The following is a 51,812-nucleotide window of genomic DNA, read 5'->3' on the forward strand; positions in this document are numbered from 1 at the left end:
TCTCAGTATTTACTTATCTTTACATAGTTTAGTTTTTTCGCGCCGACTTACTTAGGGCAAATTATCGATAAATTACTTAAGCATTTGCCAAGAGAAAGATATCAGTCAGCAGCAGAAGTTTTGCAAGATTTAAATTCTCTCAAACTCAAGGTTGCAACAACAATTCTGGAGATTCCACAACAACGATTACCAACAGTTCCAGGAAACACTATATCTCTACAAACTTTTGAATTTGATGTAGTCACAGTAGACGGAAAAGGTATAGAAATTAGCCGGAAACACCAAAGTGCAAACTTCTTTGTAGAAGACTTAGGAAATGGGGTAATTCTAGAAATGGTATCCATCCCTGGTGGTACTTTTATGATGGGTTCGGCGCCAACAGAAGCAGGACGACGCGATGATGAAGCGCCGCAGCATCAAGTTACAGTTCCTCACTTTTTTATGGGTAAATATGAAATTACCCAAGCGCAGTATCAAGCAATTATGGGCAGTAACCCTTCCTACTTCCACAGCAATGGGGCAAATTTACCTGTGGAAAATGTGAGTTGGAATGATGCAGTAGAATTCTGTCAAAAGTTAAGCCAAAAGACCAGACGAACCTATCGTTTACCTAGCGAAGCAGAATGGGAGTATGCCTGTCGCGCTGGAACTACTACACCATTTTATTTTGGTGAAACAATTACCACTGATTTAGTCAACTATAACGGAAATTCTACATACGCCTCTGCGCCAAAGAGTAAATATCGTCAGCGAACAACACCAGTAGGTAGTTTTCCACCTAACGCCTTTGGTTTATATGATATGCACGGCAACGTTTATGAGTGGTGTCAAGATTACTGGCATCAAAATTACCAAGGCGCACCCACTAATGGTAGTGCTTGGTTAAACACTGGTTTATTCTCTCGTTTGTTCTATGATAAATTGATGCGCGGTGGTTCTTGGTTCGTCAATCCAGACGACTGCCGCAGTGCCAACCGCAATAGTTTTATGCACGCATATCGTTACGGCAATGTCGGTTTTCGTGTAGTTTCGGTGCTTGCGTGAACCAGATATGAGTTAGACACGAGAAAAGGTTCAATGAATACTATTATCCTCAATCTAAAAGCGATCGCTAATTTAAGCGATGAGCAATTTTATCAATTGTGTCTTGCTAATCGCGATCTAAGTCTGGAAATGAATGCAGCAGGAGAATTAATCATTGTGCCACCAGTAGGAGGAGAAAGCGGAAATCAAGAAGCAGACCTAATTACAGACTTGAATAATTGGAATCGTCAAACTAAATTAGGCAAAGTTTTTAGTTCTTCAACTGTTTTTATCCTACCAAATGGTGCAAAACGTTCCCCTGATGCAGCTTGGGTCAAGTTGGACAGATGGGAAGCTTTAACAGCAGAACAGCGAAAAAAATTTCCGCCACTTGTACCGGATTTTGCCATTGAACTGCGTTCTGAAACAGACCGACTCAAACCTATCCAAGAAAAAATGCAGGAATACATTGAAAATGGTTTGCGTTTGGGATGGCTGATTAATCCTCAAGATGCAAATGTGGAAATTTACCGAATCGGAAAAGCTGTAGAAGTTATGCAAATACCAGCGATTCTTTCTGGAGAAGATATCTTACCCGGATTTGAGTTGCAACTGTAGCTAAAGAGAGATTTACACATACATTCCTAACGAAATGCTCTCTACTTCTGCTAAAATTTTATCGACGATAGTTGCTAATAGCTTTAATCGATTTGTGGGAAGCTCAATAATCGCTATGCTTCTTCCAGTCAAGTTTTGCGGGTATTTCAAATTCTTATCTGATGTGAGAAAGATATCATACGCAGCGTCAACAATTCAAGTGCAAGCTGTATCTTCAGAGTGGGTGCAGTCAATCTCAGATTCAAAATTGATTGACCGACTACCAAACACAAAAAATGACAAAAACAAAATGCCCCTCTTTTGGTTAAGAGGCGTTTCGTTTTTGTCCAAACATTTATCTCACGCTAGTCTATCGGGTGAGACATCAAATTCATGCTCTATTCAGCTAAAAAACTAGATTTTATTATTCAGTATTCATAGGAACTTGATACAAATAGATAGGCGTAATTAAATATCAAATAAACCATAGTTCCTAGTAAGCGATTCATCGCTGATTCAAGCTCATCAAGACTCAAGTCCTGACTACAAACTTTGATTTATTTACGCCTAGCTACTTATGAGTAACTACCAAGTGTCGGCTGTACCTTTTTTGTAAGGCTCACCTGTAAAAGGTTGTACGCCAATAGTAGGATAAGCATCATCATTAGGCCCAAAAATCCGCATTGCAGCTTCAGAAATATACTGGGTTACATTAGCAAGCATTTGGGAAATATTGGAAATAGTCATATTATTGGACTCCTAATTTTTGAGTCACTTTAGTTGTGATACCTATACTCTAATCCTGATTTAGTTAGGTAGCTATAACTCTCAATATATTGAGAACCTATGCAATGTTTATTCAGATAAGTTTGCAATACTTTAGACTGTCAAAAAGTCAAAATTTTTTCTTTAATTCTAATTGTAACATAGTTATTTCTTCAATCCCAGTCGGGGAAAGAAGCTTGCTTTTCTACGAACTGGGGATTGGGTTTGAAGCTAGAAATTATGGAAGGGGGTAATTAACACTATTAATAGTTATTACTATTAAAAAATGTTAAATAATTTGTAAAGGAAGTATTAATATGACTCTAAAACCACCGTTATCCGGTAATCTCTGAAATGTATTTGCTAGGAGTTGACAATATTTATGGTAAATATTACCATAAATAAAAGAAGCGTTCTTATAAGGAAGCTCTGGCATGACAACTTTCCCAGATTTGGACTATGTACATAAACAGCAAACCCAGCAAAACCAGGAACTAAACCTGTGTGCGGATGATTACAGTTTGCTGACCGATCTTTACCAATTGACGATGGCGGCTTGTTACACAGGCGAAGGTATAGAACAACGATGGGCAAGTTTTGAGTTGTCTGTCAGACGCTTGCCTCCTAATTTTGGTTATTTAATTGCAATGGGTTTGGCGCAGGCGTTGGAATATTTAGCAAAATTTCGCTTTAGTCAATCGCAAATTGCGGCATTACAGGCGACGGGAATTTTTGCCGGGGCAAGCGATCGCTTTTGGTCGTTGTTAGCCCAAGGCAAGTTTACGGGTGATGTTTGGGCAGTACCAGAAGGTACGGCTGTGTTTGCCAATCAGCCACTTTTAAGGGTGGAAGCACCTCTTTGGCAAGCACAACTAGTGGAAACTTATCTTTTAAATACTATTAATTACCAGACCTTGATTGCCACAAAAGCAGCACGGTTGCGGGATGTGGCTGGAGAGTCAGCAACACTTTTGGAATTTGGCACAAGACGCGCCTTTAGTCCCCAAGCATCTTTGTGGGCGGCGCGGGCGGCCTTGGCAGGTGGTTTAGATTCTACTTCCAATGTGTTAGCAGCGCTACAACTGGGAAAAAAACCAAGTGGTACTATGGCACACGCCCTGGTGATGGCGTTGTCAGCAATAGAAGGCACTGAAGAACAAGCTTTTAGTGCATTTCATCGATATTTTCCAGGTGCGCCATTGTTGATTGACACTTACGATACCATTGCTGCTGCCCAAGGCTTAGCTGCAAAAGTCAATTCCGGGCAAATGGAATTAACAGGGGTGAGATTGGACTCAGGAGATTTAGTTACCTTATCAAAACAGGTGCGATCGCTACTTCCTGGTGTGCCAATTTTTGCTAGTGGCGACTTGGACGAGTGGGAAATTGCCAGACTCAAAGCCGCTGGGGCTGAAATTGATGGTTACGGATTGGGGACGCGATTAGTTACAGGTTCTCCTATAAATGGAGTTTACAAACTTGTAGACATTGATGGCATTCCAGTCATGAAGGAGTCGAGTGGCAAGGTAACTTATCCAGGACGCAAGCAGATTTTTCGCTCATTGACAGGAGGTAAGGTAAAAGCAGACAGGTTGGGACTTTTAGGTGAAAGTTCTTGGGAAGAACAACCATTATTGCAGTTGGTAGTCCAGCAGGGTAAACGGGTGCAACCCCTAGAGACATTGGAAACAATTCGTCAGCGTACTGCTGCCTCAGTTGGCAGTTTGCCAGAACATACACGGCGGTTGGATCGTCCTGTAGCCGTAGAAGTGGAAATTTCTGAGGGTTTACGGGTGTTGACTGAAGAGACTAAAAAACGAACCACAAAGGACTCAAAGGGCGCAAAGTAAGATGATGAGAATTGCTTTGTTTGGAACTAGTGCCGATCCACCAACTGCTGGACATCAAGAAATTTTAAGTTGGTTGTCTGAGCGTTATGATTGGGTGGCGGTTTGGGCGGCAGATAATCCATTTAAGTCCCATCAAGCGCCTTTAGAACATCGGGCGGCAATGCTGCAATTGTTGATTACGGATATCGATGCACCACGGCAAAATATTGCTTTAGAACAACAATTGAGTAGCTTGAGAACACTGGAAACAGTGGAAAAAGCAAAATTGCGTTGGGGTGAAAACGTTGAATTAACATTAGTAATTGGTTCAGATTTACTGACTCAGCTACCACGTTGGTATCGCATTGAAGATTTGTTACAGGAAGTGCAACTATTGATTGTGCCGCGACCGGGATATACGATAGATGATTCTAGTTTGGAGGTAGTCCAAAAGCTGGGAGGTAAGATGGCGATCGCTAGCCTAACTGGTCTAGATATTTCCTCAACAGCCTACCGCGAACATGGAGATTCTCAAGCCTTGACTCCCCCTGTAGTTGCTTATATTAATCGAGAGCATTTATACGAATGCCAGGACGCCAGCAAAAAAAGATTCCAACTTCGCTAAATCAACAACCTTTGGCCGATTTCAAGGTTGGTGTTGATAATGTAATTTTTTCTGTAGATACTGCACAAAATCGGCTGTTAGTTCTGTTAGTAATGCGGCAGCAAGAACCATTTTTAAATCATTGGAGTCTTCCCGGTACTTTGGTGCGTCCAGGAGAGTCTTTAGAAGATGCTGCCTATCGCATTATGGCAGAGAAAATCAAGGTCAACAACCTTTATTTGGAACAACTTTATACCTTTGGAGGCCCGAATCGTGACCCGCGAGAAGCAACCGATAGCTATGGTGTACGTTATCTCTCAGTTAGTTACTTTGCCCTTGTCCGATTTGAGGAAGCTGAATTAATTGCCGATCGCGTCGCGGGAATAGCTTGGTATCCAGTTAAACAAGTTCCACAATTAGCTTTCGATCACAATGAAATTTTGACATATGGACATAGACGCTTGCGAAATAAATTGGAGTATAGTCCAGTGGCTTTTGAAGTCTTACCAGAAATGTTCACTTTAAATGATTTATATCAGTTATACACCACAGTCTTAGGTGATAATTTTTCAGATTATTCTAATTTTCGGGCGCGTTTACTCAAGTTAGGTTTTCTATCCGATACTGGAATTAAAGTCTCACGTGGTGCTGGTCGTCCGGCTAGTTTATATAAGTTTGACGCCGAAGCTTTTGCCCCCTTGAAAGATAAACCTTTGGTGTTTATTTAATGATAAAGGAGACCCAGCCAGGGACGCGGAGAAAAACAAATGACAAATGACCAATGCCCAATGACTAATAAATAATATGAAAATAGCGATCGCTCAAATTAATCCGACAATTGGTGACTTACTAGGAAATGCCCAAAAAATCCTAGAAGCGGCACAACGCGCTGCATCTAGCGGTGCGCGTTTGTTGCTAACACCAGAACTTTCTTTATGTGGCTATCCACCAAGAGATTTATTATTAAATCCTAGTTTTGTGGAAGCTATGAATATAACTTTACAAAACTTAGCCGAGGATTTACCAGCAAATTTAGCTGTGTTAGTAGGAACCGTTGAACAAAATGTCAACGCACATATTACTGGCGGTAAAAGTTTATTTAATAGCATCGCTTTGTTAGAAAATGGCCAAGTCAAGCAGATTTTTCACAAGCGACTGTTGCCTACTTACGATGTATTTGATGAACGTCGTTATTTTGAACCAGGTTTGCAAGCTAATTATTTTACCTTAGATAATATCAATATTGGCGTCACGATTTGTGAAGATTTATGGAATGATGAAGAATTCTGGGGCAAACGTACTTATGCAGTGAATCCCATTGCTGATTTAGCAATTCTAGGTGTAGATTTCATTGTGAATTTGTCTGCTTCTCCTTATACTGCGAGCAAGCAACAGTTCCGTGAAATCATGCTCCAGCATAGTGCAGTGCGTTTTCAACAACCGATTATTTATGCTAACCAGGTTGGGGGAAATGATGATTTAATTTTTGATGGTCGCAGTTTTGCCTTGAATCGCCAAGGTGAAATTATCTGTCGTGCCCGTGGTTTTGAAGCTGATTTATTGGCGGTTGAATTTGATGAGGTGCTGCGAGATTTACAATTGAGTTCAGTGGCATCTGCATATAATTCAGAAGACGAAGAAATCTGGCAAGCCTTGGTTTTGGGAGTACGAGATTATGCCCGCAAGTGTCGTTTTTCTAAAGTAGTTTTGGGCTTAAGTGGCGGGATTGATTCAGCATTAGTAGCAGCGATCGCCACTGCTGCACTTGGTCAAGAAAATGTGCTGGGTGTGCTCATGCCCTCGCCTTATAGTTCGGAACATTCTATTAGCGATGCTTTGGCATTAGCCACAAATCTAGGAATTAAAACTGATATTTTACCAATAGAACAGTTAATGCAAGGCTTCGATCGCACCTTAGCCAATTTATTTGCAGGTACAGAATTTGGATTAGCAGAAGAGAATATTCAATCCCGGATTCGGGGTAATTTATTAATGGCGATCGCTAACAAATTTGGTTATCTTCTCTTATCTACTGGTAACAAGTCAGAAATGGCAGTTGGTTACTGTACTCTCTACGGTGATATGAATGGCGGCTTAGCAGTAATCGCAGATGTTCCCAAAACCCGCGTTTATTCACTTTGCCACTGGTTAAATCGCAACAACGAAATTATCCCCCAAAATGTCTTGACTAAAGCACCAAGCGCCGAACTCAAACCAGGTCAAGTAGATCAAGACTCTCTACCGCCCTACGAAATCTTGGATGACATCTTACAACGTCTGATTCACAATCACCAATCAGCAGCCCAAATTGTCGCAGCTGGTCACGATTCCGTAATTGTCAACCGAGTAATTCAAATGGTGGCGCGTGCTGAATTTAAACGCCGACAAGCACCTCCCGGCTTAAAAATCACCGACCGCGCCTTTGGAACTGGTTGGCGAATGCCAATTGCCAGTAATTGGGTTGCTACTAAAAACGCCTACCAGACTCAAACTACTCCCACGCCTACCTTAGTCTGTTGGGATGAACAAGATGCCCAGCCGCAAATTAAGTAATAGTCTGTTAAGTTGAAATTGCTCGTTTGAAATTAACAAAGACGCGGTGACGCAAAGATAATTTCCCTCACCGCGTCACCCAATGACCACATTTTGTTTTCTCACCACAAATTTTCCACTCTCCATTTATCAAGACGTTCCATTAGCTGTCAGAGAATTGGTAATATTTTTAACGTTTAAAGGAATTTTCCATACTTTATATTTTTACTTTGTTGTCGAGCCTCGATAAATTCGCTCCATTTGCTCTGGAGAAAGCACTGTCATTGGAAACCCTGTATCTGTAGAAATAGCCGGTTTGTGAAAAGATTGAAACGCCTGTTGTTCAGTTTTAGTGAAAGGTATTTCCCCATTCCTAGTAAAAGGTCGGCTAGATAACGTCTCATCTATCTCGGATGGGGGAAGCTGATGTAGGGGTAAGACATAAGCGTGCTTTTGTGGGTCGTATGCCAAAACTTCTCCTGTCTCGATTTGATAAATCCAAGCATAAATAGTGAGTTGCCCTTGGTGAAGCTTAGAGCGAATCACCGGATAAGTCCGTAAATTTTCGATTTGGGTGAGTACATTCTCAGCAATAATTATTTCTAAGAGATCTTCGCCTTCGTAGTGGCTATAATTGTCTTTCACCAATCGTCGGGTTGCCTCTGCATACTTGAGCCAGTCATGTACAAGGGGCATTTCTATCCGCAAGCTGTCTAACTTCATTAAGCCTTTCATCGCACCACAATGCGAGTGACCACAGACAATAATTTGTTGAATATCTAATGCTTGAATAGCATATTCAATTGTTGCCCCTTCACCGCCATTAGTCGCACCAAATGGTGGAATAATGTTCCCTGCATTGCGGATAACAAACAATTCACCTAATCCGGCTTGGGTAATTAGGTTTGGATCGATACGCGAATCCGAACAAGTGATAAATAGTACCCTCGGCTTTTGACCATGAGAAAGTTGTTCAAACAGTTCTTCATGAGTAGAAAAGTAACTACTTTTGAATTCGCGCAAGCCTTTAATCAATTTTTTCATCCGAGTACCTGAAAGAACGAATAACAATAAGTTAGATATAATACATCTGAAAATTTCTTGAATGTAACTAGGGGTAGAAAATTAATTAAGCTGTTAAGTATTTAATTTGCACATTGAGATCGCAGGGCAGGGGCCAGGGAGGAGGGAGAAGGTTTCCAGCTTTTATTGACAATAAAAATGGTGCAACTTGTAGGCGCGACAGCTTAAACCCTAGTTTTTTGATCGATTGAGTAAAATTTACTATTCTGTTTCCTCTGAATCCCTACCATTTACCTCGTCTCCACTAAACAAGTCCAACGAAGATTCCATATCATGATGACTTTTTATTAAGTCAAGCTTGATTTAAGTATAAATATTTAATTTTAGTTAAAGAAAAAACAATTTTTATTTAAGTAAAATTATGTAAATTTTTGTGTGCTCAATCATAAAGTAATTGTAAAAAATTTGGCAGTATATTAATAATTTAGAGTATAGTTTCAAACAAGGTCAATCCTTAAAATGATGTTTATACTTAGAAGTAAGCTTATCAAGGTAAGTGCATTATGAAACTACAAGATTTCTTAGGAAAAAATGAGAAATGGGGATTCGAGGCGATCGCCAAAGACCCAGAATTAGCTCGTCAGATTCAAATTCTGTTAATTGGCTTGGGTTTACTAGACCCTCCAGCCGACGATAAATTTGGGCCAGTATCTGCCGCAGCCCTCAAAAAATTTCAAGAGTTAATGAAGACTGGAGAAACTGATTTTTTAGGCGCAGTTACAGCCAAAGAACTAATTGAAACTAAACCAGATGATCTTCCTAAACCCCCATTAAAACTTGGTAATGATATTGCCAGTAAGATTATCAAATACATGCAGGCAAAAAATTATCAAATATCTACTAATCCCAAAGAATACAACATTGTTTATTTAGAAGGAGTAAATGAAGACTGGACTTTGAACAAAGATACACCGAATCAATTCAACGATCGCCGCATTGTGATTGAAGTAGTAGATGGCATTCCTAAAATTGTAAATCACTGGCAAGCTACTACAGAACCAGGTAGCCGCTATACTTATAACCCGATGAATCCTGGAGGTGCAGCCAGAATTAAATTTGGGCAATATAAAGCTTGGTCTGTTGGCATACACGGAAATTCAGAACCCCACGAAGCATTAATCCAAGTTGCACCTATCACCGTTCACCGAGATTTTAATAAAGATTTTCAACGCGTTGGCGACAAACTTGATACAGGCCTTTTCTTAGTAAATCAACACTACGGTTATGATGCCCCTGTAAATGACATTAAAAATGCTAGTGCAGGTTGTTTAGTAGGACGTAGGCGCGAGGGACATAAGGAGTTCATGGCGATAATTAAACAAGACCATCGCTATCTAGCTAATAAAAATTACGTCTTTTACACCACAGTCATTCCTGGGGATGATTTATTGAAGTAGTTTTTAGGATGAAGCAACATATTGCTTTCAGACATTTTTAAATTTGGGATTTTAAATCCTCAATCCAAAATCCCAAATTTAAAATCTAAAATTCGGTCGATCTGAAATATTCCAGCCAATATTGTCTAGCTTTGTTCTTGTGGAATTTGTCCTATCTGCGCCGTCAACTTCTCTTTATCCTGCCTACGTTTTTTGGCATAAAGTTGAATAGTGACTGCCATCAAAATAATCATCGCAAAAATGCCCCAGGCAGCCATATCTGTGGGTAAATTATTTTTAAATATAGCCAGTAGCACGATCGCTACTAACATAACTGTCGGTGCTTCGTTTAACGCACGTAATTGCTGACTACTCCAGGCACATTCATCTGCTGCTAGCTTCTTGATCAGACGAGCGCAGTAATGATGATAGCCTATTAGAATGGCCACAAACAGCAGTTTTATATGCAACCAACCCTCTTTTAACACTTCTGGTTCAGTGCTTATTAAACCGATAGCCATTGCGATCGTCACAAACATTCCTGGGTTAGTGATGATATGGTAGAGGCGCTTTTCCATAATTTGATACTGATTTTTCAGTATGGTTCGCGCTGGTTCAGGTTCTTGGTTAGCTTCAACGTGATAAATAAAAAGACGTACCAGGTAAAACAAACCGGCGAACCAAACTACAAATCCAACAATATGAAATGCTTTAAACCATGAATAAGCCATGAATTCCAATCTCCATCAGTGTGGTTACGATGCATTTTTAGTGGTCAAAAAACGAATCAGAACTCAGAATTCAGAATCCAGAATTCAGAATACTCCTCCTTAAAGGGATGGAGTTTTAATAAGAAAGAAGATTTGAATTTTGCCAGTCAATCTTCCATTTAGCCGACAACAATTAGTGGTCACTTGGAATCCTCTACTAATTGATTCTGAATTCTGAGTTCTGAATTCTAAGTTCTGAATTCTGACATTCATTTTTATATTATCGATTTTTGCCTGAGGTATATTCTCAATGAGCATCTTTCCGACGCAAAAAGGGTAAAAGGTCTTCTAAAATAGTCTCGTGGTAATGTTCTTGGGGATAATGTCCGACGTTATTAAGTTTTATTAATTCTGCATTAGGTACGGATTTGGCAAAATTTTCTGCAATGTCTACAGATAGCCAAGGGTCAATAGTACCCCATTGGATGAGAATTGGCTGTTGCCATTCTTTAAACCCAGATTCAATTTCTGTCATTGCTGAATCAAGTTGTAAATTGCGGATACTTGCTAACAAACTTCGACCAGATGCAGAAGTTGTCAAAAATGGTTTTCGATAGACATCTAAATCACGATCTTCAATGCGATAACGGCTACCACCTTCTAGTGTCCGGTCAACTAACAACGGGTCTTGGGTCATGACTTCACCAGCCAAAGGTAAACCCATTTGTTTAATTTTCCAGGGTAATTTGGCAGTCGTTGAAATTGGTGTATTTAAGATAGCTAAATTGGCAATTTTTTCTGGGTGACGCAAAGCATATTGTAGTCCCACAGAACCTAAAAAGCCTTGTATAACTAAAGAAAAATGTTCAAGTTCTAGTGCTTTGATAAATCCTTCTAAAGCTGTGATAAAAGCATCAGGAGTGTAAGCAAAATCTCGTTTTTCTGGTTTTGCAGAAAAGCCATAGCCAATCCAATCTGGAGCGATCGCTCTTGTACCTTGATTAGCTAAACCAGGTATAATATGACGCCAACTATAACTTTGTGAAACTAAGCCGTGTAGCAACAATACCGGCGCTAAGTCAGTTCTACCGATTGGTGAAGATTCACGATAAAACCATTCGAGTGAATTTACAGCTATTTTATGTTCTGTTATTGACACGCTATTTTCCTATAGATTGCTCATTTGGCATGGGGCATGGGGCATGGGGCATAGGGTATGGGAAGAGGCAGGGGGAAGGGGGCAGAGGGGAAAAACTCTTCTCCCCTGCTCCCTGCTCCCCTGCCTTCCAATCTCCCTCATCTCCCCATGCCCTATGCCCCATGCCCCACTCCCTGAGGAATAATCATCTCACGAATTGCATATGCTGTGGCGGGTGCTAGTAAAACACCGTTGCGATAGTGTCCCGTAGCTAACAGGACGTTACTAAATCCTGGCAACTTACCAATGACTGGGGCTGGGCGTCCTTCAGGGCGAGGGCGTAACCCAGACCAAGTGCCCAGAATACTTGCTGTAGCCAATTCTGGGCAAAATGCGATCGCTTGTTCTCTTACAGATTCCAGCAGTTGTTGATTCGGCGGTATCTCATCGCTGTTAGTGGGAAATTCCACTGTTGCACCCAGCCAATAATCTCCACCGCCCACAGGAACAATATGGACATCATTACCTGTAATCGCTGGCTGGAAGTCGGGATTACCTAATGGATGTCCTACACGTACTTGTAACGCCTGTCCTAAGACTGGGCGGATATCAATCGGCTGGTTTAATTTTGCTGTGAGTGCTGTTGAACCTAGCCCTGCTGCGACTACAAACCAATCAGCAGCTATTTTTCCTTCTGTGGTCTCAAGGCAATCGCAAAATTTGGTCGAAGATTCAGCTATTGAGGTTTGAGTATCCAAAACAGCGACCCCAAATTTGAAAGTTACACCATTATGCTGAGCAGCCTGAACTAAAGCTAATGTCAGCGCAGTGGGATCGAGTTGACGGTCTTGGGGAGAATAGACAGCGCCAGTAATTTTTTCGCAATCCACCTGAGGACAGATATTCTTGAGTTTAGCAGTATCCCAAATCTCTAACTGCCAGCCTTGAGAGTGGCGAGTTTCTACTAACTTTTCCCATGCTGAAATTTCCTCAGTAGGATCGGACAACAGCATGAGAATTCCTTGGCGGTTAAAAGGAATTTTACGATTTGTTAAAGCTTCTAATTCTGGAATCAAAGTTTCGTAGCGTTGGATGCTAGTTTGTCGCATTTGCCAAGCCTTGCCCTTGATTTTTTGACTGATTGCGCCCATCAAAACACCAAGTGCAGCACCCGTAGAAGCTTGTGCTGGTGGTTGTCGGTCGAAAACTGTGATTTCTAGCCCTTTTACTTGACTGAGTTCATAAGCGATCGCAGCCCCAACTACACCACAACCGATAATGACTACATGACTCATTGCTTGTTTGAGAGGGAATAGGGAATAGGGTATTGGGCATGGGGCATTGGAAGCGTGGGAGGTACGGGAGGATGGGGAAGAAATTTTTCCCCCACACTCCCCCATCTCCTCTGCCTCTCTGCTCCCCCTGCCCCTCTGCCTTTCTATTGAGTGCTTTCCTCAGGAAGCAACTGGAGGAATTTCTCAATATCTGCGAAAGCAGCTTCGGAATTACTCAATGCAAGTTGAGGGTTACCAGAGGAAGCGCCTTGATTTACTTTAACCAAGTGGTTAAACAAATCTCGCGTTATTTGACGTGCTGTGGTTTGGTCTTTAGGTAGAAGGTGGGGAGTGACATAAGTCAAGTTCAACCTTGCTTCTGTTATCGGGCCGTGTATAAAGTTGCTCACATTGATCCAATCTTGTTTTTGGATCAGGGTTTTCAACTCTTGTGAGCGATCGCGCACAGCTTGAATTTCGGGAACGTATTCCTTAATTTCCGCAATTTGGGTTGCAGTGTACGTTGGAGGTGCAACTGCGACACCAGGCCCGCCACAACTAATAAGAAATGTGGCCAATAATACTAAAATCAATGAAAAAATAGAGCTTTGACGCTTCATACACGGAACTTATTTGCTTCTTGTTTGCCGATTCACAGTGTAATTTTAGATCGCTAGCGCACTTTATCATTCACTCTAGGATTTTTTTTGACAGGAGGTGGCGAATAGTAAGTGGGGAGTAACAATGATTGTGGCGATCGCCACAATCATTGTAATAATTAGAGGCTCCCTTTCGCCTTGTGTTCTGTTCGTTACGCCACTGCTCGATTACCTCTTCATTTACCCAGAAAGGATACTGCCTAGTTAAACTCAGAGTCGAATGGCACGCTTGTTATCGGCAAATCCAATATTCATCTCTGCTTTTGGGTGTGGGGTTGCAGGTATTGGGGTGTAGTGGCGTTCGCGCTACTCGTTGCGTAGCAAAGAAGTTTATTAATGTTCGCACTTGTTTTTAATTTTCTTGATTTTTTCCCTACACCCGACACCCTACCTCCTACCCCCTACACCCTGCCCTGACTAGGTTTTACGTTTTCTTAGTGCCATTCAACTCAGAGTCATCATACTCAGAATGAGCAACGCTTTATTGACTAGCCAATTTAAGTATTGGCAGCTAAGATAGTAGTCGCAAAAATTACTAAGCTGTAATGAAAAATCTTACTGAACATTCTCAACAAGACCTGAGTCTATCCAAGACAGAAGTAGAGCAGTTGCTTGTGGAATGGCATCAAAATCCAGTCGATTACGTAAGTAATATATGTATCCATCAGTTGTTTGAATACCAAGTAGAAAAAACACCTGAGCAAATTGCAGTCATTTTTGAAGACAAGCAGCTTTCTTACCAAGAACTTAACCAGCGAGCTAATCAACTAGCGCACTATCTACAGACCCTGAATGCCAAACCTGAGGTTCTAGTTGGCATTTGCCTAGAGCGATCGCTGGAAATGATCGTTGGACTATTAGCCATTCTCAAAGCAGGCAAAGCTTATGTCCCCCTAGATCCAGCCTATCCCTCAGAGCGTCTAGCCTTGATGTTAGAGGATTCACAGTTACCCATACTACTGACCCAACAACATCTACTTTCAAAGCTTCCAGAGCATCAAGCGCATGTGGTTTGTCTAGATAGCGATCAAGAGGCAATTACTCAACACAGCCAGGAGAATCTAACCTGCCTAGTGACAGATGAAAACCTGTCCTATGTCATTTACACCTCCGGATCGACTGGTAAACCTAAGGGGGTAGCTATCGAACATCACAGCGCAGTGGCTCTGTTGCATTGGGCAAGAGAAGTTTTTACAACCGAGGATCTAGCTGGAGTTTTAGCTGCAACATCTATTTGCTTCGATCTCTCAGTTTTCGAGATATTTGTTCCCCTGTGTTGGGGTGGTAAGGTGATTTTGGCAGAAAATCCCTTGTATTTGCCTAGCTTACCTGCCGCTCAAGAAGTCACCCTGATTAATACAGTGCCATCTGCGATCGCAGAGTTACTGAGAATTCAAGGTATACCCACTTCTGTACGCACCGTTAACTTAGCAGGCGAACCTCTCCAAAATCGTTTGGTGCAGCAAATCTATGAGTTGGACAATATTCAAAAAGTCTTCAATCTATACGGGCCTACGGAAGATACGACCTATTCCACATTTTCCCTGGTGAAGAAAGGTGACAGCATCGTGACAATCGGTCGCCCGATCGCCAACACTACTTGTCTTCTATTGGACGAACAGATGCAGCCAGTACCCACAGGTGTCTCTGGGGAACTGTACATTACTGGTGAGGGACTAGCCAGAGGCTATCTCAATCGCCCAGAACTGACAGATCAGCGATTCATCCCCAACCCTTTTGAGGAGACAGGAGGCAGGAGGCAAAAGGCAGGAGGGAGTAAATTATATAAAACAGGCGACTTAGCTCGTTACCTACCAGACGGCAATATTGAGTATATTGGGCGTATTGACCAACAAGTAAAGATTCGCGGCTTCCGTATTGAGCTAGGAGAAATTGAAACTGCGCTGTGGCAACATCCTGAAGTGCAAGAAGCTGTGGTGATTGCTAAAGAATTTTCCCCTGGCGATCAACGCCTAGTAGCTTACGTAGTTCCCAAGCCCGAACTACCAGACACGAATACAGAGCAGATTCTACAGTTACATCAAATATTATGGGACGGAGTTTATAGCCAAGACTCTACAGATCGAGATCCAACATTCAATATTAGCGGTTGGAATAATAGCTATACAGGTCTACCTATTCCTACAGAAGAGATGAGTGAGTGGGTTGACCACACAGTTGCCAGGATTTTGTCCTTACAGCCTCAGCGCGTCCTAGAAATCGGTTGTGGTTTGGGGTTACTACTATTCCGAATTGCTCCCCATTGTTCCCACTACGTTGGCACTGATATATCAGCAGCAGCTATTCATTATCTAGAGGAGCAGTTACAGAGAAATCAGCCAGATTGTTCATCCATAAAACTGTTGGCGACAACAGCAGACGATCTTTCGGGAATCGAAACTGAAGTGTTCGATACCGTAGTGCTGAATTCTGTTATTCAGTATTTTCCTGGGATTGATTACTTAGTAAGTGTCTTAGAACGTGCAGTTCAAGTCGTCAAGCCGGGAGGTTGTATCTTCATTGGCGATGTACGTTGTCTCCCCTTATTGAAGGCTTTTCACACATCAGTACAACTCTACCAAGCTGCTGACACTCTGTCTTTAGTCCAACTACAGCAACGCATCACAGACCAAATGTCTGAGGATAAAGAGCTAGTCATCGATCCAGCCTTTTTTACCGCTCTCAAACAGCATCTACCACAGATTAACCATGTCGAGATTCAACTGAAGCGCGGTGTCCATCATAATGAACTGACTAGATTCCGCTACGATGTCATCCTCCATGTAGGCACTGAAGTTTATCCTACTAAAGAACCTGTTTGGTTGAATTGGCAGCCGAGTCTGACATTAGCAAAAATTTGTCAAATTCTCACTGAGCAAGAGCCAGAAGCTTTAGCAATTGCCCGCATTCCAAATAATCGGGTTCTGGCAGATATTAAAGCCATAGAACAGATCTGGAGCAACAATAACTTTAAGACTGTAGGAGAACTACGTTCTGCTTGGCAGCAAAATACTGACTCTATCGGTATCGATCCGGAAGACCTGTGGAATTTAAGCCAAGAATTACCCTATAAAATTGACATCAATTGGTCAGAAATAGATGGCAGCTATGACATCATATTGCAGCGGCATTCGACAGTAGAAACTGAATTCTCTGGCAAAAAAGTACTTCTTACCTTCCCAGAAAAAACATTCCACCCACAATCTTGGAACTCTTATGCCAACAACCCTACACCGGTGAAAGTGCTGCAACGCACATCTGTTGCCAACCTACGCCGTTTTCTCAAACAGAAATTGCCTGACCACATGATCCCTTCTCGCTTTGTGCAATTGAGTGCTTTACCCTTAACAGCTAACGGAAAAGTTGATCGTAAGGCACTCCCAGCACCCGCTCAAACTTTGAATGGAAGTGAGAATTTTGTCGCCCCCCGCACCCCGATTGAGGAAGCAGTGGCAGAAATTTGGTCTAAAGTATTGGGTATAAAAAACATTGGTGTTCATGACAATTTCTTAGCTTTGGGAGGACACTCCTTACTAGCCTTCCAGATCCTCTGCCGCATCCGCGATATCTTTCAAGTTGAGTTACCAATGCGGCATTTCTTTGAAGCAGCCAGCATCGCTGAAATGGCTGAAAGCATTAGAAAAGCACAACAGGAAGATAAAGGATGCTCTGTTTTGCCAATACAATCCATTGGGCGCGATTGCGATTTACCGCTTTCCTTTGGGCAAGAACGGTTGTGGTTTCTTGACCAGTTAGTGCCCAACCATGCTTTTTACAATGTTCCCGAAGCCTTTCGCCTCAGAGGTGTACTCAACGCCACAACATTAGAACAGAGCTTGCATGAAATTATCAACCGTCATGAAGTCCTGCGAACTACCTATTCCAGTGTGAACGGAGAACCCATACAGGTCATCCACTCGACTTTTCCCATCAAACTCTTAGTGGTGAACCTCCAAGGGCTGTCTCCAGATGAGCAGGAATCTCAAGTCCGCCAGATCATCCTTGAACAAGCCCAACGTCCTTTCGATTTAGTTCAAGGGCCATTGCTGCGAACAACATTGCTGCAATTGGGTTCAGAGGAGCATATATTCCTCCTCAACCTACACCATATAGTTTGTGATGATTGGTCTTTAAGTGTTTTGTTCAAGGAACTGTCAGCCCTCTATCAAGCTTTCTCCACTGGTAACCCCTCTCCCCTTCCTGACTTAGCTATTCAGTATGCGGACTTTGCAGCTTGGCAACGGCAGTGGCTCCAAGGTGAAATTTTAGATAATAAGCTTGCTTATTGGCAGCAAAATTTGAGTGGCAGTCTACCTGTATTAGAATTGCCCACCGATTATCCACGACCATTAGAGCCAACATATCAGGGGACCCGCCAATCAGTCGTTATACCCAAATCCCTAACCGATGCTCTCAATGCTCTCTCGCGTCAAGAGGGTACTACCTTGTTTATGACCTTGTTGGCAGCGTTCCAGACACTCCTATTTCGCTACACAGGGCAAGAAGACATTTTAGTAGGTGCTCCTATTAGCAATCGCCACCGTTCTGAGTTAGAAGGACTAATTGGGTTTTTGCTCAATACTTTGGTATTGCGAACCAATTTGTCTGGCTCCCCAAGTTTCCGGCAATTGTTAGGCCGAGTCCGGGAAGTAGCTTTATCGGGTTATACCTACCAAGACTTACCGTTTGAGAAACTAGTTGACGCCCTACAGATCAAACGGGACTTGAACCAAAATCCACTGATTTCAGTGATGTTTCATCTTCAAAATACCCCAATGCCTAAGCTGACTGTTCCCGGATTGACAATGAACCGTTTGGGAATTGACAACGGGACATCCAAGTTCGATCTGTACCTGGAACTGCGCGAGACAGCAGCAGGGATATCGGGGAACTTGGAATATAGCACCGACCTATTTAAAGCTGAGACAATCGCTTTGATGGTGGAACATTTTTCTACTCTATTACAGAGTATTGTCTCTAACCCAGACCAGACAATTTCCAACTTACCACTGTTAACAGTCCCTGGCGATCGGCAAGCTCAGCAGATATTTAACGGCAATGTAGATCTTCGCGATCTACCAGAGCCTGAAATGGATAGAAGCGATTTGGAAGCAGCATTTGTCGCACCTCGTACCTCGATTGAGGAACAAATGGCTGAAATTTGGAGCCGAGTTCTGGCGATCGCAGAAGTGGGGATTCATGATAATTTCTTTGAGCTTGGCGGTAATTCTCTGTTAGCAGCTCAGTTAATCTTTTATGTGAGAGAAACCTTTCAAGTAGATTTACCTCTAAAAAGCCTGTTTGAGAAATCTACTGTCGAAGCGTTGGCTCAGGTAATAGAGACAGTGCGTCGAGATGGCGTTTGTGCTTTAACCAGCGCGATCGATTTAAAATCTGAGGTAGTACTCGATCCTGCGATCGATGCCCACGGAAGGGCTGTTGCTCAGGTTAATGAACCGCGTCATATTTTTCTCACAGGAGCTACAGGCTTTTTGGGGGCTTTTTTACTTGATGAACTGCTACATCAAACTCAAGCAAAAATATACTGCCTGGTGCGTTCCCCGAACGAGCATGAAGGGTTGAAAAAGCTTCAACAAAACCTAGAAAAATATTCCCTTAATCACCAAAATTTTAGCTCTCACGTGATTCCGATTCTGGGAGACTTAGAACAGCCATTTTTGGGCCTTCCTAGAGAACAGTTTGAAAAGCTGGCTCTACAAATTGATACTATTTATCACGGTGCTGCCCAAATCAATTTTGCTAAACCATACTCTGTACTTAAAGCATCCAATGTTCTCGGAACTCAAGAAGTTCTCAGATTAGCTTGTCTGGGTAAAATTAAACCAGTGAATTACATTTCTACTATTGCTGTTTTTGGTGTAATCAACTATTTTACAGGACTAAAAGTAGTTACCGAAAATGATGACATCGAGCCTTGTAAAGACTATGTTGCTCTGGATATTGGCTACGCTCAAACCAAATGGGTAGCCGAAAATCTTGTATGGATTGCCAAGTCTAGGGGAATACCTGTTAGCATCTTCAGAACAGGATTTCTCATGGGACATAGCGGCACAGGCATTGCTCATACAAAAGATGCTTTTGTGCCTAGAATTATTAAAGGATGCATACAGCTTGGTAGTTATCCGGAACTCGTAGATCAAAAAGAAGAAATGATTCCTGTGGATTACGCCAGTAGAGCAATTGTCCATTTGTCCAAAAAGCCAGAATCTCTAGGGAAAGCTTTTCATATCGTACCCCCGCCAGACCAAAATATGGGACTCCTTGAGCTTTTTGAGTTTATTTGTGACTATGGTTACCAACTGAAGAAGTTACCATATATTCAGTGGAAAGAGGAGCTAATTGCAAATCTCAGGCACTCTCAGGAAAATGTTTTACATCCGCTTTTACCGATGATGTCTGAAAAAGTCTATCAAAATTCTTTTACAATCATGGAATTGTATCAAAATACAGTTCATTATAATTGTCAGAATACCCTCAATGGATTGGCAGATTCTGCAATTGTTTGTCCACCAATGGATGCTAATCTGCTGGATAAATACTTCTCACATTTCATTAGTAGTGGTTTCTTAAATTCACCACACTCAAGACAGGAGTAAACATTCACTCTATAATTTTGAGCTTAATATTCCTCGATCTAACTCACTCAAAGGAGCAAAGGTTAATCAAATTATATTAAGCTCATTATTACAAAGAATTGGTATTATCTCTGATTCACTAATAATATCTTTCAATAAGTTAACAATCTGAACTCAATACCTTTGCTAAAAGAAGAGGATGAAGAAAGATGGCGCTGTATAGTAGAGTTATTTATTGTCTCTCACAACCAGAACTTAAAACTACTCATCAGCCTATGAAAAAATTTACTGTTGCACTGGAATTTTGATCGCAAATTCTGTCCCCTTTCCAGGAATAGATTGGCAGTCGATACTACCACCATGCTGTTCTACTATAATTTGGTGGCTGATAGATAAACCTAATCCAGTTCCTTTACCCACAGCTTTAGTTGTAAAGAAAGGTTGAAACAGCTTTGCTTTTACTTCTTCACACATTCCCGGACCGTTATCAGCGATGTGAATGGCAACCCAATTATCTTCAATCATCACTGTGCGAATTTTAATCAGACTGGGATTTTGTTTAATATCTGCCAATGAACGCTGTTCATTATATTCATCTAGGGCATCAATAGCATTAACAATAATATTCATAAATACTTGATTAATTTGTCCAACATAGCATTTAATTAGTTGAAATAAATTGTACTCTTTAACTACTTTAATGCCTGGATATTCGGGTTGTGCTTTTAGGCGATGATTCAAAATCATCAGCGTGCCATCAATACATTCATGGATATCAACCTCTGCCAGTCTAACTTCATCTACTTGTGAGAAAATCTGCATAGACTTGACTATTTCCCGAATGCGTCGTGCGCCAACATTCATTGATTTGAGTAAATTTAAAAAGTCATTATTAATAAATTCTATGTCTATTAATTCTAGTTCTGTTTGAATGCGAGGGGTAGGATTTGGATATTCCTCTTGATATAGATGCAGAAAATTTAGCATTTCTTGAGTATATTCACTAGCATAGATGAGATTGCCATAAATAAAATCTACTGGATTATTAATCTCATGGGAAATGCCAGTAAACATCTGACCTAAGCTGGATAGTTTTTCACCTTGAACTAGTTTGATTTGTAGCTGTTTTAAATCGTGATAAGCTTGACTTGCTTCATCAAATTTTTCCTCTAATAAAGTATTTTTCTGCTCTAATTCATGTGCTAAACTATACAGCTTTAAATGCAATTTCACCCGTGACATCACTTCTGCTAGCTGAAATGGTTTAGTGATATAGTCTACAGCCCCAACCTGAAACCCCTCCACTTTGTTGATAGTGTCGGAAAGTGCGGTCATAAAGATGACAGGAATATCCTTAGTTTGGGGATTTGCCTTTAATTGCCGACAGGTTTCCAATCCATCAATATCTGGCATCATTACATCCAACAATATTAAACTCGGTAGTGCATATTTAACTCGTTCTAGAGCTACCTTACCGGATTTTGCTACCCATACTTCAAGTCCATCCCGATCTAAGGCATCAGATAAGACGCCTAAATTAGCAGGATTATCATCAACAATTAGAACTGTCTGATTTTGTGCAGTTGTCAGATTCATAATCTTTACTTGTGAAATTGAAGCAGTGCTAGAATTTCTTGGTCTTGAAATCCTTTTGCCAGTTGATGTAAATGTTTTGCAAAGTGAATATATTTGCCATCCATTTCTGAAATTAATGCTGCCTGTTTGATGATTCCCTTAAAATTACCTTTCATTACCAATTCATACAGAATTTCTATTTCTGATTGAGGTGGTAAGATGAGTTCAGCATTTTCTTTATTTAGGAGATTTTCAGGATTTTTCTGTTCATAAACCCAGTCTAAATTGAGAAAATGCCGCAATTTTTGAAATAGCGTAATCGCTTGTACGGGTTTGGGCATAAAATCATTGCCTCCTGCTTCTATGCTGCGGTGTTGATCGCTTTCAAACACGCTCGCTGAAGAAACAATAATAATAATTTCTTTATATGTTTCTGACTCGCGAATGCGCTTAATTAACTCAAAACCATCAAGTTTTGGCATCAGCAAGTCAGTAATTACAAGTTCCGGTTGAAATTCCAAAATTTTCTGCCAACCCTCTTCGCCATCATTGGCTTCACATACATCAAATCCAATGGGAGTGAGCAAATTGTTAATTACCGAGCGATTTTCCCATTTATCATCAACAACTAAAATTTTAGGTTTACGGTCTTTAATACCAATAATTTGACCATAATCGTCAGCTTGAGAGGTTTTCACCCACTCATCAGCTTCTGGTAAGTGAACCTCAAACCAGAAAATACTACCAACACCCATATCACTCTGAACTTGAATGGTGCTGCCCATCAATTCTACGATTCTTTGGCTGATTGCCAATCCTAATCCTGTGCCCTCAATCTGTCGTCGGCGATCGCCTGCTTGCTCAAAGGGTTGAAAAATCGCTTGCAGTTTTTCTGCGGGAATGCCAATACCTGAATCACGGACTTCAAAGCGAATTTTTCCTTCAGAAGCATAGCTAATACTAAAGGTGACACTGCCAGCATCGGTAAATTTGATGGCGTTGCTGAGCAGGTTGATTAATACTTGTCGTAGTCGTTTTTCATCGGCACGGATCGCAATGGGTAATTCTAAAGCCAATTGATGACGGAACCCAATGCCTTTAAGTTCTGCACGAATGCGACACATCTCAGCTACACCTTGGAGGAATGCGGGGAAGTGGAAGTCGCTAGTCATAAGTTCCACTTTCTGGGCTTCAATTTTCGACAAATCAAGGATGTCGTTAATTAAGGTGAGCAAATGAGAACCGCACTGGTAAATTACATCAATGCGCGATCGCTCATCTTCATTCAGGTGTTTAGAACGTTGCAGAATTTGAGCATAGCCGAGAATACCATTGAGTGGTGTCCGTAACTCGTGGCTCATGTTGGCAAGGAATTCGCTTTTGGCGTGACTGGCGGCTTCTGCTGCTTCTTTGGCTTGGGCAAGGGCAAATTCAAATAGCTTGCGTTCAGTAATATCTGTGTTAGCACCTACCCACTCTCGAAAACTATTATCTGGATTAAAAAGCGGTACAGCACGGGAGCTGAAGTAGCGATACTCACCGTCATAACGCTGAATCCGAGTCTCAACTTCATAGACACTTCGGTTGGCAACTGCGGCTGACCATGCCTCATTAGTGTGAGCTAGATCTTCTGGATGGATCATATTTATCCAACCCCAACCCAAACTTTCTTCAACTGTTTGTCCTGTGAAAACTCGCCATTGTGCTTGGTCGGTAATAAATGCACCTTTAGCATCAGTAGTCCAAATAATTTGTGATGATGCTTCAAGTAGCGAACGGAATCGTTCTTCGCTTTGCTGGAGTGCTACTTGGGCTTGCTTGCCTTCAGTAATGTCAGTGTTAGTTCCTAGCCACTCTCGGATACTGCCATCTGGTTCTAGGACTGGGACACCTCGAGCGAGTGTGTACCGATACTCACCATCATGCCGTCGCAACCGAAATTCCTGTTCGTATAGGCTGGAAGTCTTAACTGCCTCTTCCCATGACTGGGCTATTAATTGACGATCTTCTGGATGAATTGCATCTAACCATCCCCGGCCTTGATATTCCTCCCAACTTTGACCAGTAAATTCCCGCCAACTAGGATTATCATCAACGACGATGCCATCGGGTGAAAATACCCAAAACAACACAGAGGTAGCGGCGATCAGATAGCGATAGCGTTCTTCACTCTCCTGGAGTGCTAGTTGGGCTTGTTTGCGCTCAGTGATGTTTTCGCTAAAGATCGTGATGCCGCCGATTTCACCGCTTGTCATATACCAAGGCCGAATTGACCATCTCAGCCACTGTAGCGAACCATCTGCCTGTGGGTAAGGATATTCATCACATTGTTTTGTCGCCCCTACTAAACACTCTTGGTGAAAGGACTTCCACTCTGGGGGAATATCAGGAAATATTTCATAGAGCGAGTGCCCAATAATATCATTAGTCTGGCTGTAGTCTTCTAGCCATTTGTGACTCACAGCAAGATAGCGCATTTCTCGATCTAGTATGGCGATCGCAACGGGAGTATATTCAATTAACTGCTGCAAGTGTACTTCGCTCTGATGCAAGTTGATTCCTGCCTGATTGCGATTTGGATTAGTATTCTGTTTTTGCTTGGCAGTGTCCTGGGTGTTTTCCGATGGTAATATCTCGCTCATCTTAAATTTTGGCTGTTGCGGGAATTTAGTATTATTACTCAGGAGTCAGATTCGCCATCTAAGCTCGACTTTATCCACAATTAAGAACTTGGTTCTCTTGATACGGCAAAACCCTAGCTTTTTGGCAAAAAGTTTTTCCATGTCACTGATTCTCAATGCAAACAAAAAAGTCAAACTACCGTCTCATAAAGCTTTCACCGTCAGCTTGAGCGTTCCCAAAAAAGGGATCAAGTGGTAGCTAAGATTTAGTTAGGTATAACCATCAGTGTTAGTACTCCTGTAATATACAGAATTCCCTCCCACTGCAAATAAATAACAAAGATTAAACAAACTTAGAACTGATTCATAAACAAAAGCTTAAGAACAAAGTTTGATCAGTTCTCTTTAGATTTTCTTTACGAATCAGCTCTAATATCAAGTTCGGATAATCACTTATTATTAAAATTTCTGTGCGTCCCCGTGCCCCCTTCCGCGTCAGTCCTAATGATAAGTCTTCACCCGAACATGATATAAATTGGGATTATGAATTGTTTAATTCGGCGCTGGTTGCTCAGTGGGTATAGTCTCTGCACCAATTTCTGGTAGAGACGGACGCACACATAAGTAAATCAATGGGCCGAATAGTGGTATTAAGGCTGTTATCCACAGTAGTTGTGGATTTTTCCAACCACGACGCGCCATATCATCCCCTACTAATGTAGGAAATAATAAGCAAAGTAAACAGAAATCTAGACTCATTACATGGATGAAGCGGTTAGTTTGCCACTGTTGGCTAAAATTTGTCCAATCTGCTCCTGTGAAACCATAGGCAACTAGAATAACGGCAGCTACAGTTAGAACAAAACCAGTTACACGAGAATCTAGCAGCTTGAGCAAAGTATTCTTTTTACCAACAAACTTCTGATTTGGTTCCCTAAGGGCTAAGTAAGGTAATAGTGCAAAAGCACCAACCCCAAAAGAAGCGATGGCAAATAGCCAAGCAGGTATTTTTTGTCCTCTACCATCGATAAACACTACTGCGCTGTAAATGATAGGCCAAACGCCCATGAGATTGAATAGGGCTATTATTAATGAATTGATACCTTGCCATTGACCAATAGAAAGGTTTTTAATCAACTCGAATGTACCGGGTTGTTGAGGAGGGGAGAGAAAAAATGCATAAACAATCAATCCCAACCACAATAACCCAAAGGCAATTTTTCTGATCATAATCTCTGTAATCTAACTGAAAGCTTCTGAAAGGTAATCAGCAGCAGCAGCTACAACAGCGATCGCACTTTCATAATCTAGCCGTGTTGGTCCTAAAACTCCTACGCTTCCTACCGGTATTGAGCCTCGGCGATAGGTAGAAGAAATCAAGCTACAGGTGCGTATCGGTTCTAGGGGATTTTCTGCACCAATGCGAACCGTTACCTTTGACTTACCTAAATCTTCTGGCTCTGGTTCCTCAAATATTAATCGCCATAGTTGGTCTTGTTCTTCTTCCAGCAGGTGGATAATTGTTTGCACTTGCTGTAATTGGGAAAATTCCGGCTGACGCAAAACTTCTGCAACGCCTCGAACCATAATTTGTGTTGCAGTCGGCGCAACAGTGCGGCGAGTCAATTCCGCAACTGAATTTTTGAGAAATTCGCCGTAGCGTTGGAATTCTCGATCTAATTGACTCCAGTCAAGATAGGCTAGTTCTAGCAGACTCCGCCCTCGTAAGTGGCTATTCAAAAAGTTAGAAACAATTTGCAACTCCCGATCTATTACCTCTGATTCCCGTTGTGTTTCCTCTGGTGCTGGCGACAAATCCATCAACTTGGAATGTGTCTCATAACCATCAGTCACTACAATCAGCATGATCTTTCCGGACTCAATTTGCACTAGTTGTAGATGTCGCACTAATGCCGTAGTGGTTTGAGGCATGGTAATCAAGCTAATGCAGCCACTCAAAGTTGCTAAAATTTGTGCAGCTCCTTGGAGTAAAGTTTCTAAACTCCAATCTTCCCAGTGAAGGCGCTTTTGTAATGCCAGCTCTACTTCTTTTACTAAAGTTTCCGTACTACTTCGTGGAAGCAAGCTACCCGTAGCGTCTCGCACAGAGGGTGTAATTAGCTGGTCAACATAAATGCGATATCCTGAGTCTGAAGGTACTCGTCCGGCAGAGGTGTGTGGTTGGTAAAGTAAGCCAGACTTTTCTAAAACACCCATGACATTGCGAATTGTTGCTGAGCTAACACCCAGATCGTACTCTTCGACCAAAGCCTTTGAACCAACAGGCTCTGCCGTAGCAATGTAGTGACGTACTGTCGCCCAAAGTATATGCTGTTGTCGATTTGTCAACTGGACTTCCATAGGGTATGCTTTGCTGAGTGCAAATTTTAATCAAACTTGGAAAAAATTTGAGGATTCAATCCTAAACGAAAGATTATTAAAAATTAATTAATTTAATAGATTATACAATTATATTGTGATAATTAATCTTCACGTTTGCGTATAACATAGTTACAACTCTGCTGCAAACATAATTTTGTTTTTTGCTATAAAGAGCGACTATCTTAATCTACTAGTTCATAGCTTTATAACCGTATTTTTGCACAACTATATATTGTGAACAGTATTATTGAATACGTATTTTTCAGGTGATTGCTGCTATAGTAGGACTTAAAAACTGGACAAATGACTACTTAATGTGTAAGGTCCCAAGCTTCCCCAGGAAACCCGAACATTGATTGACTACTGATTTCACAATAGCAAAAGCCAGATGGAAGAGTAAGTCCCATCTGAAGTAATTCATAAGTTCAAAAGTTAATACTGGGGAATTGAAGGGTCTACTAATTTAGAGTAGGCATCAATACCGCCTGAAATATTTTGCACATTGGTGAATCCTTGAGCAATTAACCACTGACACATCTGGGCAGAACGCATACCGTGGTGACACAGCACAAGGGTTTCAGCTTGGGGATTGAAGAGAGTAGGTACTTGATCTCCCCATTCAGGAAATTCACTCAACGGTAAATTAACAAAGCCCTCAATGCTAGCGATCGCCAATTCTTGTGGTTCTCGTACATCTACTAGTTGAATACTTGTATCACCTGAAGCGAGACGTTGTGCTAGTTCCTCTACACTCATGTGGGCAATAGGTTGACTAAATGAGTTCTCTGTCATGAGATTTTTGTGGACAATTGTAATTTACTTATGTTGACAGAAAATCTCTGCCTTGGCATGAGCATTGATTCTCAAGAAGACGCGTCTCCCTCTCCCGGCGTCCTCTTTCTGCTTAAATGGCTGTGAACTATCTTTTTTAATAGGTTTAATGTGAATAGACAACGCCCATTCATCGGTTTTATCGTAGCTGGTGCGATCGCAGTGTTAGCGATCGCTGGCTTCTACTGGTTTTTCCCTAAAAATCCGGCTAGTCTCATTGCCCCTAGCTCCCAGCCTGGTGCAACAATATTCGTATCGAAACTTGCTCCTGCAATAGTGTCATTACTGACAAATCCTGACAGTTTACAAGCGTTGGAGCGTGAAGGAGAGCTATCTAGGCTCAAAACTAGTTTCTTGGCTAAGAGTGGCATAGATTACCAACAAGATATTAAACCCTGGCTAGGTAATGAAATTACACTGGCTATTACCAACCTAGATATCGATCGCGACCCAGAAAATGGACAGCAACCAGGGTATCTTTTGGCACTCGCAACCCAGCAACCGGAAAAAAGTCGTGAGTTTGTCGAGTTGTTATTTTCCAAAAGAGCCTTAGCTGGGGCAAACTTAAATGTTGAAGAATACAAAGGCGTAAAGCTGATTTCTGACACTCAGGAAGCGATCGCAGAAAATAAAATCCAAAATCCAAAATCCCCAATCCAAAATAATTTAGCCGGTGCTGTAGTTGGCGAAGGTTTTGTGTTGTTTGCTAACGATCCCAAAGTGCTGCGAGAGGCTATCAATAACGTCCAAGCTCCCGATTTGAATTTGACTAGCTCCTCAGAATACCAAAAAGCTACCAAAGAACTACCCAAAGGTAGTATAGCTGTAGCCTTCTTGAATCTTCCCATCGTGGCAAAATGGCAAGGATTAGAATTAGCAGAACAAACATATAACAGCGAAATTATTTCCCTCTTGTTGAAGCCCAAAGGATTGCTAGCAGAAACCGCCTTTGTGACTTCATCAGAAATTGTTTCCCCATCCCCACCACTAACCAAACCTGTAGCAGCATTGCAATATGTTCCAGCATCAGCAGGTTTAGCAATTTCTGGCTCCAATTTGAGTAATTTGGATAACAGTGATGTAGCCAAACTTTGGAAACAAGCAACAGCAACTATATATGGTTCTCAAGAAGATGTGGTTTCTCAGTTCCTAAAACCGTTGGGCGATGCACAAAAACGCTGGGGAATAAATTTGCCAAAGGATATTTTCAGTTGGGTACAGGGAGAATATGCCATAGCATTGTTACCTCAAGAACAAACAACCCCCCATTGGATTTTTGTAGCGGAAAAATCCGACGGTGTAGAACAAGGCGTAGCACGTTTAGACGCGATCGCTTCATCTAATGGACTCACTATCAGTCCTGTGACCATAGACAACCAAAAAATTTCTGCTTGGACAGAGTTAACCACAGCTAGTAAAAAAAACAATGACAAAAACCGAGCATCATTCGCTATTGAGGCAAAAGTCCGGGGAGCGCATACAACCTTAGGAAATTACGAAATTTTCACCTCCGATCTTGAAACAATGGATGAAGTTTTCACAGCCAAGGAAAATTCCTTAATTAATAATCCTAAGTTCCAAGATAGTATTGCTGCGATTCCTCAGTCTAACCAAGGCTATATCTATCTTGACTGGACAAAAAGTCAGGATTTGTTAGAGCGTCAAATCCCAATTCTCAAGTTAGTGGAAGTTTTAGGCAAACCGTTTTTTAATAACCTGCGATCGCTCACAGTTAGTAGTTATGGAACTAACACAGAAGCGCTCAAAGGTGGCATTTTTTTTCAACTAAATAATTCCTAAAATTTTCACACAAACTCAAAGTGCAGAAGGTTAAAAATTCTTTTATTTTCTGCACTTTCTTTAACTTTAGGAATTGTAGATGCTTTTTGGTTCGAGATAATAACTAGCAACTACCTGCGTGCGTTTAAAGACATCACTTGTGGCACATTTAAATGTGGCACATCTCACAGAAAATTCACTGTAATTTATTAACTACAATATGTATATATCACTACTATTTTCAAAGCCTGTTGGAGGGCTACTATGAAATACCGTTGCCCCCGACCTCAGTATTGTGGCGGCTGGCTGTTAGCTATAGTTACTGCCTTAGTAGCTACCCCGGTAATAGCAGAAACAGCAAATTTTGGTACTTTTACGCTGTCAACAAACTCCGATCCAGGACAAAGAAAAGTGGAAGGATTTACAGGTGGTTCTTACTCATTGTCTGCTATTACTAACCGCGATCGCGAACAGAAAGCCTGTATCGGTTTTGCCGATCCAAATCCAGATCACATTATGGTTTTGGAAAATGACTTTTCCCAGTTGACGGTACAGATTGATAGCAATAATAACGATACCACTTTACTCATTCAAGGCCCAGATAAAGCGACGATTCGCTGTGGCGATGACACTGGCAAAAGTAAAGATGCTAGCATTAGCGATCGCAACTGGAAAAAAGGCATCTATCGAATTTGGGTAGGTACATTTAATCCTGGAATGAAGCGAGATTATATTGTGACAGTCGAGCAGCAGTGATGAGGAGTGTGGGGAAATGGGGGAGTGTGGGGAGAAAAGGGGGAAAGATTTCTTTCTATCCTCCCACCCCTCTCACACCTCCCACACCTCTCAATGCCCCATGCCCCATTTTTATCTGCAACACCTGAGACGATAATATGGGATAGTAGCTTGTTGTGCTTTCCGAGGGTACTATCTCGTGCTATCTACTCTGAGTGCTGACTTTCGTATCATATTTGAACGTGACCCGGCTGCCCGTAACTGGTTAGAAGTTTTATTTTGTTACCCTGGTTTGCAAGCCCTGTTATTGCATAGGCTGGCTCACTGGCTTCATCATGTTGGTCTTCCTTTTATCCCCCGCCTGATTTCTCACTTGGCTAGGTTTTTGACTGGAATTGAAATCCACCCAGGTGCAACAATTGGATATGGCGTATTCATTGACCACGGTATGGGTGTAGTAATTGGTGAAACTGCGATCGTAGGAGACTATGCGCTAATTTATCAAGGTGTCACCCTTGGGGGGACTGGTAAACAATGCGGTAAGCGCCATCCTACATTGGGTGAAAATGTTGTAGTCGGTGCGGGAGCGAAAGTCCTGGGAAATATCCAAATTGGCAATAATGTCCGTATTGGCGCTGGGTCAGTTGTCCTCAGGGATGTCCCTTCTGACTGCACTGTGGTAGGAGTACCTGGTCGGATTGTATATCGTTCTGGAGTCAGAGTTGCCCCATTAGAACACAATAATCTACCAGATTCGGAAGCCGAAGTAATTCGCGCTCTAGTAAATCGGATTGAGTTGTTAGAAGAACAAATACAAAATCTTCAGCGCACCCATGCTTCAAATGAAAAAACTCCTGTATTCGCAGGTTCTGTAGCTTCTAAGGAAGCTGACTTATCACAAAATGCTCCTGTGTGTAGCCTTAGAGATAAAGCAATACAGCAATTTCTAGATGGTGCGGGTATTTAAATAAAGTTAGGAGTTAAGAGCAAAGCCGGAGACGCTCCGCCTCTGGTGAGGAGTGAGAAATCAAAATTATAAATGCCAACTTTGCACCTTCCAACTCATAACTCCTAACTGACAAAATTAAGGATTAATTTCTTCACAAAACCATTGTTGATTATCATCGCGGCGATAAAATCTTCTATTTTGTGGTTCGCCACGCAATTCTAAATGGTCTACCTGCATTGGTTCGAGTAAGAGTAGACAAAAATTAGGTACTGGTTGCAGTGGGTCGGGTGGTGGTGGCTCAAAAGCTTGTACTTCTTTGACTCTAGGTTTACCAGGATGAGGCCAAGCAAACTGTAAACGTGCTGCATCACTTAGTTCTTGCCAAATAGAAATGCGTGCAGGCTGTAAATCTTTGTGCGAATCATCATTACCTACCAGAGTCAAAGAGCCAGCGATCCGGAATTGTTCTCGTGTATTGGGAAAGTACCAGCAGGCTTCAGCCCAAGTTTGTTGCTGTATCTGGTCGGCCTTGGCGCTACGGCTATCGGTGATAAATTTTAGCTGGTTCGTTTCTTCTAAAAAGCTGCGAAAGACTAAAGTTCGATTAGCGGGGCGACCGTTGGCCTGTACCGTTGCTAGTTGCAGGTAACGGGCATAAACAAGACTGCGGTTGCGGTGGAGGGCGTGGGCGATCGCACCTCGCCAAGGAGCAAGAGACATACTAATTCGTAATTCGTAATTTTTAAAATTCAGATTCAATCTGAATTTCCAGGTTTGTATCTGTTGCTTTATTTTAGACAATTGATAGAAGACAAAGTAAAGAATTTTGCAATCCTCGATTCTACTAGTTTATCGGGGGAAAACGTCCTACCTGGATTTGTATTGCATTTACAGCGAATCATGTAGTTTTATCGATTAACATATACATGGCGCATTTCAAAACGACTTTGCTCCCAAAGTGGTTGCAAAGCGTGTTTAGCAGCATTTAACTGAGCTTGAGAAAAATTAATTTTTCCGTTTTCTATTATCCAAATAAATGTCCGAGTTATTAAGTCTGCTTTGAAACTATTTTCGTACTTACTATTATTTATTCTTGCTACTTGTTCATCTAAGCAATTCATAGCATGTTTAAAAGTCCAGTGTGTGGAATCACGAGGAATTTCTTCTTGTGTATTCTTCCACTTAACCCTAAGTAAATTTCTCATAATATAATCTATGCCTGTGATTGAACAATCAGTATTCCGTACTAAATCTATAAATGCTTGATAATAAGATTGTAAGAGTGTAGCTGCAATATTTTCTTTATATATATGTAACCAAGATTGGATATTGCGAAGATAAGGTAGTAAATCTTTAATCTCATTAATTTCTTTTATCTGCACGCGTAGCTTGCCGCCGTAGGCATCGCCTTTATAATTTATGATTTCATTTAGTAATTCAGCTTCAGATAATTTAAACTTGTCTAAATAATAACTAATCACTTTGGGAATATATTTTTCTAATAACCACTGCTTAGTATATTTAGCTGTCCAGGTTCCTCTTAGTCCTATGTCTTGCTGCCAATAAGTAACTTTACCTCTTTCAATAGATTGGAAATAAATATCATTTATTTTATATATAATATTAATTTTATTATTAGGTAATAATGATAAATCACTATCAAATCTGGGCAAGATAAATGCATGATCGCGGATTCCTCGACTCACTCGGATTGAGATATCCTCATGATGAAATAAATGCCATTCTGACTTGCCCTTACTATAATCAAATTCATCAGCAAACTGCTGCATTAGTTTCCATAATTTCTGACCTACAGAAAATAGTATAAAACCTCGAATATTTGCAATGTCTACAAACTCAAAATCCCAACTTTCTAGAGTATTTTCAAATTCAATTATTGATTTTTTATATTCTTGGCAAACTTTATCAACACACAAACACAAATTTAATGTTTCTAACTCAGATAAGATAAGAGTTGTTTTACCTAAATTTACTTGAAAATTATTTTGATCTAGCTGTTTCAAAAAACGACGACAACTCCAATCTGGCGGAGTGTTTAACCCAGTCATTAATTGGGTCAAAATCTCTTCATGTTTTAAGCTAATTTTCAGACCTCTTAAAATGATGTTGCTGAAGTCTATTTCGCAATTACCTTCTGTAAAAGCTTTGGGTAAATTACAGGCGATCGCTACTTTTGGTTGCACAACAATTAAACGAGAAGCTTCTCGTTTAATTGAAGGTTGAAAATTACATGTTTCTAAAACTTCTTGTAAATCTGGATAGCGTCTTATAATCTTTTCTATTAAATTATATTTACCGTTTCTCCAAATATTACTCATTTTATAAATTCTTTAATTGACTCTGCAATGGACATTAGATAATCTAGTTAATTGTATAAATTTTTCCACGTTGTTTTATTCTGATAATTAACAATTTATCAAGTAATTTTAGATTATATGGTAATTGTGAATACTTTACTAAAAATCGTCGATATAATCTTTAGCGGGGCAAGTGTGCAAACAAATCACGACTTACGCACAGGTAACGGAAAATTGTAGACGCAAAGCGGCTTCTCGCAGGGTACACAGCCAAAAGTATGAGCGGAGGTTCCCTCGGTAGACGCCCAGAGGGCGGCTTGTCGTGTCGAAAACATCATAACTTTTCAAGACAGAGGGCACAGAGAAATCAGAGTTTTAGAGAGTTTTTGCCTAAGTCCTACAAATATTATTTATTATATCTGCAAGTCTTTTGGACAAGTTACCGAAGATAAATAGGGTAGCACAGTTATCTCTACTACCCTACAGGGCGTTGTATAAATGCAGGATGAATTGAAATTTTTGACTAAGGCTAAAAGTATATTCTTTGCGTCTTTGCGACGCCAGTTGCTTCAAGTCGGCAGAACCGCCCAACGCACTGGCTCACCTTTGCGTGACACACAATTCATCCCATCAATCAGCAACGCCCCCTACAGTAGTTTCTTCTGCAAATTACTGTGTATGCGGAATGCGTAAACGACCAGTGGCCAGTCCAGAGATATCACTATTTACTGACTATCCATTTTGCAACCATACTCTGCCGTTCTTCATGCAATTCTTGTACCCAAGTCATTGTCAGTTTTGGTTGAGTAGGTTTAAAATTCGCAGCTTCAGAAGTATTAGAGGATTCAATTAGCTGCATAGGAAGTTGAGCAACACGAGTATTTTCTAATAATTTCATTTCTTTTTCTCCTAAGTTTAAGTAATAATGCTTTAAGTTTTTGCTCGTATAGTGTTATCATTCAAAATTTTGTTTCTTATGCAAGCTTTTATAAAAAACTTAAAAAATAGTTCAAATTTTAGATTGATACAATAATCGGTTAAATTTTTTGAAGAGATACCAAAAAAGAAATTACTTTAACAAAAAACCCTACTGTTAATTAACAGTAGGGGAAGTTAGTTGATTGTGTCGTTTTCTCAAGCTTGTTAATTGAGTAAATATTTCAATTCTAAAAATTGCTCAATTTGCTAGACAATATAAATTATCCCTTACATTTTAGGATGAATAGCTTTTGTTTGTTATTTTAGTTCTATAGAGAGTTACACAATCAAAATGCAGTATTCCGGATTTTAGCCGAAATATATTAAAAACAACTTTTTCTCAGATATTAGTTTGCTACTGTTCTGAATCTGGAAATAGCTAAATGTCTATTTCATAAGGACTTTTGGTGCATTAACTCGCAAATTCATCTGTTGATGACGCACAGTTAACCAAGGGCGACCTAAACCTATTTCAGAAAAAGGACTTGTAGCAGGGATTTTTAACTGAGAACCAATCAAGCCCAACAAAGACTTAAATTCAGCGGAGAATATCAGCAAATCAGTACCCTTGGTGCTGAAAGCAGACGCGCTTAATTGCATAGGCCATCCCCAGCTTTGTTGATTATAGTTAAAACTACATAGCTTCTGGTTTCCTTGATGCACAGTAGCATATTCTTGTTCCAGGGTAAACTCAGCTAGTTCCTTCGGTAGTCCCCAAATTTCTCGACCACCAGCTACAGAATCGCCATTATCTACATAAATGTGCGAAATCCAAGCGCCGATTTTCCTTTGGTAATGAACCAAAGCCGGGACAATAATTAACTCATTGTACTCCAATACCGAGCCTGGCTTGTAATTAGATAAATACACGCTACCGAGGGTTTTACCAGGCCACACAGAAATAATTTCTAATTCTGAGGGAATTAAAGGGCGCACTCGGTCAATATTCACCAAATGCAGAGTTTGGATGGCGTAGCCTTGAAGTGTCCAAGGTGCTTGAGGATAAAGCATAATATCAATTCAAAATTCAAAATTCAAAATTCAAAATTAAGAAATTTAATTTAGATGATGCTTGAGTTTGGGGGCTTTGTATCTGTTTCTTGATGAGAGGATAATTAGCATCATAAAGTTAGGAGTAGAGACGCGATGAATCGCGTCTGTTAGGAGTTTTTCAAATCCTAATTCTTACGTTCTAACTTCTAAAAAAAATCCCACCCAAGTAACAGCTTGGATGGGCAATATGGGTTAGAACAAAATAATCTTCCAGAAGAAATAGGAGAATTATTTGCTTTCTGTAAAATCAGCGTCAATTACATCATCACCGCTACTACCAGCGGAGGAAGAACTGCCATCTTGAGGTTCAGCGCCAGGTGCAGCACCACCACCAGCTTGTTGATAGATGTTGCTACCAACGGCGAATAGAGCTTGTTGCAATTCTGGGGTCAGCTTCTTGATTTGCTCATCGTCATCTTTAGCAATTGCTTCCCGCAGTTCTTTGACCAAACCATCGACTTTGGTCTTGTCAGCAGCGGGAACTTTATCGCCCAATTCTTGTAGCTGCTTCTCGGCTTGGTATGCCAAAGAGTCGGCTTGGTTCTTGCGTTCAATTTTCTCACGCCGTTCTTTATCAGATGAGGCGTTTTGTTCAGCTTCTCTGACCATCCGGTCAACGTCAGTTTTATCCAGTGTGGAAGCGCCAGTTATGCTGATGGACTGTTCTTTTCCAGTACCTTTGTCCTTCGCGGTGACATTGAGGATGCCGTTAGCATCAATGTCGAACACAACTTCAATTTGGGGGACGCCACGTGGTGCAGGAGGAATTCCATCAAGACGGAAGGTTCCCAAACTCTTGTTATCAGTAGAGAATTCGCGTTCGCCTTGGAGGACGTGAATTTCTACGTTGGTTTGACCATCCACAGCGGTGGAGAACACTTCAGATTTCTTGGTAGGAATTGTAGTGTTGCGAGGGATAATTTTGGTCATCACGCCGCCCAATGTTTCAACACCCAGAGAAAGTGGTGTTACATCTAACAACAATATCCCAGTAACATCACCAGCTAATACCCCTGCTTGAATTGCTGCGCCAACTGCCACAACTTCATCAGGGTTAACGCTTTGGTTAGGGTCTTTACCCAATACCTGCTTCACAATCTGTTGGACTGCGGGAATCCGGGTAGAACCACCAACTAACACCACTTCATCAATATCACTCTTGCTTAACTTGGCATCCCGAAGAGCGTTTTCCACAGGGATACGGCAACGGTCGATTAAGTCAGAGCAAAGTTCTTCAAATTTGGCGCGGGTCAGGGTTGTGTCCAGGTGCTTAGGCCCGTCCTGAGTAGCGGTGATAAATGGTAGGTTGATTTCTGCTTGGGTAACGCTAGAAAGTTCAATTTTTGCTTTTTCTGCGGCTTCAGTCAAACGTTGTAAAGCTTGTTTATCTTTGCGTAGCTCGATGCCTTCGTCTTTCTTGAACTTTTCAGCTAAGAAGTCAACTATTTTTTTATCAAAGTCGTCACCACCAAGGTGGGTATCACCAGATGTGGCTAACACTTCAAAAACTCCATCGCCTACTTCTAGCACGGATACGTCAAAAGTACCGCCACCAAGGTCAAATACCAGAATTGTTTCGTTGCTCTTTTTATCAAACCCGTATGCTAGAGAAGCAGCTGTAGGTTCGTTGATAATCCGCAGAACTTCAATCCCTGCAATTTTACCAGCGTCTTTTGTCGCTTGCCGTTGGGAGTCATTGAAGTATGCCGGAACAGTAATTACCGCTTGGGTTACAGTTTCACCAAGGTATTTGCTAGCATCTTCAACCAGTTTGCGGAGAACTTGTGCAGAAATTTCTTCAGGGGCAAATTGCTTACCAGCGCCAGGAGAGTCTAGCTTGACATTGCCGCCGCTGCTAAGGACTTTGTAAGAAACTTCAGTAGTCTCCTTGGTAACTTCGTCAAAGCGGCGTCCAATAAAGCGCTTGACAGAGTAAAACGTATTTTCGGGGTTCATCACCGCTTGACGTTTGGCGATTTGACCAACCAAGCGATCGCCATTTTTAGCAAATGCAACCACTGATGGTGTTGTCCGAAAACCTTCTGCATTAGCAATAACTGTGGGTTTACCGCCCTCCATCACTGCCACGCAGGAGTTCGTTGTACCTAAGTCAATTCCAACTACTTTTGCCATTTTAGGTGCTGGCTCCGTATAACTACAAATGAATGAATGAGAATATAAAGGACTAAATTTTGAACCAACAGGGTCAAGAAATCAGCCAGTTCAGCATTAATACCTTAATTTGGCTTTTTCTGGGGTCAAAACTCCAGACTATGCTGATATATATATTGAGATCCATGAAGGGTGGTTTACCGAACCTTGTTTGGGACGGTTAAACTAACTCAATAGTTTTTAAGTTAATTCATGGATTGATTTGCTTTCACTTTGTCTAATGTATGAGAATTAATACTTTCAGTAATTAGGGTGAACCGTAATATCTGAGTGGTGTTTGCCGTCTTTAGAGGTAACAAATTACAGATGGCATTAGTTATTACTCATTAGTCATTAGTCATTAGTCATTGGGAGTGAGGAGTTTGGAGTTTGAAGTTATGAGTTATTTCCCCTTTGCGTCCCTCATCTCCCCAATCCCCAATCCCCAATCACTCAAGCCCAGAGAAAAGAGTTTCCCAGTCAATCACAGGCGGTCTTTGTCCCTTATTGACTATTTCAAAAATTTTCCTGGAAGTACTTGGGTAAAAAAGACATTCTACACAAGCGTTGGCTACGTCAATTCGGCTGGCATCACCTGAAAGTGTATCTCCTGTGCCAAGTACCACGCCATATTTGCCGCCCGTTTTTGCTCTCAGGAGGGTGTTGAGGTCGTATGAAGTATAAGGCCCGTCAATGAGGCGTCCTGGGCGAATAATAGTGTAGGGTAATCCTGAATTAATGATGGACTCCTCCCCCTTCTGTTTGGCATCCAAGACGCCGAATGCATTGAGAACGCTAAAAGGAAACTGATCTTTACGGAGAATTCCGCAGGAGGAGACGAAAACAAATCGCTGCAAATTTTGAGGCACTGCTGCTACAAGATTGCTGACACCTTGAGCATCGATTTTTACTGGACTATTCTTTGCTTTTGCTTGGCTAGATTGGGGGTTAAGAAAAGTTAAACCCCATTCAATCAAGTTTGGGGATTGCTCAAACTCCCATCTGGCAGAGGGAAAGGCTGTGGTTCCAGTACAACAAATAACATGGGTGACATCTGATGTTGCAGCACTAAGTGTCGCGGGCTGGCGGGTATCACCAACAAGAATTTCTACTTGCTGATTAAACATTTTTTGAGCTTTTGCAGCATCCCGTGTCAAGACACGGACTCTGACGCCCTTTTCCAGCAACTTGCCTACCACAAGTTGTCCTACTCCACCAGTAGCACCAGCAACTAGCACGAAATTCTCAACTGACGCTTCCAAAGAAGTCATAAAATGTTCTTGAGATAGTCTATTGCTAATCTACTGAAAAATTAGGCGATCGCAAAAGTTAGGAGTAAGGAAGTAGCAGTCTATGTTGTTCCTAGATATTAATTAAGCCAGTTGCATTTAAAAGCGAATGCTACTTTCTGCTATATTTAATCACCTGCTCTAATCGAGGTAAGGCACTCACCGCTGACTCACGAACATATGGATCGACAGTTTCATCGTTAGTCAATGCTGTCAGCACTTCTACCCCTCTGACATCCCCCATTGAACCAAGCGCATTCACAATCGCCACAGCTACCGCAACATTATCTGTAGTTTTCAAGGCTTCATTTAAAATTTCAAAGGCAGGAGAACCAATCTCACCCAAAGCCATCACGGACGCAATATATACAACACCATTTTCGTCATTGAGTGCTGTTTTTAATCCCTGTAAGCCCTCTTCTGGAAAGGGTACGTCTGGATGATTGGCGGCGACTTGTGCCAAGGCTTTAGCACAACTGCCCCGAATGGTGGCGTTATCACTATTGAGCAATGACTCTACCACTGCTGGTACTGCATCTACACCAATGGCCCCCAATGCCTTCACCGCAGCTCGACGATAGGTCACATCTTCATCATCTAAAATACTCATCAGTCGAGGAATGGTATTTTCATCGCGGACTTCGGCTAGCTGCCACATAGCTCGTTCCCGCAGGTTTGGGTTTGGGTGTTTTAACTGTTCAAATAGAGAATCTGTTGTCATAAGCAAAAATTTCGTTCTGAATTCTGAATTTTAATACCAATTTAATTGGTGAAGACGCGATGAATCGCGTCTCTACAAATGGTTTATTGGTCAAATTATTTTCTCAAATTAGTATAAATTTTGAATTCTGTTAGCGCAGCAGGGCGTAACCGATTCTGAATTCTTTTAATTACAACTGAGGGACTCTAAGTCGATCGCTCAACCTAATCTAGGCAAAGCAATAGACCCAGAGTCCCTAGTTTTAGAGTGCAACGAGCGCTCGGCTAGTCAATCCGCCTATTATGACAGGGAGTTGATTACGTAGTCGAGGAGAGCGCGGAACTCAGTCAACGCTTGAGGAGACAAGTCGCGAGGAGAGCAAGCGCGATCGCGGGTGTAGGTCATAGCGGTAACATAGGGAGCAGTAGGCAGACCCAAAGAGCGATATGTTTCGCGAGCGCCTGCAATACCCCACTCATCCAATGGACCAGTACCACCAACAACTAAGCTGTAGTTGATCAAACGTAGGTAGTGCTTGATGTCGCGGAGGCACTTGTCTTTCTTAACTTGGGTGTCGCCAGCTTCACCGTCTTGGTTCAAGTAAGGATATTTCTTGAAGGCAGCATCATAACCTTCTTTAGCTACAGCATCGATGTTAGAAGCCAGCTTTTCAGCAGCTTCTAGACGAGCATTAGCACGTTGAATGCTACCTTGAACGGATTCTAGGTCAGAGGTGGTAGGAAAACGACCTGCTGCATCAGCAGCTGAAACAACTGTGGTAATAACTGATTTCATTGCTTTTTATACTCCAGATGGGATTTGATCGGGTTTTGATTTCACTTCGTTTGGCTAAATAGCCGTTAACTATGAGCTATTAGCTCAGAGCAGAAATAACGCGATCGAAGTAGCTAGCAGCTTCAGCAGCTAGAGCAGAGCAGTCGCCTTGGATAACTTCCAGCTTACGGAATTTTTTACCAGCGTTAGCTTCGGTGTTGGTGTTGGTGATGTGAGCAACACTGATAGCTTTCAGGATTTGAATAGCACGTACAGTGGAGCTAATGGGAACTCCCAAAGCTGAGTAGGTTTCTTTTAGACCGTTGATAGCGCGATCGTCCAATACGGAAGAATCACCAGCCAACAACGCATAGGTTACGTAGCGCAGGATGATTTCGGTATCACGCAGACAAGCAGCGTGGCGACGAGTGGGATACAAGTTACCGCCGGGTTGCAGCAAACCAGTGTTTTCGCAAGCGATTCCAGCAATGGCATCAGAAACAGCACAGCTAGCGTTGCTGGCGATTGCATTCACAGCATCAAGGCGCTTGTTGCCCGCAGCAATGAAACCCTTGAGGGCATCCAAGTCAGCACCACCAATAGCAGCACCTTTAGCGTCTGCTGTAATTACAGCTCTGGAAAAAGCATCAAGAACCATGAGTTCTCCTTAATATTCACAAATGGCGGATATTATTTTCGGCGTAGTTTCGTCAGATGAACTGCGAGTAGCCAAAGTAAAACATAGGGGATCGATAGTACCCTAGTCTTTACTATGAGAGAGAAAGTAATAATCTGTAATATTTAGTTATTAGTCATTTAGTCATTGGTTATTAGTCATTAGTTATTTCTCCCCCTACGTCCCCTACCTCCCCTGTCCCTTTGCACCTCTGCTCAAAAAAATTAAGACTTATGCAGCCACAGCGTAAGTCTTAGGGAAAAATATTCTTTTTTCTTAGTGGCTCAAGCTTGTTTGAGCAGATGTTTGACCAAATTATCTTTCACCATCATCTGCCGTAAAACTTCTAACAAGAATTCCTGAGCCTGTTCTTGACTCAAATTCTTGACCTGTTCTCTCAAGTTTTGTAAGCGAAACTGCTGCTCTAAGGTTAGTTCGATGGGGAATTCCATAGGATTCACTCCTCTAATTGACTGAATCGAAGGTGTTTGTTGTTACTGGTACTGTGAAGGCGTAGGCGTAACTCGTCGTATACATCACCTTACATTAGTGTAGCATTGAGATATTAAAATGTCCATATTGTCAAGTCATGAGAAATTAATATTATAAAAGTTTACAATTACCAAAAAACATGTTCATCTGTTCCTTTATTCAGGAGTTGATTGAAGCTAAGCACTGATGGTTGTAATGTTTAGAATGTTTATATACCAACAACTTTAAAAAGAAAAAGCAAGGTAAACATCATCCGCAGGAGTCAAAAGTAGGAGTCAGAAGATTGATAGACGCAATGGAATTTTTTCAGCTCAGTGCTGGTAAGTGGCGATCGCAACGTGCAACTCATCACCTGGCGTTCAAGCGCTCAGAGACAGGAGAATCTGATATAGAAGTAGAAACTCTGGCTGCCGATCATCCAGAAATCATTGAACTGTGCCAGTATCATCAGATTGAGCCGGGGCTTTCAGTAGGGGGGTCGCGGGTGCGCTGGCTAGGCACAATGGCTTGGGATAAAGACGATGAGGAAAATCATCAAGGGAAAACTATATTTGCGATCGTGCCTGATGCCGATAACCCAAGGCAAGGTAAATTACTCCGCGAAAGGGGCTACGCGGAAATTGTGCCCGTGGTCGGTCTTTTTCATATGGATGATGAAGATGGACTAGTGTTGACAACCGAATACGAAACAATGAGTTCCATTGAGCGATTTTGGTTCGCCAGCCCGAATATTAGACTGCGAAGCAGTACAGTGAAACGGTTTGGCGGCTTCAGCACTGCATCGTTTTGCACTGAAACCCGCATTCAGTCTTCTTTAGAAGTTTCCAGCACACAGGAGGTAACTTCTAAACAACAGTTTTATTCTGTTTTAGGCTGGTGAATGATTCTGAAGCAGACCGATACTTTTACTCGTGGGCGAGATTATCTACATCTGGTACAGGGATTTGCTCTCGAACCGGGTATGGTGGATGTATTCGATAACCTGCGCGATCGTACTGCCATTTGCACTTGGATCGGCAAAAACATTAACACCGTTAACGCTCAGATCAACACCTATCTGGAAGCCTGTCATCAGTGCTTTCATCCCCAAGAGCGCCGCCACATCCAAATTTTTGCAGTACCCATCGCTCAATCTTTCGGTATTGACGGTCTGTGCAACATTCTCACAAACCCAATAACCATTTTGGTAGATGTCGGTCGAGTTGCACCCAAAGACTGGTTCGGTATCGTCGTCCACGAATACGCTCATGCCCATGTAGGAGATTATGGGCACAATCAGCAGTTTGCTAACATTCTGTCTCATCTGTGTTTAGGACTGGGATTAGAACCACCATTATGGCAAGCAGGAATGGAAGCAACTTTGCGTAGCTGGCCTTACTGTCAGTCAACCATAGATCCCCTGGAATTTTGGATAGGTGGAAATAGGGGATAGGGAATGGGGCATGGGGCAGAGGGGCAGAGGGGAGAATAATAACTCCTAACTCCTAACTCCCAACTCAGCATCTCAATGCCCAATGCCCATTCTTCATTAATTTCTTTTGCGAAATGTTAAAAAATATTGCCTCAGTTCAAAAAAGTGAAACTGAATCTCCTAATCTGAATTATGTGAACAAAGCTTCTACTTAGATTTAGCTAAATTCAAAAAACGCGATCGAGTAATAATTTTATAATCTGCGGTAGGGCATTTCCTGGGCTTGAAAGTGAGCTTCAGCATATCCTAAATCATAGCTGGATTAGCTGATAACCTTACACAGTATGTCTTGCAAACAGTGTATGAGATGTCACCAAGTCATTGAACTGGAAGCCGCAGTCCGTTGCTGAAGCTAGCAGTGGGTTGAATCCAGCAAGCTCAGCCCTGTTTCTTACGAATACTTAACCGCTCTTAGTTAAGTTTCGTGAAACTTTATCAGAATATCAGGTTCTGATCCAACTACGTCCCTTAATATGTGATTTAAAGTTGTTAACTTTAATTAAGAACATGGAGGCTTTAGAGTGTCAATTCCTCTGTTAACATACGCACCTTCAAGTCAAAACCAACGTGTAGCTGCATATGAAGTGCCGGGTGATGAACAGCCCAGAATTTTTTCTACAGACAATCTGCTTTCTCCCTCAGATTTTGGCGATCTAATTGAAGCAGCATATCGTCAAATTTTCTTCCATGCGTTTGCTGCCGATCGCGAAACATACTTAGAGTCCCAACTCCGTAATGGACAGATTACAGTGCGGGACTTTATTCGTGGGTTGGTGCTTTCCGATACCTTTAAGAGAAGCTTTTACGATCTCAACAGCAATTACCGTTTTGTTGAGCAAGTAGTACAGCGAGTTCTAGGACGCGACGTATACAGCGAGCGGGAAAAAATCGCTTGGTCAATTGTAGTCGCAACCAAAGGTATTAAAGGCTTTATCGATCAAATACTGGACTCTGAAGAGTACCTCAGCAATTTTGGATACTCTACAGTGCCTTATCAACGTCGTCGAATCTTACCATCTCGTGCTGAAGGTGAGTTGCCTTTCAACATCAAATCTCCCCGCTATGACGATTACTACCGTGCCAAACTGGGCTTCCCCCAAATTATTTGGCAGGTAGAAGTACGTCGGTTCATCCCACAAGAACAGAAGCCCAAAGCTGGCGACCCAGCTAATTTCTTGGCTATGGCACAGAGTGTCAATGCAACTGGCAATGCTCCACAAAGAGTTTCGTCATTTAACATCGATATCGAAAAGTCTGTACCTTATCGCCAACTGGCAGGAATCAAGTAACGATTTTTGCTCAAGGGTTAGCTAGTACATCTGTTTAATTATTTGATAGCGTGCATCAGTCCTGGGTTACGTAGGAGTTTCATTTAGGTATAACTAGTGAAACAGACTCTATCCCACCTCTGATGCACGCTACTCGTTTGTTTAGATACACGTCTTAGAGGCTCTACTTTATAAAGCAACCCTTGACCATCGCTTCACAAAATAGCACTCTCATAAGAAGCACTCATGTAAGCTTTGTTTGTATCGCCGAAAGCTTGCAAGCCACACAAATCACCTGCCAACAAGGCTTTCAGGTATCAATTATGAAAATTTAAGCAAAAAATAATTACCAATCGGCTAAAATGTCCGGTTTTTTTGGTCTTGTGATGATAAATAAAAATAATAACGTTGAAAGTTATGCTTCGTACCCCGAAGAATTGCTGAAATTCTTCGCTGCTTTCAGGATGACTACTGACAACATCTGCCGCCAATCAGTTTTTTTGCTGGGGATGCTGCTAATCCGCTACAAACTCAAGGACAGAGCTACCTCAAAACGCTCTACCACAAAATTTACTCTAGATGTGTCTAAGTAACTATGCTGAGGAAGTGTAAAGATGTCACGATGTCATGGAAGCAATTTTAAAGCAATTATAAAGAGCTTGGTGCCATTTTGGCAGGTTTTAATCGTAAATATGCGATATTAGTAGATTGTACAAATCTTTATTCTTATTCGCACACTAGTTACTATCTACGCAAAACTGCTAAGGCTAAGCGGATTCTGACACAGATTAATTTACGGTAATTTACGAAGTAGGAAATAATACATGGTATTATCACTGTCTTCTCACAACGTTATCCAGTATCTGCAAGATGCGGATCTGTGTAACTCAGAAGGTGGCACAGCGGATGAATCTGATTTGCCAGGGAGTAGCAAGAAAAATTTCAATTTAGTTGTAACTCTAGCTGATAATCGCAAGCTGCTCCTTAAACAAGAACGTAACGTTAACAGTGAAGGTCAGCCCCATGAGTTATTTAAAGAGTGGCTGTTTCACCAATTACTCCAGCAGTTTCCAGTTTTCGGCAATGTTGCAGCGATGCCTACGGCGGTAAACCACGCACCATTAGTTGTGCATTTTGACGAAGAAAATTCTATCCTCGTTCGCAACTACCAGAGTGACTACCTGGAGCTTGGGACATTATACCACAATAATGAAATTTTTCCACCAGAAATTGCCTATGCCATCGGCACGGCTTTGGCAGGACTGCATCGCGCAACCTTCCAACGCCGAGAATATAGGGATTTTATGGCAGCTGCTCCCCAAGGAGAGTTTCGCTATGGCTTTTACAATCCAGCCCAAGGGATAGGGTCAATTAGTCCAGAGATTTTTGGTACTGTTCCCACCGATGCGTTGAAATTCTATGTTCTTTACCAACAGTACGAGAGTTTGGAATCTGCGATCGCAGATCTAGCATATGATTGGAACCCTTGCTGCTTGACTCACAACGACTTGAAATTGAACAACATTTTAGTTCATTCTCGCTGGCAGCAACTAGACAATTGCCTAGTACGACTAATCGATTGGGAAGCTTGTGCTTGGGGAGATCCAGCTTTTGATTTAGGAACTTTACTAGCAAGCTATTTAGGAATTTGGCTCAAGAGCTTGGTAGTAGACCCTACCATTGAATTAGAAGAATCTCTACATTTAGCGTTGACACCGCTAGAGATTTTACAGCCTTCAATTATTGCCCTCATGAGGTCTTATCTCAATGCTTTCCCAATGATTTTGGAATACCGCAGTAACTTTATTTCGCGGGTTATCCAATTTGCAGGGCTGGCACTGATTCATCAAATTCAGGATCTGATTACCTGCCGGAAATCCTTTAGCAATGCTGATATCTGTATGCTGCAAGTTGCTAAAAGTCTACTCACTATGCCCGAACAAGCTGTGCTGACTATTTTCAGTATCTCACAATCAGAAATTGTCAACCCTGTGGCCAAAATCCATAAACTCCCTCAGCCTCAAAAAGAGCAGCAGTTACTTCGCATTTATTACGAAAAAACTCGACTGCGTGGTTGTTAATGGTAGGAAGCAGAACAAGAATAATTCAGAATTCAGGAGTCAGAACAGTTCAATATTATGGAAAAATCTGATAATGAATGTAGCAATCATACTGTATTTATTTTGAATTCTGAATTCTGAATTTTCAATCATGTGTATCTAATTTTTACAAAATTTTAAGTTATTCTGCATATTATTTACCATATGATGAATATCAGAGCATTTTGCCCCATATTAGTCTTATAAATAAGAACAAAAATGTCAGTTGATTCATTGATGAAATATTTTAAATATTGAATGCTGACTGCTGTTTTATGACTTTGAATTTTGTCTCTTTGAGTTCTAAATGGATAAATGTTGTATTCTGCCAATCAACCCCTAACTTCTCTGTTGGACATTGCTAGAAATATCCAAATTGAGTCAAATTTTTGTATTTACCATCCCAACTATCAACCTTTTGCTCTGCCGACTAAAGTAGCCGACAGATTTCAGCAAACCCCCACAGATTTACAACAAAAATATCTGACTTTATTACTGCGAAATTTTCTTTATGGGATCTATTACAATGGCTCTCTGCAAAATACTTTGGCAGTCAATACTGTTAATAGTAATCACATATCAAAATATAACTTAGAAGATAGCTCAATTTCAGAGATTGATTGGGACTTCTACAAACAACTGCACGAAAGTAATCACGGTGTTGGTTACTTTGATTCCAACTGGGAGGTCTTGCGGCAGGAGCCTGATGGTACTATGGCGGTGACGAAAGGCGGTTTAACACTTTATATTGAGCCAGACTGCCATTTAGAATCCAGTAAAAAATCTACTAAAGCGGGTGACATAGTAGCAATTTGGATGCCTAAAAATCGCCTGCAAAACGGTTGTTATATGGCAGTTAGTAATGTTGGACAGGAACAGCAAACTAATCCAGATGGTGATTTAGGAGCAGGGCGAATCTACTTTAATTTAACCCCATCTGGCGCGATCGCTCTTATGGATAGCCTAACACTGCAACTGAATGCAGCCTCCATTCCTTTTAGCTTTCAGCTTCTTCACAATCCCTGTGCATACGGACGCTATGATTCGGGGATACTCTACTTTGAACTCCACGACTATCCAGCAATCCGCACCATCCTTCAAAGAATTTATCCAGAAAATCAATCACATTTCCAGCCTGAAATTCCCTTGTTTACAAAATTTTTAGCACCAGGGTTAGGTTTAGCTGAAGAACCAACCCAAAAATTTGCCGCACAAGAAAGTTTTGGTATGAACCGTTGTCAAATCGTTGCTAATGCTTTGTTAGAAGCTTGGCACAAAGGTAAGAACGCTATGGAAGAACGGATGAAGGTAATTAATCAACATTTTACACGCCATACCATTGACTTGCAGCGTCCCTACCTTAACCCTAATTCCCAAGATATCTATATTCCCCTAAAATTAAGTACCATTGAAGTAGCATGATTTAAAAATCTGGACACTTAGCATTTACAACGTTGGGATGTGTGTAATGGTGTAAAACCGTTTCAATGTTGTCACCAATCCACATTGCGACTTTATCGGCAGTGATGCCGCTGCTAATAGCCCATGTAGCAAACGTATGCCTGCTAGCATAAGGCTTGATACCAATTCAAAATTCAAAATTAAGAAATCCTTGTTTTACAAGGGTTTCTAGATTTGGATCTGTTTCAAACTTTTAGTGAATTGGTATGAGGTAATATGGCAATTTTGCCAGTTTTACCAAAGCTTTTCACTTTTTGGCGAGAAATTTTAATTATTATTAGAAAATAAAGCCTCAAACCTTTATTCAGTTAAAGTTCCAGAGTTTGGTTTCAATTATTGTTTTCCGACAGTGAGAGAAGAGGCAGAAATTTAAGTAATAAATAAAATTTTGTATCAGGAATTAAGCAATGAATGTAAAAAAGTATAACGGATTCTTCCGACGAGCTAAATTTTAAACTTACACTGGCTTTTGCCCTAACATAATAAGCTCTATATTTATGCAAATAAATGTAAATTTATTTATAGTTAATAAGAGATTCCCGTTGACTATTAGTCGGGGGACAACAGCACAGACTACGAATGTCTGGGTGAGAATTTCACAAGATGGCATCGAAGGCTGGGGGGAAGCGTCGCCGTTCGGTGTGGGTAATCATCGGCAATCAACTGATACAATCAAAGACGCTCTAGAGCAAGTTATACCACTGTTGCAACCATTCAGTCCTTTACAACGACAGGAAGTTGAGCAAGTGTTAAGCCAAAATCAGGCTCCTTCTGCCGTGAAAGCAGCCTTGGATATCGCAATGCACGATTGGCTCGGTAAGCGCGTAGGGTTACCTTTATGGCAAATTTGGGGACTCGATCGCCACGCCATTGTACCAATTTCCCTGACAATTGGGATTAATTCACCAGAAGGTGCGATCGCCAGAGCAAAAGACTGGTTAAATTTTACAGATGTTCGTATTTTCAAAGTTAAGCTAGGTAGTCCAGATGGCATAGAAGCAGACCGAAAAATGCTCTTAGCAGTGCGAGAAGCAGCACCAAAAATAGAATTTTTTGTTGATGCTAACGGCGGTTGGAGTTTAGCAGATGCGATCGCCATGTGCAATTGGCTGGCTGATTTAGGTATAAAGTATGTAGAACAGCCATTGCCACGAGGACAAGAAACAAGTTTAGCTAAACTCAAGGAAAATTCTCCTCTCCCCATTTTTGTTGATGAAAGTTGCTTCACAAGTTCAGATATTCCCAAGCTAGCAAGCTACGTGGATGGGATAAATATTAAACTGATGAAATCGGGGGGACTAACCGAGGCAATGCGAATGGTGCATGTAGCCAAAGCCTATGGGTTACAAGTAATGTTCGGTTGCTATTCTGACAGTTCCTTAGCCAATACAGCAGCAGCACAGCTAGCACCACTAGCTGATTATTTAGATTTAGACAGTCACCTTAACTTAATTGATGACCCCTTTACGGGTGCATTGCTAAAAGAAGGGAGAGTTTTGCCAAACGATTTACCAGGTTTGGGGGTACAACACAGTGCGTCTGCCACTTAATCAACGAGTAGCTATCTTACTTCATGAGGGAATTAGCGGGTCTAACGGTAAAACAGGGCTAGCAATTTTACGCTACAGTGAAGCCCCAATCATAGCAGTCATCGATCGCGACTCTGCTGGCAAATCCTTACCACAATTAACAGGTATCAAGCGTGATGTACCAATTGTGGCATCGGTAGCCGCCGCCTTGGAGTACAAGCCGGAAGTCTTGGTAATTGGCATAGCCCCAGGAGGTGGTGCCGTACCAGATGATTACTGGCTGGAAATCAAAGAGGCTCTACAAGCTGGAATGTCGTTGGTGAACGGTTTACATACAGCGATGGCAAATATGCCAGACTTAAATGCACTGCTCAAACCAGGGCAACTTATTTGGGATGTGCGGAAAGAACCATCTAATATCGCTATTGCTAGCGGCATGGCACGCACTCTCCCGTGTCGGCGAGTATTGACTGTGGGAACCGACATGGCCATCGGTAAAATGTCAACCAGCCTAGAGTTACATCGAGCGTCACAACTGCGGGGTTGGCGTTCTAAATTCATAGCCACAGGTCAAACTGGCATGATGTTAGAAGGCGATGGTGTGCCTCTAGATGCTGTGCGGGTAGATTTTGCTGCTGGTGCTGTAGAACAGATGGTCATGCGCTATGGCAAAAACTACGATATTTTGCACATTGAAGGACAAGGTTCACTGCTACATCCTGGTTCAACCGCAACCCTACCTTTGATTCGTGGTTCTCAACCAACCGAACTGATTTTGGCACATCGAGCAGGACAAGTTCATATACGTAATCATCCCCATGTAGTAATTCCAGCTTTACGTAAGGTAATCCAGCTTTATGAAAGTGTCGCCAGTGCCGGTGGTGCTTTTGGGACTGTGCCTGTAGTGGGTATAGCGTTGAACACAGCCCATCTAGATGAATATGCGGCTAATGAAGCGATCGCTCAAATCACAGCAGAAACCGGGCTACCTTGCACCGATGTCGTCCGCTTTGATGCCGATGTCCTATTGGATGCAGTGATGAAGAATTAAGCTAGTACCGCTTTGCAGAAATCAGAAACAGAGCAAGGGGAAACCCCACGCTTAATCATTTTTGTTACTTTTAGACAAGACAACAGCCCAAAGGGTTGCGGGGCTTCGAGTCCCATTTTTTGTCTATAGATTTTATCCCAATTTGAAAAAATAATCTGACAAACACATTGGGTAAGGGCGCACAGCTGTTGTGCCCTTACAAACGATCAATGTGTTGCAAAGATTGTTTGAATTGGTATTAGTTTCGGGTAAATCCGCGATGGCGTACCCGCCCGCCCTAGGCATCGCTCATAAGTAACTTTTATTAGAATCATCACCCCTTTTTTGTCAAGTCCTCTTGACTTTTTGTAACAAAGTTGTTAAATTTATTTACATAAGTTAACAAACACCAAAAAGAAAAAATTATGTACACCACTGTTAATGAAGACGGCGTTCTCAATAACTACGCGGCCGAACCCAAAATGTACTACTCTGAGTACCCCGCGATTTGGGAACAACGTAAATACTTAATACAAGCTGCTTTTGCAACTTTAATCGTCACTACTTTAATTTTGGTTGGTTTTAGCGTTAGTTAAGATTTTTAGATTTCGGTATCGCTGTATCTCATCGCCATTCGTCTTCTCCTTTTGCCTCGGCTAAATTAGCCGAGGTTTTTTGTATTACACGAGTATTTTGGGTGCGATCGCTCAGCTAGGTGAAAGCGAGTACGTGACCTATCTGGAAGATGGCCAACAGCTGAGAAATCTTCTGCATAAACTTTGTCCAATTCCGGAAAACTAATACTTTATTAACCATAACTGTACTGAAATTCCTCGTAGAGTACGAAACCGTACTGAATTCCCACCCTGCAAGAATTATGGTGGATTCAGTTAATAAATAAAAATTCATTGCTTCATTTTTTACCTTTAGAAGCGTTTATCGCTGATCTTGTATCAGGTAACACTCTTTTGTGTCACAAATTATTTCCAGATATGTGTTATTTAGCTTCGCTACGGAAAGGTTTACGAGTGCTGGTAGTGGATAGCGATCTTGATTCTTGTGAGCTACTGGCGACATTGTTTGCTGAATATGCGGTTGAGACGACCACAGCAATTTCCGCCACTGAAGCTCTGGAAATGATACAACACACTCAACCAGACATCCTGATCAGTGAAATCATCCTGCCCGATGAAAATGGATACTGGCTGATTCGTAAAGTGAAAACGTTTGAAAGAACTTCCCGTGTTCGGATTCCAGCGATCGCCTTGACTGTATGTGTCGAACACAGCGAGCGTATTCAAGCTCTGACGGCTGGATTTTGCAGGCACTTAGCCAAACCATTAAACATCAACGAGTTAATTGCAACAATGGCTTCTATTACCGGGCACCCTCAGGAGATGTCAGCAAATACCCATTGGTGATAGGTTAAGATAAAGCGTATTTTGTCAATCAGTTAAAATACTCA

Annotated in this window: 42 protein-coding genes and 1 pseudogene; 22 read left to right on the forward strand and 21 right to left on the reverse strand. The window is 41.6% G+C overall.

Features of this window, described 5'->3' with window-relative positions:
* Positions 1 to 57 precede the first annotated feature (57 nt).
* Both ACM0OY_RS25880 and ACM0OY_RS25885 read left to right on the forward strand, forming a co-directional pair.
* Positions 58 to 1,044 (forward strand): annotated as a pseudogene (locus ACM0OY_RS25880) (SUMF1/EgtB/PvdO family nonheme iron enzyme); the annotation flags it as partial.
* Positions 1,045 to 1,077: 33 nt separating this feature from the next.
* A complete protein-coding gene (locus tag ACM0OY_RS25885) occupies positions 1,078 to 1,641 on the forward strand; it encodes a Uma2 family endonuclease (RefSeq protein ID WP_414571683.1) in 564 nt (187 codons plus the stop codon).
* 564 nt (positions 1,642 to 2,205) lie between these two features.
* On the opposite strand, the gene ACM0OY_RS25890 is transcribed toward ACM0OY_RS25885, so the two are convergent.
* Positions 2,206 to 2,367, reverse strand: a complete 162-nt coding sequence (locus ACM0OY_RS25890; RefSeq protein WP_414571684.1) for a hypothetical protein — start codon at positions 2,365 to 2,367, stop codon at positions 2,206 to 2,208.
* Positions 2,368 to 2,819: 452 nt separating this feature from the next.
* Between ACM0OY_RS25890 and ACM0OY_RS25895 the strand changes: the two genes are divergently transcribed.
* From ACM0OY_RS25895 to ACM0OY_RS25910, 4 genes are all read left to right on the forward strand, one after another.
* Positions 2,820 to 4,235, forward strand: coding sequence for a nicotinate phosphoribosyltransferase (locus ACM0OY_RS25895; protein WP_414571685.1), 1,416 nt, complete (start codon positions 2,820 to 2,822; stop codon positions 4,233 to 4,235).
* A 4-nt stretch (positions 4,236 to 4,239) separates the two neighbouring features.
* Positions 4,240 to 4,839: a nicotinate-nucleotide adenylyltransferase gene (locus ACM0OY_RS25900; protein WP_414571723.1), complete on the forward strand. Its 600-nt coding sequence runs from the start codon at positions 4,240 to 4,242 to the stop codon at positions 4,837 to 4,839.
* Positions 4,800 to 5,546, forward strand: coding sequence for an NUDIX hydrolase (locus ACM0OY_RS25905; protein WP_414571686.1), 747 nt, complete (start codon positions 4,800 to 4,802; stop codon positions 5,544 to 5,546). The genes ACM0OY_RS25900 and ACM0OY_RS25905 overlap by 40 nt, the downstream gene beginning before the upstream one ends.
* A gap of 76 nt (positions 5,547 to 5,622) precedes the next feature.
* Positions 5,623 to 7,371: an NAD+ synthase gene (locus ACM0OY_RS25910; protein ID WP_414571687.1), complete on the forward strand. Its 1,749-nt coding sequence runs from the start codon at positions 5,623 to 5,625 to the stop codon at positions 7,369 to 7,371.
* 204 nt (positions 7,372 to 7,575) lie between these two features.
* On the opposite strand, the gene ACM0OY_RS25915 is transcribed toward ACM0OY_RS25910, so the two are convergent.
* Entirely contained in the window at positions 7,576 to 8,394 is an 819-nt protein-coding gene (locus tag ACM0OY_RS25915; RefSeq protein WP_414571688.1) for a carbonic anhydrase, read from the reverse strand.
* A 542-nt stretch (positions 8,395 to 8,936) separates the two neighbouring features.
* Between ACM0OY_RS25915 and ACM0OY_RS25920 the strand changes: the two genes are divergently transcribed.
* Positions 8,937 to 9,830: a peptidoglycan-binding protein gene (locus ACM0OY_RS25920; protein ID WP_414571689.1), complete on the forward strand. Its 894-nt coding sequence runs from the start codon at positions 8,937 to 8,939 to the stop codon at positions 9,828 to 9,830.
* A 125-nt stretch (positions 9,831 to 9,955) separates the two neighbouring features.
* On the opposite strand, the gene hemJ is transcribed toward ACM0OY_RS25920, so the two are convergent.
* From hemJ to psbQ, 4 genes are all read right to left on the reverse strand, one after another.
* A complete protein-coding gene (gene hemJ, locus ACM0OY_RS25925) occupies positions 9,956 to 10,540 on the reverse strand; it encodes a protoporphyrinogen oxidase HemJ (RefSeq protein ID WP_414571690.1) in 585 nt (194 codons plus the stop codon).
* Between the two features lie 286 nt (positions 10,541 to 10,826).
* Positions 10,827 to 11,678: an alpha/beta fold hydrolase gene (locus ACM0OY_RS25930; protein WP_414571691.1), complete on the reverse strand. Its 852-nt coding sequence runs from the start codon at positions 11,676 to 11,678 to the stop codon at positions 10,827 to 10,829.
* A gap of 152 nt (positions 11,679 to 11,830) precedes the next feature.
* The gene (locus ACM0OY_RS25935; RefSeq protein ID WP_414571692.1) at positions 11,831 to 12,952 is read right to left on the reverse strand and encodes an NAD(P)/FAD-dependent oxidoreductase; all 1,122 of its coding nucleotides are present in this window, start codon (positions 12,950 to 12,952) and stop codon (positions 11,831 to 11,833) included.
* 143 nt (positions 12,953 to 13,095) lie between these two features.
* Positions 13,096 to 13,551: a photosystem II protein PsbQ gene (psbQ, locus tag ACM0OY_RS25940; protein WP_414571693.1), complete on the reverse strand. Its 456-nt coding sequence runs from the start codon at positions 13,549 to 13,551 to the stop codon at positions 13,096 to 13,098.
* Between the two features lie 584 nt (positions 13,552 to 14,135).
* Here psbQ and ACM0OY_RS25945 point away from each other — a divergent pair.
* On the forward strand, positions 14,136 to 20,207 hold the full coding sequence (locus tag ACM0OY_RS25945) for an amino acid adenylation domain-containing protein (RefSeq protein ID WP_414571694.1): 6,072 nt from the start codon (positions 14,136 to 14,138) through the stop codon (positions 20,205 to 20,207).
* A gap of 264 nt (positions 20,208 to 20,471) precedes the next feature.
* Here the strand turns inward: ACM0OY_RS25945 and ACM0OY_RS25950 are convergent, their stop codons facing one another.
* The 5 genes from ACM0OY_RS25950 to ACM0OY_RS25970 form a co-directional block, all read right to left on the reverse strand.
* Positions 20,472 to 21,782 carry a sensor histidine kinase gene (locus tag ACM0OY_RS25950; RefSeq protein ID WP_414571695.1) on the reverse strand — a complete coding sequence of 437 codons (1,311 nt, stop codon included), beginning with the start codon at positions 21,780 to 21,782 and terminating at the stop codon, positions 20,472 to 20,474.
* 5 nt (positions 21,783 to 21,787) lie between these two features.
* The gene (locus ACM0OY_RS25955) at positions 21,788 to 24,403 is read right to left on the reverse strand and encodes a PAS domain S-box protein (RefSeq protein WP_414571696.1); all 2,616 of its coding nucleotides are present in this window, start codon (positions 24,401 to 24,403) and stop codon (positions 21,788 to 21,790) included.
* Between the two features lie 531 nt (positions 24,404 to 24,934).
* Positions 24,935 to 25,612 carry a DUF2834 domain-containing protein gene (locus tag ACM0OY_RS25960; protein ID WP_414571697.1) on the reverse strand — a complete coding sequence of 226 codons (678 nt, stop codon included), beginning with the start codon at positions 25,610 to 25,612 and terminating at the stop codon, positions 24,935 to 24,937.
* 12 nt (positions 25,613 to 25,624) lie between these two features.
* Positions 25,625 to 26,743 (reverse strand): heat-inducible transcriptional repressor HrcA, encoded by a 1,119-nt coding sequence (gene hrcA / locus ACM0OY_RS25965; RefSeq protein WP_414571698.1) that lies wholly within the window; start codon positions 26,741 to 26,743, stop codon positions 25,625 to 25,627.
* A gap of 453 nt (positions 26,744 to 27,196) precedes the next feature.
* Positions 27,197 to 27,556, reverse strand: a complete 360-nt coding sequence (locus ACM0OY_RS25970) for a rhodanese-like domain-containing protein (protein WP_414571699.1) — start codon at positions 27,554 to 27,556, stop codon at positions 27,197 to 27,199.
* A 150-nt stretch (positions 27,557 to 27,706) separates the two neighbouring features.
* On the opposite strand from ACM0OY_RS25970, the gene ACM0OY_RS25975 reads away from it, so the two are divergent.
* The 3 genes from ACM0OY_RS25975 (at position 27,707) to cysE (ending at position 31,076) form a co-directional block, all read left to right on the forward strand.
* Entirely contained in the window at positions 27,707 to 29,395 is a 1,689-nt protein-coding gene (locus ACM0OY_RS25975; protein WP_414571700.1) for a DUF3352 domain-containing protein, read from the forward strand.
* Positions 29,396 to 29,638: 243 nt separating this feature from the next.
* Entirely contained in the window at positions 29,639 to 30,130 is a 492-nt protein-coding gene (locus ACM0OY_RS25980; RefSeq protein ID WP_414571701.1) for a hypothetical protein, read from the forward strand.
* A gap of 178 nt (positions 30,131 to 30,308) precedes the next feature.
* Complete coding sequence (gene cysE / locus ACM0OY_RS25985) at positions 30,309 to 31,076, forward strand: serine O-acetyltransferase (RefSeq protein ID WP_414571702.1); 768 nt, start codon at positions 30,309 to 30,311, stop codon at positions 31,074 to 31,076.
* A gap of 117 nt (positions 31,077 to 31,193) precedes the next feature.
* On the opposite strand, the gene ACM0OY_RS25990 is transcribed toward cysE, so the two are convergent.
* From ACM0OY_RS25990 to ACM0OY_RS26035, 10 genes are all read right to left on the reverse strand, one after another.
* Positions 31,194 to 31,778: an Npun_F5749 family FMN-dependent PPOX-type flavoprotein gene (locus ACM0OY_RS25990; protein ID WP_414571703.1), complete on the reverse strand. Its 585-nt coding sequence runs from the start codon at positions 31,776 to 31,778 to the stop codon at positions 31,194 to 31,196.
* Between the two features lie 188 nt (positions 31,779 to 31,966).
* Positions 31,967 to 33,397: a hypothetical protein gene (locus ACM0OY_RS25995; protein WP_414571704.1), complete on the reverse strand. Its 1,431-nt coding sequence runs from the start codon at positions 33,395 to 33,397 to the stop codon at positions 31,967 to 31,969.
* A 700-nt stretch (positions 33,398 to 34,097) separates the two neighbouring features.
* On the reverse strand, positions 34,098 to 34,274 hold the full coding sequence (locus ACM0OY_RS26000) for a hypothetical protein (RefSeq protein WP_414571705.1): 177 nt from the start codon (positions 34,272 to 34,274) through the stop codon (positions 34,098 to 34,100).
* Between the two features lie 467 nt (positions 34,275 to 34,741).
* The gene (locus ACM0OY_RS26005) at positions 34,742 to 35,365 is read right to left on the reverse strand and encodes an acetoacetate decarboxylase family protein (RefSeq protein WP_414571706.1); all 624 of its coding nucleotides are present in this window, start codon (positions 35,363 to 35,365) and stop codon (positions 34,742 to 34,744) included.
* Between the two features lie 270 nt (positions 35,366 to 35,635).
* Entirely contained in the window at positions 35,636 to 37,540 is a 1,905-nt protein-coding gene (gene dnaK, locus ACM0OY_RS26010) for a molecular chaperone DnaK (RefSeq protein WP_414571707.1), read from the reverse strand.
* Between the two features lie 467 nt (positions 37,541 to 38,007).
* Positions 38,008 to 38,829: an SDR family oxidoreductase gene (locus ACM0OY_RS26015; protein WP_414571708.1), complete on the reverse strand. Its 822-nt coding sequence runs from the start codon at positions 38,827 to 38,829 to the stop codon at positions 38,008 to 38,010.
* A gap of 130 nt (positions 38,830 to 38,959) precedes the next feature.
* Positions 38,960 to 39,568 (reverse strand): HEAT repeat domain-containing protein, encoded by a 609-nt coding sequence (locus tag ACM0OY_RS26020; protein ID WP_414571709.1) that lies wholly within the window; start codon positions 39,566 to 39,568, stop codon positions 38,960 to 38,962.
* Positions 39,569 to 39,847: 279 nt separating this feature from the next.
* Positions 39,848 to 40,342, reverse strand: coding sequence for a bleomycin hydrolase (locus ACM0OY_RS26025; protein ID WP_414571710.1), 495 nt, complete (start codon positions 40,340 to 40,342; stop codon positions 39,848 to 39,850).
* 79 nt (positions 40,343 to 40,421) lie between these two features.
* Positions 40,422 to 40,979 carry a bleomycin hydrolase gene (locus ACM0OY_RS26030; RefSeq protein ID WP_414571711.1) on the reverse strand — a complete coding sequence of 186 codons (558 nt, stop codon included), beginning with the start codon at positions 40,977 to 40,979 and terminating at the stop codon, positions 40,422 to 40,424.
* Positions 40,980 to 41,281: 302 nt separating this feature from the next.
* The gene (locus ACM0OY_RS26035) at positions 41,282 to 41,449 is read right to left on the reverse strand and encodes an NblA/ycf18 family protein (RefSeq protein ID WP_414571712.1); all 168 of its coding nucleotides are present in this window, start codon (positions 41,447 to 41,449) and stop codon (positions 41,282 to 41,284) included.
* Positions 41,450 to 41,775: 326 nt separating this feature from the next.
* Here ACM0OY_RS26035 and ACM0OY_RS26040 point away from each other — a divergent pair, with 326 nt between their 5' ends.
* From ACM0OY_RS26040 to ACM0OY_RS26090, 11 genes are all read left to right on the forward strand, one after another.
* A complete protein-coding gene (locus ACM0OY_RS26040; protein WP_414571724.1) occupies positions 41,776 to 42,369 on the forward strand; it encodes a phycobiliprotein lyase in 594 nt (197 codons plus the stop codon).
* Complete coding sequence (locus ACM0OY_RS26045; protein WP_414571713.1) at positions 42,370 to 42,921, forward strand: hypothetical protein; 552 nt, start codon at positions 42,370 to 42,372, stop codon at positions 42,919 to 42,921.
* 560 nt (positions 42,922 to 43,481) lie between these two features.
* On the forward strand, positions 43,482 to 44,249 hold the full coding sequence (locus ACM0OY_RS26050; RefSeq protein ID WP_414571714.1) for a phycobilisome rod-core linker polypeptide: 768 nt from the start codon (positions 43,482 to 43,484) through the stop codon (positions 44,247 to 44,249).
* A gap of 341 nt (positions 44,250 to 44,590) precedes the next feature.
* Positions 44,591 to 44,821: a hypothetical protein gene (locus tag ACM0OY_RS26055; RefSeq protein WP_414571715.1), complete on the forward strand. Its 231-nt coding sequence runs from the start codon at positions 44,591 to 44,593 to the stop codon at positions 44,819 to 44,821.
* 231 nt (positions 44,822 to 45,052) lie between these two features.
* Complete coding sequence (locus tag ACM0OY_RS26060) at positions 45,053 to 46,309, forward strand: phosphotransferase (protein ID WP_414571716.1); 1,257 nt, start codon at positions 45,053 to 45,055, stop codon at positions 46,307 to 46,309.
* A 333-nt stretch (positions 46,310 to 46,642) separates the two neighbouring features.
* Entirely contained in the window at positions 46,643 to 47,749 is a 1,107-nt protein-coding gene (locus ACM0OY_RS26065; RefSeq protein WP_414571717.1) for a T3SS effector HopA1 family protein, read from the forward strand.
* A gap of 536 nt (positions 47,750 to 48,285) precedes the next feature.
* Positions 48,286 to 49,338 (forward strand): dipeptide epimerase, encoded by a 1,053-nt coding sequence (locus ACM0OY_RS26070; RefSeq protein WP_414571718.1) that lies wholly within the window; start codon positions 48,286 to 48,288, stop codon positions 49,336 to 49,338.
* Positions 49,322 to 50,368: a DUF1611 domain-containing protein gene (locus ACM0OY_RS26075; protein WP_414571719.1), complete on the forward strand. Its 1,047-nt coding sequence runs from the start codon at positions 49,322 to 49,324 to the stop codon at positions 50,366 to 50,368. The genes ACM0OY_RS26070 and ACM0OY_RS26075 overlap by 17 nt, the downstream gene beginning before the upstream one ends.
* 404 nt (positions 50,369 to 50,772) lie before the next feature.
* Entirely contained in the window at positions 50,773 to 50,943 is a 171-nt protein-coding gene (psb34, locus tag ACM0OY_RS26080; protein ID WP_414571720.1) for a photosystem II assembly protein Psb34, read from the forward strand.
* A gap of 79 nt (positions 50,944 to 51,022) precedes the next feature.
* Positions 51,023 to 51,148, forward strand: coding sequence for a hypothetical protein (locus tag ACM0OY_RS26085; protein ID WP_414571721.1), 126 nt, complete (start codon positions 51,023 to 51,025; stop codon positions 51,146 to 51,148).
* A 107-nt stretch (positions 51,149 to 51,255) separates the two neighbouring features.
* Positions 51,256 to 51,768 (forward strand): response regulator, encoded by a 513-nt coding sequence (locus ACM0OY_RS26090; protein WP_414571722.1) that lies wholly within the window; start codon positions 51,256 to 51,258, stop codon positions 51,766 to 51,768.
* Positions 51,769 to 51,812: the final 44 nt, after the last annotated feature.

The organism is Nostoc sp. CCY 9925 (genome assembly GCF_963920935.1).
Lineage (GTDB): Bacteria > Cyanobacteriota > Cyanobacteriia > Cyanobacteriales > Nostocaceae > Nostoc.

Bases quoted from the DNA above. Each gene is read 5' to 3' on its own strand.
- ACM0OY_RS25885 (WP_414571683.1), top strand. From the start codon at position 1,078: ATGAATACTATTATCCTCAATCTAAAAGCGATCGCTAATTTAAGCGAT.
- ACM0OY_RS25890 (WP_414571684.1), bottom strand. From the start codon at position 2,367: ATGACTATTTCCAATATTTCCCAAATGCTTGCTAATGTAACCCAGTAT.
- ACM0OY_RS25895 (WP_414571685.1), top strand. From the start codon at position 2,820: ATGACAACTTTCCCAGATTTGGACTATGTACATAAACAGCAAACCCAG.
- ACM0OY_RS25900 (WP_414571723.1), top strand. From the start codon at position 4,240: ATGAGAATTGCTTTGTTTGGAACTAGTGCCGATCCACCAACTGCTGGA.
- ACM0OY_RS25905 (WP_414571686.1), top strand. From the start codon at position 4,800: ATGCCAGGACGCCAGCAAAAAAAGATTCCAACTTCGCTAAATCAACAA.
- ACM0OY_RS25910 (WP_414571687.1), top strand. From the start codon at position 5,623: ATGAAAATAGCGATCGCTCAAATTAATCCGACAATTGGTGACTTACTA.
- ACM0OY_RS25915 (WP_414571688.1), bottom strand. From the start codon at position 8,394: ATGAAAAAATTGATTAAAGGCTTGCGCGAATTCAAAAGTAGTTACTTT.
- ACM0OY_RS25920 (WP_414571689.1), top strand. From the start codon at position 8,937: ATGAAACTACAAGATTTCTTAGGAAAAAATGAGAAATGGGGATTCGAG.
- hemJ (WP_414571690.1), bottom strand. From the start codon at position 10,540: ATGGCTTATTCATGGTTTAAAGCATTTCATATTGTTGGATTTGTAGTT.
- ACM0OY_RS25935 (WP_414571692.1), bottom strand. From the start codon at position 12,952: ATGAGTCATGTAGTCATTATCGGTTGTGGTGTAGTTGGGGCTGCGATC.
- psbQ (WP_414571693.1), bottom strand. From the start codon at position 13,551: ATGAAGCGTCAAAGCTCTATTTTTTCATTGATTTTAGTATTATTGGCC.
- ACM0OY_RS25945 (WP_414571694.1), top strand. From the start codon at position 14,136: ATGAAAAATCTTACTGAACATTCTCAACAAGACCTGAGTCTATCCAAG.
- ACM0OY_RS25950 (WP_414571695.1), bottom strand. From the start codon at position 21,782: ATGAATCTGACAACTGCACAAAATCAGACAGTTCTAATTGTTGATGAT.
- ACM0OY_RS25955 (WP_414571696.1), bottom strand. From the start codon at position 24,403: ATGAGCGAGATATTACCATCGGAAAACACCCAGGACACTGCCAAGCAA.
- ACM0OY_RS25960 (WP_414571697.1), bottom strand. From the start codon at position 25,612: ATGATCAGAAAAATTGCCTTTGGGTTATTGTGGTTGGGATTGATTGTT.
- hrcA (WP_414571698.1), bottom strand. From the start codon at position 26,743: ATGGAAGTCCAGTTGACAAATCGACAACAGCATATACTTTGGGCGACA.
- ACM0OY_RS25970 (WP_414571699.1), bottom strand. From the start codon at position 27,556: ATGACAGAGAACTCATTTAGTCAACCTATTGCCCACATGAGTGTAGAG.
- ACM0OY_RS25980 (WP_414571701.1), top strand. From the start codon at position 29,639: ATGAAATACCGTTGCCCCCGACCTCAGTATTGTGGCGGCTGGCTGTTA.
- ACM0OY_RS25990 (WP_414571703.1), bottom strand. From the start codon at position 31,778: ATGTCTCTTGCTCCTTGGCGAGGTGCGATCGCCCACGCCCTCCACCGC.
- ACM0OY_RS25995 (WP_414571704.1), bottom strand. From the start codon at position 33,397: ATGAGTAATATTTGGAGAAACGGTAAATATAATTTAATAGAAAAGATT.
- ACM0OY_RS26000 (WP_414571705.1), bottom strand. From the start codon at position 34,274: ATGAAATTATTAGAAAATACTCGTGTTGCTCAACTTCCTATGCAGCTA.
- ACM0OY_RS26005 (WP_414571706.1), bottom strand. From the start codon at position 35,365: ATGCTTTATCCTCAAGCACCTTGGACACTTCAAGGCTACGCCATCCAA.
- dnaK (WP_414571707.1), bottom strand. From the start codon at position 37,540: ATGGCAAAAGTAGTTGGAATTGACTTAGGTACAACGAACTCCTGCGTG.
- ACM0OY_RS26015 (WP_414571708.1), bottom strand. From the start codon at position 38,829: ATGACTTCTTTGGAAGCGTCAGTTGAGAATTTCGTGCTAGTTGCTGGT.
- ACM0OY_RS26020 (WP_414571709.1), bottom strand. From the start codon at position 39,568: ATGACAACAGATTCTCTATTTGAACAGTTAAAACACCCAAACCCAAAC.
- ACM0OY_RS26025 (WP_414571710.1), bottom strand. From the start codon at position 40,342: ATGAAATCAGTTATTACCACAGTTGTTTCAGCTGCTGATGCAGCAGGT.
- ACM0OY_RS26030 (WP_414571711.1), bottom strand. From the start codon at position 40,979: ATGGTTCTTGATGCTTTTTCCAGAGCTGTAATTACAGCAGACGCTAAA.
- ACM0OY_RS26035 (WP_414571712.1), bottom strand. From the start codon at position 41,449: ATGGAATTCCCCATCGAACTAACCTTAGAGCAGCAGTTTCGCTTACAA.
- ACM0OY_RS26045 (WP_414571713.1), top strand. From the start codon at position 42,370: ATGATTCTGAAGCAGACCGATACTTTTACTCGTGGGCGAGATTATCTA.
- ACM0OY_RS26055 (WP_414571715.1), top strand. From the start codon at position 44,591: ATGTCCGGTTTTTTTGGTCTTGTGATGATAAATAAAAATAATAACGTT.
- ACM0OY_RS26060 (WP_414571716.1), top strand. From the start codon at position 45,053: ATGGTATTATCACTGTCTTCTCACAACGTTATCCAGTATCTGCAAGAT.
- ACM0OY_RS26065 (WP_414571717.1), top strand. From the start codon at position 46,643: ATGTTGTATTCTGCCAATCAACCCCTAACTTCTCTGTTGGACATTGCT.
- ACM0OY_RS26070 (WP_414571718.1), top strand. From the start codon at position 48,286: ATGCAAATAAATGTAAATTTATTTATAGTTAATAAGAGATTCCCGTTG.
- psb34 (WP_414571720.1), top strand. From the start codon at position 50,773: ATGTACACCACTGTTAATGAAGACGGCGTTCTCAATAACTACGCGGCC.